Below are 55,585 nucleotides of genomic sequence, written 5' to 3'. Positions count from 1 at the left end.
AGGGCCGTACCGATCGAACCGCCGACCTGCTGTGAGGTGTTGACGGTCGCGGAGGTCACGCCGGAGTCCTGTGGGGCGACCCCGGCGGTGGCGGTGGCGAAGACCGGCATGAAGATCAGGCCCATGCCGAGGCCCATCAGGATCAGACCGGGCAGCAGCCGGCCCGCGTAGTCGGCGTCGACCGTGAGGTGGGTGAAGAACAGCATCCCGGAGGCCGCGAGGAGCGCTCCGGGGACCATCAGCACGCGCGGTGCCACGCGGCGCAGCAGCCGCGCCGAGATCTGCGTCGTACAGATGACGATCGCGGCCGTCATGGGCAGGAAGGCCAGGCCCGCCCACACGGGCGAGTATCCGAGGACGACCTGCAGGTAGTAGGTCATGAACAGGAAAATGCCGAACATGCCGATGACGGCGAGGGCCATCGTCAGGAAACAGCCCGCGCGCGTGCGGTCCTTGATGATGTGGAGGGGGAGCAGCGGGCTCGGGGCCCTCGTCTGCCAGTACATGAACGCGGTCAGCAGCGCGATTCCGCCCGCGAGGAGGCCCAGCACCAGCGGGTCCGTCCAGCCGCGCGCCTCCGCCTCGCTGACTCCGTAGACGATCGTGACCAGTCCGCCGCAGCCGAGCAGCACACCGGGGATGTCGAGCCGGGCGCGGGCGTTGCCCGGGGGGTCGGGCAGCAGCGCGTACGCGCCGAAGACCCCGACGACGGCTATGGGGATGTTGACGTACAGGCACCAGCGCCAGTTCAGGTACTCGGTCAGCAGCCCGCCCGTGACGAGTCCGATCGCCGAGCCGCTGCCCGCGAGGGCGCTGTAGACGCCGAAGGCCTTTCCGCGCTCCTTCGGGTGGGTGAAGGTGGTGGTCAGGAGGCTGAGCGCGGAGGGGGCCAGGACGGCGGCGAAGGCGCCTTGGAGGGCGCGGGCGCCGTAGAGCATGGCGGAGCTGGTGGCCGCGCCGCCGATCGCGGAGGCGGCCGCGAAGCCGATGAGGCCGAAGACGAAGGTGTGTCTGCGGCCGACGAGGTCCGCGATCCGGCCGCCGAGCAGCAGGAGACCGCCGAAGGCCAACGTGTACGCGGTGATGACCCACTGCCGGTTGCCGTCGGACATGCCCAGAGCGCGCTGTGCGGAGGGAAGCGCGATGTTCACTATGGTCGCGTCGAGGACGACCATCAGCTGCGCGAGGGCGATGATCACCAGGCCCCACCAGCGGCGGGAGTCGGCGCCTTCGGAGGTTCCAGGGGTGCCGCGTTCACCTGATCGGGTGGCGCTCACTTGCCCAGAAGACCATGAATTGGTATGTATCGCATCTTTCCGGACAGTCGATCCTGATCACGGCTCCAGTACCACCTTTCCGAGGGTGGCGCGGGTCTCCAGGGCCCGGTGGGCGGCGGCCGCGGCGGCCAGCGGGAAACGGGTCACGGCCGGGGTGAGACGGCCCGCGGCGGCTTCGGCGAGAGCCCTCAGCTCCAGCGTGCGGAGGGGGTCGGGGCCGCCCGCCCCGCGCAGCATCACGGGGCCGAGGACCTGCTCGGACACGCCCTCCACGAGCAATGGCCCGCCGTTGTGGATGCCTTCGCCGGACCAGCCGAAGACGAGGTGTTTCCCGCCGGGGCCGAGGAGGCCGACGGCGGCGCGGGCGACGTCACCGCCGACGCCGTCGAAGACGACGGTGACCGGCTTCCCGTCCAGATGGGCGCGGACCCGGTCCGGCCAGCCGCCGTCCTTGTAGTCGACTGCCAGGTCGGCGCCGTTCTCGTGGACGCGGGCCACCTTCTCCGGGCCGCCCGCGAGACCGATCACGGTGGCACCCGTGTGCCGGGCGTACTGCACGAGCAGGGTGCCGATACCGCCCGCGGCGGCGGGGATCAGGGCCACGGAACCCGGGCCCAGCTCGGCGAACCGGAGGATCCCCATCGTCGTACGGCCCGTGCCGATCATGGCGACGGCCTGGGCGAAGTCCAGGTTCTCCGGGATCTCGTGCAGGCGGTCGACGTCGGTGACGGCCAGTTCGGCGTAGCCCCCGGGGGCGAACCCGAGGTGGGCGACGACGCGCCTGCCGAGCCAGTGGCCCTCGACGCCCGCGCCGAGGGACTCGACGGTGCCGGCGACCTCACGGCCGGGGATCGTGGGCAGCGGGGTGGGGGCGGGCGCCGGGCCCCGGGCGCCCGCGCGCAGGGCGGCGTCCAGGAGGTGGACACCGGCCGCGGCCACGGCGATACGCACCTGGCCCGGGCCCGGCTCGGGATCCTCGGTCCTCTCGTAGGTGAGGTTCTCGGCCGGGCCGAAGGTGTGCAGGCGGACGGCGTGCATGACGGTCTCCCTCGCTGATGTGCTGAGGCGTACTTGATTGCTCGGTACGTGCTTGATCGCTCGGTGGTGGTGCGGCTCAGCGTTCAGCCTCAAGCGCGCTTGAGGTCAAGGCGCGGGTGCGGGGCGTGGTCAAAGGCGCGGGGCGGGGGCGTTGTCAGTGGCGGAGTGCACGATGGGGGCATGGTGCGAAAAGCGGCGGGCAGGGCGAGTGGGCGGGACCGGGGGGCACGGCGGCCGGAGGTGCGGCTGCCGCCGCTGGAACCCCATGACGGCTCCGAGCTGGAGCCGGACGGCGACTATGACGGGCTGGAGTTCCGGGAGGCGGACTTCGTCGGGCAGGACGGCGCGGGAGCGACCTTCATGGACTGCGCCCTGACGGGGTGCGCGCTGGACGAGACGCGACTGCACCACGCGCGCCTGCTGGACTCGGTCCTGACGGGCATACGGGGCGTGGGCACCGACCTCGCCGAGTCGACCTTGCGCGACGTCGAGTTGGTGGACGCCCGGCTGGGCGGGGTGCAGCTGCACGGGGCGGTGCTGGAGCGGGTTCTGATCCGCGGCGGCAAGATCGACTACCTGAACCTGCGCAAGGCCCGCCTCAAGGACGTCGTCTTCGAGGGCTGCGTGCTGGTCGAGCCGGATTTCGGGGGCGCCCGGCTGGAGCGCGTGGAGTTCGTGGACTGCGTCCTGAAGGGGGCGGACCTCACCGCGGCCACCCTGACGGACGTGGACCTGCGCCACGCGGCGGAGCTGGACATCGCACGGGGCGTGGACCGGCTGGCGGGGGCGGTGATCAGTCCGAGCCAGTTGCTCGACCTGGCGCCCGTGTTCGCCGCGGCGCTGGGGGTGCGGGTGGACGGGGGGCCGGGACCGGGAGCGTCATGAGCCGGGGCCGAGTGGGGAGTACGGGGGTCTCAGCCCACTCGGGGGAAGCGGGCCTGGAGGGTCCAGATCGCCGGGTTCTCGGCGAGGTCGTCGTGCAGGTCCGTGAGGTCGGCGATCAGGTCGTGCAGGAAGTCGCGGGCCTCGCGGCGCAGTGCGGAGTGGGAGAAGGTCAGCGGCTCCTCGTCGCCCGGCATCCAGTCGGCCTCGATGTCCACCCAGCCGAAGCGCCGCTCGAAGAGCATGCGGTCCGTCGACTCGGTGAAGTCGAGCTCCGCGTGCTGGGGGCGCGAGGCCCGGCTGCCGCGCGGGTCCCGGTCGAGCTGCTCCACGATGTCGCACAGGGCCCACGCGAAGTCGAGCACCGGCACCCATCCCCAGGCTGTGGACAGCTCCCGGTCCGCCTTGGTGTCGGCGAGATAGACGTCACCGCAGAACAGGTCGTGCCGCAGCGCGTGGACGTCCGCGCGGCGGTAGTCGGTCTGCGGGGGGTCGGGGAAGCGGTTGGAGAGGGCGTAGCCGATGTCGAGCACGTAGGTGATGGTGTCACGGGCCCGGGGGAGGGGGTACGGCTCCGCGGAGGGGCCGCGCTCCGCGAGACGCGCGGGGCCGTGAGATATGCGGCTCCGCCGCGCGTGCGCGACCGGCCCCCACCGGCCGGCAGCCGGGCCCTCGGGTGGGGCGCGCGGCCTGGAGTGGGGTTGTCGGGGCCTCGTAGGATCGCTGGTGTGCCCCGATCTTCCGTCACCGTCCGCTTTGCTCCGGCCCCGGCTCTCGCCCTCGCTCTCGCGCTCACCCTCACCGCGTGCGGCGGCGGAGGTGTGCACGGCAAGCCCGGTGCCACCGGGGTCCGGGATCCGTACTTCCCGAAGATGGGCAACGGCGGCTACGACGTCACGCACTACGCCCTGACCCTCTCCTACGACCCCAAGGCGCACCATCTCGACGGCACCGCCGAGATCACCGCCCGGGCCACCCAGAACCTCAGCGCCTTCGACCTGGACCTGAAGGGCCTGGACGTCGCCGCCGTCACCGTCGAGGGCAAGGAGGCCCGCTGGAACCGGGCGGGCCAGGAGCTGACCGTGCGCCCGCACACCGACCTCGACAAGGGCGAGACGTTCCGCGCGACGGTCCGCTACTCGGGCACCCCCGAGACGCTCACCGACCAGGACGGCTCGCAGGAGGGCTGGCTGCGCACGGCCGACGGCGCTCTCGCCCTCGGTGAACCCACCGGATCGATGGCCTGGTTCCCGGGCAACCACCACCCCTCCGACAAGGCGACGTACGACATCGCCGTCACCGTCCCGAAGAACCTGCAGGCGGTCTCCAACGGCGAGTTGACGAGCGAGACGACGACGGCCGACGGCCGCAGGACCTTCACCTGGCACACCGCCGAACCGATGGCGAGCTATGTCGCCACGGTCGCGATCGGCCGGTACGACATCACGCGCTCGACGACGAAGAACGGTCTGCCCGTGTACGTCGCCGTGGACCCGACGCAGACCGCGGCCGCGAAGAAGGTGCTGTCCGAGATACCCGAGATCATGGACTGGGAGGCGTACAACTTCGGCCCGTACCCCTTCTCCTCGACGGGCGCGATCGTGGACCGCGGCGACGACGCGGGCTACGCCCTGGAGACCCAGACCCGCCCCGTCTTCCCCGGCGCCCCGGAGACCGGCATCCTCGTCCACGAACTGGCCCACCAGTGGTACGGCGACTCCGTCACGCCCAAGTCCTGGCAGGACATGTGGCTCAACGAGGGCTTCGCCACGTACGCGGAGTGGCTGTACCAGGAGGACCACGACGGCGAGAGCGCCGACGAGATCTTCAACTCCCTCTACCGGGGCGACTACTACGACACCCCCGAGAAGAACAAGGCGGTCTGGGCCTTTCCGCCCGCCAAGCCCTCCAGCGCGGCCCACATCTCCGACCCGCCCGTCTACGACCGTGGCGCGATGGTCCTGCACAAGATCCGCCGGACCGTCGGCGACGACACGTTCTACGACATCATCCAGGGCTGGGCCGCCACCCACCGCCATGCCAACGCGTCCACGGCCGACTTCACGGCCTACGTCGAGAAGAAGGCCCCGGACAAGGACTTCAGCGGCATCTGGAAGGACTGGCTGTACGGAGAGGGCAAGCCGCCCCGGGCGTGACTCAGGTCCTCCCGTTCAGCGCCTTGCGCAGCACCGCGCAGGGGCGGCCCAGTCGGCGGTCCTCGCGGTGGCCGATGGTCTCGTAGCCGAGGGCGGTCCAGAACGCGAGGCCCCGGGGGTTGTTGTCGAGCACGGCGAGGCGGGCGGCGTCTCGGCCGGTGCGGCGGAACCTCTCCTCGACGAGTGCCACGAGCTCACGCCCGTACCCCTTGCGCTGCTCCCTCGCGTCCACCATCAGCAGTCCGATCCACGGATCCGGATCGGCGGGGTCGGGGTGGTGCGCGAGGGTGATCGCGACCCCGACGAGCCGCCCCGCACTCCGCGCGAGCAGCACCTCGGCCCCCGGATGCGCCATCTCCTCGGTGAGCGCCGCCGCGACCTGCTCCGGCCGGATGTTGTGGGCGTCGGGGAAATCCCCGCTCAGGGAGAAGAACTCGTGGTGGGAGGCATAGAGGGAGGTGAGTTCGCCGAGGAGGGCGACGGGGATGTCGTGGCCGGGCGCGAGGGCTTCGAGAATCACGCGGTGCAGGCTAGCCAACAGGCTGGTCGGCCGGGCCCGTGCCCGGTGGTGGCCGGGCACGGGTGGGGAGGAGCAGCGGGGGACGGTCAGGTCTCGTCAGGGGCGGACGGGGGGCGGGGACCGCCGAAGCCGTGTTCGGAGAGGTCGAACCAGTTGCCCTCCGGGTCCATGGCCCGGTATTCGGCGAAGGGGCGGTTGGTGAAGCGTTCGGCGGGCTTGTCCGCGCCCGCTTCGGCCAGGGCCGCCGAGGTGGCTTCCGTGTCGGAGATGTGGAAACCGAAGTGGTTCATGCCGAGCGGGGTGTCGCCGTCGAGGCGGTGCTTGATGAGGGCCAGGGAGAGGTAGCCGTCGGAGAGGAAGCAACTGCCGTCGGGATCCCGGTGGAAGAGTTCCATCGAGAAGACCGAGGTGTAGAAGGCGGCCAGTTTCTCCGGGTCCTTGGCGACGATCGCCAGATGGCGGAGCTTGGGACGGGCCTGTTCGGACTCGGTGGGCTGCGGCACGGCGGCTGTCTCCTTCGGGATCGCCGGGATCATGTTGTGGAACGCGGTGAGGTGCCAGTCCCCGGTGGCGGTCCGTTCCGCTATCGCCAAGGCGTGTGTCTTCGCCAGGGGCGTGTCCGCGGCGGTGAGGATCGTCGACTCGGCCTCGACGGTCGCCAGGTCGGGGCGCAGGTGACGGACCGCGACGACCCTCGCGTCCAGTCGCGTCGAGGCGTACTGGGTGCGGAACAGGCGGTCGTGGCCGGCCGCGATGCCCGCCCGGCCCGGTGGCTTGTCCCCTCGCACGGTGGTGAAGTCGCAGTCCGGGGAGAAGACGGAGGCGAAGAGCGTGGCGTCGGCCGAGACCCAGGCGCGGGCCATCGTTTCCCACAGGGCGTGGATCGGGTGCGTTTCGGCGGTCGTCATGACGTCAGACACCTACCGCGGTGATCGTACGGACGCGCAGGGGGAGTTCGGTGCAGTCGCTGTCGAGATGTTCGGCCGGGGGCGGGGCCCAGGCCGCGAGCGCGTGGTAGAACGCGTCGGCCCGGCGCTCCAGATAGCAGATGATGTTGATCGGCCAGGCCGTCTGCCCGAAGACGTGGCGGTCCATCGGGGTGGGGCGCTCACTGAGGACGACGGCGCGTTCCTGCGGCGGGCCCATGCGGTGCCAGTCGGGGTGCATGTGGATGGAGCCCAGCAGTTCCAGGCCCAGGGCGTCCGCTTCCTTGGAGGCCTTGAGGAGGTCCCGGGAGTCGATCCACCAGGCGCGGTGCTCGTTCTCGTAGGCCGGTCCGAAGCGGGGCACGATCGTCTCGCTGAACTCGAGGCGGGCGGCCGGGTCCGAGGTCCGTGCGTTGCGGCCGAAGGCGACGCGTTCGACGTGGAGGGTGCCCCGGCCGGCGTTGCCCAGGAGGAGGGCGAAGCAGGGGAGGGGGGTTCGGGGGGTGATGAGCTGGTACTCGGTGACCGCGGCGGTGAGGAAGTCGTCGAGTGCCTGGTTGTCCATCAGGACGGTGGGGGGAGCGCTGTTGTTCGTACAGTGCTCGTCCGATAAGTCGGACAGGGAGTGGGACATGAGGTGGGGGCTCCGTTTCCCGTGGGGGGTGAGCGGGACGTCCGAGAGCCTAGAGGTGAATGCTTGAAGGTTTCAGTACCTTGCTTGGAACGTGGGGATATCCCTACGGAGGCAGGGAGCGGGGCGCGGGCGGTGGGAACGCGAGGAGCCCCTGGTCCGGTGTCCCGGGCCAGGGGCTCCTTCAACCGCCTTGTACGGATCAGACGTTGACGCCGAAGTCCTGGGCGATGCCCACGAGGCCCGAGGCGTAACCCTGGCCGACCGCGCGGAACTTCCACTCCGCGCCGTTGCGGTAGAGCTCGCCGAAGACCATGGCGGTCTCGGTGGCGGCGTCTTCCGACAGGTCGTAGCGGGCGATTTCGGTGCCGCCGGCCTGGTTGATGATGCGGATGTAGGCGTTGCGGACCTGGCCGAAGTTCTGCGAGCGGGTCTCCGCGTCGTAGATCGAGACCGGGAAGACGATCTTGTCGATGTCGGCGGGGAGGCCCGCCAGGTTGACGTTGATCGCCTCGTCGTCGCCCGCGCCCTCGCCCGTGCGGTTGTCGCCGGTGTGGACGATGGTCTGGTCCGGGGTCTGCTTGTTGTTGAAGAAGATGAAGTGGGCGTCCGAGTAGACCTTGCCCTGGGTGTTGACCGCGATGGCGGAGGCGTCGAGGTCGAAGTCGGTGCCCGTGGTGGAGCGGACGTCCCAGCCGAGGCCCACGGTGACGGCGGTCAGGCCCGGAGCCTCCTTGGTGAGCGAGACGTTGCCACCCTTGGACAGGCTTACAGCCATTGTTGGGAGTCCCTTCCCTCGTTGCGTACGTGCGCTGTGCCCGTACGTATGGGCTTCGTACGGGCACGAAGCTACAGCTACCCCTAAGAACGCCAAGAGGGGTGTCGAAGGTTCCTGGTCTCTTTACTTTCTTTACCCTCTTGGCGGACACGTGGCGGCGAAAACAGGGTGACGTGGACCGGACATCCACGCGACCATGGACCTCATGTCCGGTCCTTACGTCATCCGCGGCTCCGTCTCCCTGCCCGAGGCCGAGCTCCTGTGGCGTTTCTCCCGCTCCAGCGGGCCCGGCGGACAGCACGTCAACACCAGTGACTCGCAGGTCGAGCTGAGGTTCGACCTCGCGAAGACCGAGGCGCTGCCCCCGGTCTGGAAGGAGCGCGCCCTCGTCAAGCTCGCCGGGCGGCTCGTCGACGGCGTCATCAGCGTCCGCGCGTCCGAGCACCGGTCGCAGTGGCGCAACCGGGAGACCGCGGCCGTGCGACTCGCCTCCCTGCTCGCCGAGGCCACCGCGCCACCGCCCAAGCCCCGCCGGGCCACCCGCATCCCCCGGGGGATCAACGAACGGCGGCTGCGCGAGAAGAAACAGCGCTCCGACACCAAGCGGGGCCGCTCCGGACGCGACTGGGGTTAGGGGCACCCGCGACACCCGTGAGTCTTTCGCGGGCGTGTCGGCCATTGCGTGGGTATGAGGTGACAGGCCTTTGTGGCGAGTTGTCGCTAATCTCATGGAATGGACGGATACGAGGACAGGGCGCACCTGGAGTGGTGGGCCAATCGATCGACCTGCCTGGCGCGGATTCCCGTCCGGCTGCGGCAGGCCGCCGTGCCCGACGCCCGTGCGTGGGACGCCGTCGTCTCCGCGCCGCTGGACAGCGGCGCGCGGGAGGACATGCAGTTCCTGATCGAGGCCAGTCCGTACTTCACCCTCCGCTTCGCGGACGATTCCGTGAACGAGGTCGAAGTGGAGCGTTCCGGGGACGGCGGCCGGCTGCGACTGAGCGCCGTCCCGGAGACGTGACGTCACATCAGGAGGCCGCGGTCCGTCAATGCCATGACGGGCAAGTCCGTGCCGGACCGCGGCGGCGACCAGGAGATGTGACGTATGAGCGACAGCGAATTTCCCGGAGAGAACGGGAATGACGACAAGAATGCGAAGAACGCGAACGCGAAGAAGGCCGAGAACGCGAAGGACGGCGCGAACGCGAACGAATTTCTCGCCGCGCGATTCGAATCCCACCGCGATCATCTCCGCTCCGTCGCCTATCGCATGCTCGGCTCCCTCGCGGAGGCCGACGACGCCGTCCAGGAGGCCTGGCTCAAGCTCAGCCGTGTCGACGCCGACCGGGTCGACAACCTCGGCGGCTGGCTGACGACCGTCGTCGGCCGGGTCTGTCTCGACATGCTGCGCTCCCGCCGAAGTCGTGCCGAGGAGCCGCTCGGCCCCCTGGCGGAGGGGCCCGGCGTCCGGATGCCGGAGCCGGTGCTCAGCCCCGTCTCGGGCATCGACCCCGAACAGGAGGCGCTGCTCGCCGACTCGGTGGGCCTCGCCCTGTTGGTCGTACTGGAGACGCTGACGCCCGCCGAACGGCTCGCCTTCGTGCTGCACGACCTGTTCGCGGTGCCCTTCGAGGAGATCGCGCCCATCGTGGGCCGTACGCCGACGGCGTCCCGTCAGCTCGCCAGCCGGGCCCGGCGCAGGGTCCAGGGCGGGGCGCCCGTGCCCGATCCCGACCTGGCGCGGCAGCGGGAGGTCGTGGACGCGTTCCTCGCGGCGGCGCGGGAGGGCGACCTCGACGCGCTCGTCGCGGTGCTCGACCCGGACGTGGTGGCGCGCAGCGAGGGCGGGGCGACGGCGGGTGCGATCGCCGTGGCCTCGGGGGCGAGCGGGTACGCGCACCTGGCCCGGATCGCGCGGCCCGCCCTCGTCAACGGCGCCGCGGGTGTGGTCGTGGTCGCGGAGGGGCGCCTCGTCGGTGTCCTCGCCTTCACGGTCGTGCACGGCAGGATCGCCGCCATCGACATCCTCAACGACCCGGAGCGGCTGGCCGGGCTGGACGTCACCGTCCTCGACCGGTAGTTCCCCGCCGCCAGGCCCTCGAAGAAAGGACGTCAGCCCAACTGCCGGTAGCGCCCCTTGAAGTGCAGCAGCGGTCCGCCGTCCCCGCTCGGTACCGACGCGGTCAGCACCCGCCCGATGACGAGGGTGTGGTCACCGGCGGCGACCCGCTGCTCGGTGCGGCACTCCAGGGTCGCCAGGGCGCCGCCCACCAGGAGTGCCCCGGACGTCTCGCCACGGACGTACGGAATGTCCTCGAAGAGCAGACGGTCGCTGATGCGGCCCTTCATGGCGAAGCGGCCCGCGATGTGGCGCTGGCTCTCGGAGAGCACGGAGACGGCCCACAGGGGCTGTTCGTCGAGCAGGTCGTCCATACGGGAGCCCTCGCGCAGGCTGACCATGACGAGGGGCGGGTCCAGGGAGACGGACAGGAAGGCCGTCGCCGTCATGCCGACGTCCTCGCCGCCGGGGCCTTCCGGGTCCAGCGCGGGCTCGTGCGCGGTCACCAGGACCACACCCGCGGCCAGCCGGGACATGGCGGCACGGAACTCGTCGTTGCTCACCCCCTCAGCATGCACGGAGGGGGTGAGTGGAGCGGCAGAGGGAGTGTTCAGCACGCCGAAACGCTAGTCTCCGACCCCGGGGAGCCACATCGGGCCTCGGTCCGAGCCCGGTCCTAAGCCGGGTCCTAGGTCTCGGGACGGACACAACTGCTCACAGTGTCTACACAGCGTCCAAATAAGCGTGCAGTAAACACACGGGGAAATGCAGAAACCCCACTCAATTGCTCATCTTCCGCTGTGACTTGAGTCACAGGAGCCATATTTTGTTGACCCTGTGTACCGAGTGGGCAGCGCGCTGTGATTCAGTGGCGGGGAAGCTATGCACGAAGCTACCAAGTAGTACGCGAGAGAACAGTAAGAGAACCAGGTACGCCGAAGACAACCCTGGAGTTGCTGCGAGGTCTCGAGGGGAGGGCGAATGGAGACCGAGTCGGAGCCCTATGTCCGTCTTGCGACCCTGCGGCAGCTGCATCAGGTGATGGCGGACATGAACACCGCGCGGAGCCTGGCGGACACGCTGCAGACCGTCGCCGACGGCGTGGTCACGGGCCTCGGCTACGAGCTGGCGTGTGTCAATCTCGTACGCCCCGACGGCGACCTCGTGGTCGCCGCGCTCGCCGGCAACTCCGCCGCCGAAGCGCTGATCACCGGCCGGGTCGGCTCCCGCGCCTCCTGGGACCGCCGGCTGAACATGGGCGAGGCCTGGGGTGATCTGCGCTTCATTCCGCACACCGAGGGCTGGGTCCTCGACGACGACGACGTACCGCAGTGGTACACGGACGGACCCGCGCCGCGCTTCGAGGACGAGTGGCACCCCTCCGACCGCCTCTTCGCGCCCATGTACACCCCGGGAATCTCCGGCGCCAGCACCGGTGAGCTGATCGGCGTCCTGTCCGTGGACCGGCCGCGCAACGGACGGCGCCCCGGCGCGTGGGGGCGCGAGGCGCTCCAGATGTACGCCTTCCAGGCCGCCATCGCCATCAGCAACGCGCGTCTACGAGCCAATATGCAGCGCGCCCTGGTCCGCCTCGAGCGCGAGCAGCAGGCCCTGCGCGCCAGCGAGGAGAGCTTCCGGCAGGCCTTCGAGTACGCACCCTCCGGCATGGCGATCGCCGAGATGGGCGGCGACCAGCACGGCCGCATCCTGCGCACCAACGACGCCCTGTGCCGCCTCCTCGGCCGCCCCGCCTCCGCGATGCGCCGCTACTCCTTCTCCGACCTCGTGCACCCCGAGGACATCGGCACCCTGCTCCGGACGTCCGCCGAGGGCGGGCGCGCCGAGCTCAGACTCGGCCGCCGCGACGGCACCTACGTCTGGGTCTCGCTGCGCAACTCCGTCGTCGCGGACGCCGCCGACGGCCCCCGCTTCCTGCTCACGCACGTCGAGGACATAGAGGAACGCAAGCGCCGCGAGCTCCAGCTCGCCCACCGCGCCTCGCACGACTCGCTCACCGGCCTGCCGAACTCGGCCGAGCTGCGCTCCCGCCTCGGCTCCCGCCTCTGCCGGCGCCCCGGGGCCCTTCAGCCGGGCACGGTCGAGTCGCTGGACGCGGCGTACGGGCACGGTCCGTTCGCGGACCAGGCGGCCGAGCACAACTCCTTCGACGGCCACCCCGGCGGCGGCGCAGGCACCGCGGGCAACGGGAGCGGGCACGGATTCGACCTCGCCGCGGGCTTCGACGCGTACGACGCCTTCGACCACCATGTGCACACCATCGCGCCCGAGGGCGAGACGGACGACGGCACCAAGGGGCTCGCGGTGCTCTTCTGCGACCTCGACGGCTTCAAGTCGATCAACGACCGCTTCGGGCACAACGCGGGCGACGCGGTGCTCATCGAGGTCGCCAGACGTCTGACGAACGGTGTCCGGGACGGCGACACGGTCGCCAGGCTCGGCGGTGACGAGTTCGTGGTGCTCGCCGACGGGCTCGGCCGGGCCGACGCGGCCGACCTCGCCGTACGACTGCGGAACGCGATCATCCCGCCGATCCGTGTGGACGGCCGGGCCGTCCGGGTGGGCGCCAGCTTCGGTATCGGGTGGGCACACTGTGGCATGACGGCGGACGAGGTCTTGAAATCCGCTGACGAACGTATGTACGTCGAGAAACGGTCTCGTCCCAAACAGCATCGGCGTGCCGGATAAGTCACAGGTCAGTGGGTTGATGCGGTGAAGCCCACCCGTTTGGCCCCTTGGGAGCGGGTAGGCTCGCCATTCATCCATGTACCGCATCTGAACCGCACCTGTTGAGGAGACCAAGGGATGACGCCCGGCAACAACGGCGCGAGCACGCCCGAGGACGACGACCCGTTCGGCTATCTGTACGCCGACGGTCAGGCCAACGGCGCCACTCCGCCCAGCGGAGGCGGCGGCTACGGCTACCCCGGCTCGGTCAACCGGGTGCGGGCGGTCGGCGAACGCCAGTACGGACAGCAGCAGCCCGGTTACGGCCAGCAGGCCCCTACCGCGCAGTACGGCCAGCAGGGCGCCCCGACCGCACCGTACGGCCAGGTGCCGCAGCAGGGCGCCTACGGCCAGCCGAACGCGCACTACGCGGCGCCCGAGACCGTCCCCGGCGGAGCCCCGACCGGCCGGCAGTCGTCGGGAGGCGGCGGTCGCGGCCGCGGACCGAACACCAAGGGCCTGCTGATCGGCGCCATCGCGGTGGTCGCCGCCGTCGTCATCGGCATCGGTATCGCCATGATGAACGACAACTCGAACGACGACAGCAAGGACACGGCGGGCGGCGGCTCGACCCCGACGGCCTCCGAGAGCGCGTCCCCGAGCGCGTCGACCTCGCCGTCGGCGGTCGCCGGTGAGCTCCCGAAGACCGACGCGAAGGCGCTGAGCCTGGGGACGGGTGTCACGACGACGTCGGACGTCAAGGGTGCGAAGGCGGGCGGCGGCGTCTACGTCACGGGCTTCAATCAGGTCGGTGCGGCCGTCACCTGGAACGTCAGCGGTATCCCCAAGGCCGGCAAATACACGCTGTACGTCAACTACGGGGTGCCCGGCAAGGATGCCAACGCCACGCTCACGATCAATGGCACGGTCCAGAGTCGCTTTCTCAACCTGAAGAACTTTGCCAATGCCGCAGAGGGCGACTACGAGAAGGGCTGGACCAACACCTGGGGGGACATCACCCTCAACAAGGGCACCAACACCATCAAGATCTCCTGCGAGCAGGGCAACCAGTGCGACGCGAACTTCGACCAACTCTGGTTGGAAGCAGGGTGGAAGTAGTCCGAGAGGTAAGTGAAGCGTCCCTGCCCGCCTCATGAGGCGGGCAGGGACGCTTCTACGTTTCCCACGCCGTGGCGTCACGCCGCCGTCGCGTCCCCCGTCACCGCGATCTGGTCGAGCAGGGTCGCGTACGCCAGGTGGTCGAACTCGCCCGCCACCGGCGCCAGTACGGTCGCCGCGGACAGGGCGACGGCCCGGGCGAGGCGCTCCGGCCATGGCAGGTTCTCCACCAGTCCCGACAGCAGGCCCGCGACCGCGGAGTCGCCCGCGCCGGTCGGGTTGCCGTGGACGCGGCGCGGTGGGGTGGCACGCCAGAGGCCGTCCGGAGTGTGGGCGAGCAGGCCCTGGGCGCCCAGTGAGGCCACGACGGCGTGCGCGCCGCGTCTGCGGGCGTCCCGGGTCGCCTGCAACGGCTCGTGGGAGCCGGTGAGTTCGGCCAGTTCGTCGGCGTTCGGCTTGACGATGTCGGGACGGGCGGCGACGCCCCGGCGCAGGGGTTCGCCGCTGGTGTCCAGGAGGACCGGGACGGCCGCCGCGCGGGCCGCGCGGATCAGTCCCGCGTACGCGCCCACCGGCACCCCCGGCGGCAGGCTGCCGCACAGGGCCACCGCCGAGGCGGAGCGCAGCAGCACCTCGTAGGCCTCCTGGAAGGCCGCCCACTCGGCAGGGGTGATCTCCGGTCCTGGCTCGTTGAGTTGAGTGGTGTCACCCGTCGTCGTGTCGACCACGGCTATCGTGCGGCGCGTCGGCCCCTCGACCGGGATCAGCGCGTCCACCACCCCGGTTGTGTCCGCGAGTTGGTCCCGCAGGGCGCGGCCCGTCGCGCCGCCCGTGAAACCCGTGACCGTCACGTCGTGGCCGAGGGCGGCGAGCACCCGGGCCACGTTCAGGCCCTTGCCGCCGGGGCGTTCGGTCACCTCGGTCACCCGGTGCGCGGTGTGCGGGCGCAGGGACCGTACGCGATAGGTGATGTCGAGAGCGGTGTTCAGTGTGACCGTGAGGATCATCCGGACCGACCTCCCTCGATGAATGCGCTGGCCGACAGTTTCGGGTTCCGGAGAATCCGGAGGCCCGATCATGCCAAAGACAACGGCGGTCGGCCCAGTCCCGGGACGACCGCCGTACGTCACATCGCGCTCCAATCGGAGGGCGAATCAGCCCAGTTGCGGGTCAACCACCCATTCGCCCCGGCGCATCACGCCCTTGAGGGCGAACTCCGCGTCCAGGACCACCAGGTCGGCGTCCTTGCCCGGTTCCAGCGAGCCCACCGTGTCGTACAGGCCGAGCAGGCGGGCCGGGTTGGCGGACAGGGCCGCGACGATGTCCTCGACCGGCAGCCGGTCGACGGTCACCGCCCGCTGGAAGGCGCGGTCGAGGGTGAGCGTGGAGCCCGCGATCGAGCCGCCCTCCACCAGCCGGGCGACCCCTTCGCTGACCTCGACCTCCAGCGGGCCGAGCCGATAGCGGCCGTCGCCGAAGCCCGCCGCGTCCATGGCGTCCGTGATGAACGCCACCCGGTCCGCGCCCGCGTGATGGAACGCCAGCTGGAGCGCGGCGGGGTGGAGGTGGGTGCCGTCGTTGATCAGCTCGACGGTGATCCGCTCGTCCTCCAGGAGGGCGGCGATGGGGCCGGGCGTGCGGTGTCCGAGCGCCGGCATGGCGTTGAACAGGTGCGTGGCGACGGTCGCGCCCGCGTCGATGGCCTCCACCGTCTGCTCGTACGTCGCGTCCGTGTGCCCGATCGCCGCGATCACCCCGTGTTCGGCGAGCAGGCGTACGGAGTCGATGCCGCCCGGCAGTTCGGTGGCGAGGGTGACCATGCTGGCCCGGCCGCGTGCCGCGTCGATCAGCTTGCGGACCTCGGCCGGGTCCGGGTCGCGCAGCAGTTCCTCGGAGTGCGCGCCCTTGCGGCACGGCGAGATGAACGGGCCCTCGAAGTGGATGCCCGCGATGTCGCCCTGCTCGGCCAGCTCGGAGAGCAGCCCGGCGCGCTGGGCGAGGCCGTCCATGTCACCGGTCACGGTCGAGGCGACGAGGGTGGTGGTGCCGTGCAGCCGGTGGGTGTGGACGCCCCGCAGGACCTCCTCGACGGTCCCGGAGGTGAAGGAGGCACCGCCGCCGCCGTGGTTGTGGAGGTCCACGAAGCCGGGGACGAGCCAGTGGCCCGACAGGTCCAGTGTCCGCGCCGACGAGGGCGCGCTGCCGGCGATGCGTGTGCCGTCGACGATCACACGACCGTCGTCGACGACTCCGGTGGGCAGTACCACCCTGGCACCGGCGAGAACCGTTCTAGGGGCCATCAGGTGGTTACCTCCGAAGTCGGTCGGGAAGTGGTCGGCTGATTCAGCAGGTCCCAGGCGAGCAGGCCCGCGCCCAGGCAGCCGGCCGTGTCCCCGAGGGCCGCGGGGACGAGGGACGGCAGTTTCTGGAAGGTGACGCGCCGCTCGACGGCGGCCCGTAGCGGTGTGAACAAGGTTTCCCCGGCCTCGGCGAGACCGCCACCGATGATCAGAGTGCGCGGGTCCAGCAGGGTGAGCGCGGTGACGAGCCCGTCGGCGAGCGCGTCGATGGCGTCCTGCCAGACCTCCCGCGCCCGAGCGTCCCCGGACTCGACGGCCTTCGCGCAGTCGGCGGCGTCCGCCTCCGGGTCCCCGCAGGCCTCGGCCCAGGCCTGGCTGACGGCGGCGGCGGACGCGTACCGCTCCAGACAGCCGTGCTGCCCGCACGGACACGGGGTCCCGCCGGGGCGAACGACGACATGGCCGATCTCGCCCGCGAAACCGTGCGCGCCCGCCTCGACGCCGCCGTCGATGCCGATCGCGCCCGCGATACCGGTACCGAGGGGGACGAACAGGAAACGGTCGGCCCCCTGCCCCGCGCCGATCCGGCCCTCCGCGAGCCCGCCGGTGCGCACGTCGTGTCCGAGCGCCACCGGCACCCCGCCCAGCCGGTCGCCGAGCAGCCGGCGCATCGGGACGTCGCGCCAGCCCAGGTTGGCCGAGTACGCCGCCACGCCCCGGTCGGCGTCGACGATGCCGGGAACGGCGACTCCGGCGGCCGCCGCCGGCTCGCCGAGGTGGTGCTCGCCGTACGCGCGCAGCTCGGCCGCGAAGTCGAGGATCGCGTCGACCACGGCTTCCGGACCGCGCTCGCGGCCGGTGGCGCGGCGGGCCTGGTGGAGGAGCTCGCCCTCCGACCCGACCAGGGCGGCCTTCATCCCGGTGCCGCCCACATCGAGGGCGATGACATGTCTCACGGGGACAGTGTCGCCCCTTACCCCAGGAGAGGTCTAGTCCACTCACGTGGTGTAGACCTTGTATCCGCATTCCGAGACGGATGCAACGGACGCAGAAGCAAAGACGGACAGCCTCTGGACAGGGGCGGCCGGGGGTTGGGAGAAGTGCGGTGCAGCGGCGTAGGACAGGACGTAGGACAGTACTGATCGCGGCGGCGTCCGCGCTGGGCATGACGGCGACCCTCGCGGGCTGCGGCGGCTCGGCCGGTTCCGGGGACGTGACCCTCAGACTCGTGGCCGCCGACTACGGGGACTCCAAGGCCAACAGCTCCCAGAAGTACTGGGACAAGCTCGTCAAGGCGTACGAGGCCGAACACCCCGGGACCAAGGTCGAGGTCAGCGTCTACCCGTGGACGGACGTCGACCGCAAGGTCAAGGAGATGGTCGCGCGGGGCGACGCCCCCGACATGGCGCAGATCGGCGCGTACGCCGACTACGCCGACAAGGGCGAGCTGTACAAGGCCGAAGAGGTGCTCTCCATACCCGTCCAGGCCGACTTCGTCGCGCAGCTCACCGATGCGGGGAAGATGAACCGGATGCAGTACGGCATGCCGTTCGCCGCCTCCACCCGGCTGCTCTTCTACAACAAGAAGCTGTTCTCCGCCGCGGGTCTCGGCGCGCCGACGACCTGGAGTGAACTGGCCGCCGACGCGCAGGCGCTGAAGGCCCGGGGCGTCAAGATCCCGTACGCGCTGCCCCTCGGTCCCGAGGAGGCGCAGGCCGAGACCATGCAGTGGCTGCTGAGCGGCGGCGACGGCTACACCGACGACGTCGGCACCTACAGCCTCGACTCCGCCCAGAACGTCGCCACCCTCACCTGGCTCAAGGACGACCTGGTCGGCAAGGGGCTGACCGGACCGGTCGCGCCCGCGAAGCTCAATCGCGCGGACGCCTTCGCGGCGTTCGCGCGCGGCGAGGTCGGGATGCTCAACGGGCACCCCACGCTGATGAAGATGGCCGCCGACAAGGGCGTGAAGTTCGGGATGGTGCCGATGCCCGGCGTCAGCGGGAAGAGCCGGGCCACGATGGGTGTCGCCGACTGGATGATGGCCTTCAAGAAGAACGGCCACCGGGATCAGATCGGTACGTTCCTCGACTACGTCTACAGCGAGAAGAACGTGCTCGCCTTCTCGCACGAGTACGACCTGCTGCCGGTCACGACGTCCGCGTCCGAGGCGATGGCGGCGGACAGCGACGACGCGGACCTCACCCCGTTCCTGGACGAGCTCCCCTCCTCCCAGCTCTATCCGGTCGGCAAGACGTCCTGGGCCGCCGTCAGCGCCGACATCAAGAAGCAGATCGGCAAGGCGGTCTCCCCGGACGGCAGCCCGGCCGGGATCCTCGGCTCGCTCCAGCAGACGGCGACCACGACGGACTCCGCGGGGTAGCCCCGCTGTCGGTGGCGGGAGCTACGGTGCGGTCATGGACGAACTGAGCGGGAGGGAGCGGGGGATCCTCGCCATGGAGCGCCGTTCCTTCGCGGGGCCCGGCGCGAAGGAACGAGCGATACGCGAGCAACTCGGTCTCGCCCCCGTCCGCTACTACCAACTCCTCAACGCCCTCCTCGACGACCCCCGCGCCCTCGCCCACGACCCGATCACGGTGAACCGCCTCCGCCGCATCCGGGACACCCGCCGCGCGGACCGCTGACACCGGCACCGGCCGGGGGTCGCCGCCCGGCGTTCGAGGACTGTGACTCGGTGAGCCGTGGGTGCGCCCGGGGGTGCGCGGATAGGGTCGGAGCATGGGCAGCCACTCGGAAATCCCGGAATCCCCGGACGTCACGGAACCCTTGCCGACCCCCGTGACCCCCGCCGGACGCGACGGCCTCGAAGCCATCCTCACCCGGCCCGACCGGGCCGTCATCGCGCTCGACTTCGACGGAACACTCGCCCCCATCGTCGCCGACCCGGAACAGGCCCGCGCCCACCCCGACGCGGTCCCCGCCCTCGCGGCCCTCGCCCCGGAGGTCGCCTCCGTGGCCGTCGTCACCGGCCGCCCCGCCGGCGTGGCGGTTCGCCACGGCGGCTTCGCGGGCGTCCCGGGCCTCGACCACCTCGTCGTCCTCGGCCACTACGGCGCCGAACGCTGGGACGCCCGCACCGGTACCGTCAACGCCCCCGCCCCGCACCCCGGCGTCGCCGCCGTCCGTGCCGAGCTGCCCGGGGTCCTCGACAGGATCGGCGCCTGGCACGGCACCTGGATCGAGGAGAAGGGCCGCGCGGTCGCCGTCCACACCCGCCGCGCCGAGGACCCCCAGGCCGCGTTCGAGGCACTGCGCGAACCCCTCACCGACCTCGCCACCCGCCACGGCCTGATCGTCGAACCCGGCCGGATGGTCCTCGAACTCCGTCCCCCGGGCACGGACAAGGGCGTCGCCCTCCTGGAGTACGTCCGCGAGGTCCGCGCCGAAGCCGTCATGTACGCCGGCGACGACCTGGGCGACCTCCCCGCCTTCGCCGCCGTCGACAAACTCCGCTCGGACGGCGTCCCGGGCCTGCTGGTGTGCAGCGGCAGCACGGAAGTCACCGAACTGGCCGAACGAGCGGATCTTGTGGTCGACGGCCCGGCGGGAGTCGTACGCCTGCTGAGGAGACTGGCGGCACACTGCAGCGCCCCGTAAGGGGCGCGAGGAACTGCGCGACCAGCCACCACGCACCCGCAGCCGACAGACTCCCGACTCAGCCCTCCAACTCCCGCAACTGCTCAAGAAACCACTGCGCCGGAGGCAAGGCGGTCCCGGCGGCAGCCAACCGCTTCGTACGTTCCGCCCGCTCGCCCAGCGGCATGGTCAGCGCCGCGTCCAGCGCCCGCGCGGTGCCGACCACGTCGTACGGGTTCACCACCACCGCGTCCTCGCCCAGCTCCTCGTACGCCCCCGCCTCCCGTGAGAGCACCAGCACGCACCCCTCGTCGGAGACGACCGGCACCTCCTTGGCGACGAGGTTCATGCCGTCGCGGATGGGGTTGACGAGGGCGACGTCGGCGAGCCGGTACGCGGCCAGGGAGCGGGCGAAGTCGTCCTTGACGTGGAGGACGACCGGGGTCCATCCCGGTGTGCCGTAGCGGGCGTTGATCTCGGTCGCCACGCGCTGCACCTCGGCCGTGTAGTCGCGGTAGACGGCCAGGTCTTGGCGGGAGGGGTAGGCGAAGGCCACGTGGACGACGCGCTCGCGCCACTCCGGGTGATCCTCCAGCAGCTGCCGGTACGCCAGCAGGCCCCGCACGATGTTCTTCGACAGCTCGGTCCGGTCGACCCGCACGATCGTCCTGCGGTCCTCGCCGATCTGCTCGCGCAGCGCGGCCATGCGGTCCGCGACGTCCGCCTCGTGCGAGCGCCTGCGCAGGAAGTCCGCGTCCGCGCCGAGCCCGTGCACGCCGATCCGGGTGTCGCCGAGCCCGCCGACGAGCGCGTCGCAGCAGGTGGTGAACGCGTCCGCCCAGCGCCGGGTGAGGAAGCCGAGCCGGTCCGCGCCGAGCATGCCGCGCAGCACCTGTTCGGCGATGTCGTCGGGCAGCATCCGGAAGTAGTCGACCGGCGCCCAGGGGGTGTGCGAGAAGTGGCCGATCCGCAGGTCGGGGCGGAGCTCGCGCAGCATCCCGGGGACGAGGGTCAGGTGGTAGTCCTGGACGATCACCGCCGCGCCCTGCGCCGCCTCCGCGGCCAGAGCTTCGGCGAACGCGCTGTTGTACGCCTCGTACGACGCCCACTGGCGCCGGAACTCCGCGTCGAAGACCGGCTCCAGCGGGGTCTGGTACAGCATGTGGTGGACGAACCACAGCACGGAGTTCGCGATGCCGTTGTACGCGTCCGCGTGCACGTCGGCGTCGATGTCCAGCATCCGTACGCCGTCCTCGGCGACCCCGCGCCGGACCGCCTCGCGGTCGCCGTCGCCGAGCGCCGAGCACACCCACAGGGCTCCCGCGTCCGGCCCGATCGCGGAGAGGCCCGAGACCAGCCCGCCGCCACCGCGCCTGGCGCGCAGCGAGCCGTCCTCCTGGACCTCGTAGGTGACCGGGCCGCGGTTGGATGCGACGAGGATGTGGTGGGCGCCTTGCGTTGAAGCGGGGGAAGCCATGCCTCGAAACCTAGCCCGGCGTCGAAACGCTCAAACGTTCCCTTCAGCCGTATGCCGCCCGCGGGCCGGTGGGGGCTGCTCGCGCAGTTCCCCGCGCCCCTGACGGGGCGCTGCTACGCCGCCCTTCGTTTCTGGTATTCGGAGATTTCGACCATCGGCGGACGTTCCTCCGTGTCCACCGAGTACGTGCGCGGCTCGAAACCGTCCCTGCTCCGTTCGAACTGGGTGAGGGCCGGGCGGATCAGGTGGCCGCGGGCCAGCCGGAGCTGGGCCGTGCGGTAGATCGCGGCGGACATCCGGCCCAGCGCCTGCCCGTCCTGGTGGCGGTGCTTGCGCACGCCCACGTCGACCTGGGCGAGCGCGTCCAGGCCCACCAGGTGCAGGGCGTCGACCAGCATGCCCAGCTCGATCCCGTACCCGACGGGAAAGGGGAGCTGTTCGAGCAGCGAGCGGCGGGCCGCGTACTCCCCGCCGAGCGGCTGCACGAAGCCGGCCAGCTGCGGCCAGTGCATGTTGAGGAGGGGGCGGGCCATGAGTTCGGTGACCCGGCCGCCCTGCCCCGCCGCACCGCCGAGCGGACGGTCGTACATCGCCTTGACGAGGTCCACACCGGGCTCGGTGAGCAGCGGCCCCACGATCCCGGAGACGAAGTCCGAGGAGAACTCCTTCAGATCCGCGTCGATGAAACAGATGATGTCCCCGCTCGTCACGAGGAGGGAACGCCACAGCACCTCGCCCTTGCCGGGCACGGTCGGGATGCGCGGCAGGATCTCGTCCCGGTGCACCACGCGCGCGCCCGCCGCGGCGGCCACCTCCGAGGTGCGGTCGGTCGAGCCCGAGTCGATGACGACGATCTCGTCGACGAGGGGCACCTGCTGCATCAGGTCGTGGCGGATGATGGCGACGATCTCGCCGACCGTCTCCTCCTCGTTCAGCGCCGGCAGGACGACGCTCACCGAGGAGCCCGTGGCCCGTTTGGCGGACATGAGTCTGTGGAGCGGGCGATCGGCCACGGACCAGGAGCGATTGCTCAGCCAGCGCTCAGTTTCCTTCAGCACAGTCTGCGGCTCCTCACTGTCTGATCACCCGGTGTCTCACGGTGTGATCCATCTCGCGGTTCGGACGACTATCTCAACTGTCCTGGCCTTCGGTTACAGTCTTGAACAACGCGGATGACCATCGCATGTCGTAGATCATTTGCGGACCACCGCACGACCCGCACGACACAACCGAATACCGCTCATCCAGAGGGGCAGAGGGATACGGCCCGATGAAGCCCCGGCAACCCTCCAGCTGGTTCCTGTCACATTGATGTGGCGAGGCTCCCGGCTAGGGAAGGTGCCAAATCCGTCTCACGGCGAAGTGCGTCGTGAGGAAGATGAGGAGAAAGGGCCTCGCCTCCATGGCTGCGCAGACTGTTGCAAGTTCGACTGTTGCAAGCACCACGAACCCTGTCGCGGGCGACACCACCACCGTAGTCGGTGTGGATCTCGGACCCGCCGCCGCGCTTTCCTGCCGCGAGTGCGGGCACCGCGTGCCGCTCGGCCCGGTCTTCGCCTGCGAGGAGTGTTTCGGCCCGCTGGAGATCGCGTACGACTTCTCGGCCTACGAAACCGAAGAGCTCCGGGCGCGCATCGAAGCGGGCCCCGCGAACATCTGGCGCTACGCGCCGCTGCTGCCCGTCCCGGCCGACGTCGCCGACAAGCCGAACATCAACCCCGGCTGGACCAAGCTCGTCAAGGCCGACAACCTCGCCCGCGAGCTGGGCGTCGAGGCCGGCAAGCTCTTCGTCAAGGACGACTCCGGCAACCCGACGCACTCCTTCAAGGACCGCGTCGTGGCGCAGGCCATCGAGGCCGCCCGCGCGTTCGGCTTCACCACCCTCTCCTGCTCCTCCACCGGCAACCTCGCCGGCGCCGTGGGTGCCGCCGCCGCCCGCGCCGGCTTCCGCTCCTGCGTGTTCATCCCGCACGACCTGGAGCAGGGCAAGGTCGTCATGGCCGCGATCTACGGCGGCGAGCTCGTCGGCATCGAGGGCAACTACGACGACGTGAACCGCTTCTGCTCCGAGCTGATCGGCGACCCGGCCGGCGAGGGCTGGGGCTTCGTCAACGTCAACCTGCGGCCGTACTACGCGGAGGGCTCCAAGACCCTGGCGTACGAGATCTGCGAGCAGCTGGGGTGGAAGCTCCCCGACCAGCTCGTGGTGCCCATCGCCTCCGGCTCCCAGCTCACGAAGATCGACAAGGGTCTTCAGGAGCTGATCAAGCTCGGACTGGTCGAGGACAAGCCGTACAAGATCTTCGGTGCCCAGGCCGAGGGCTGCTCGCCGGTGTCCGTCGCCTACAAGGCCGGCCACGACGTCGTACGGCCCCAGAAGCCGAACACCATCGCCAAGTCGCTGGCGATCGGCAACCCGGCGGACGGGCCGTACGTGCTGGACATCGCGCGGCGCACGGGTGGGGCCGTGGAGGACGTGAACGACGAGCAGGTCGTGGACGCGATCAAGCTGCTCGCGCGCACGGAGGGCATCTTCGCGGAGACCGCCGGTGGTGTGACGGTGGGCGTGACGAAGAAGCTGATCGAGAACGGGCTGCTGGATCCGACGCTGACCACCGTCGTCCTGAACACCGGTGATGGTCTGAAGACGCTGGACGCGGTGGCCGGTACGGGGCTGACGGCGACCATTCGTCCCAGCCTGGACTCTTTCCGAGAGGCCGGGCTCGCGTAGCGCTTGGCTGCGAGGGCTGTTTTTCGCTGCGGGCCGGTGGGGGCCGGTCGCGCAGTTCCCCGCGCCCCTACGGGCGCTACCCGACCGGAGGTCACAAGGAATGAGCGTCAATGTCCGCATCCCCACCATCCTGCGCACCTACACCGGTGGTCAGGCCGAGGTGACGGCCGAGGGTGGGACCCTCGGCGAGGTCATCGCCGATCTGGAGAAGAACCACTCCGGTATCTCCGCCCGCGTTCTTGACGACCAGGGCAAGCTGCGCCGGTTCGTCAACGTCTATGTGAACGATGACGACGTCCGCTTCGAGCAGGGCCTGGAGACGGCGACGCCGGACGGCGCGGGCGTCTCGATCATTCCCGCCGTCGCCGGTGGCTGACCACCTCGCGGGCCGTTACCCAGGGTGAGATTGTTACCCTTGGTAATGCCAATTACCGAGAGTTCATCGAATTGCCCCCTCCGTGAGAGAAGCGGAGGGGGCAATTCTGTATGGTTGAGCACGGTACAGTTGGGGAAGCCGCTCCACTTTGCATGCCGCGCGCATATGAGTTCGTGCCCGAAGTCCGGCAAGAAGTAGCCAAAGTGTCCCGCACTTTTGAGCCTTATATGGCATTTATGGGGCCCGACTTGCCCTGAATCTTCGCAAATTCTCCCTATATTCCCGATCAGCCATGCCCGGAATTCTCGTCCGATTGACCTGTTGCAGACGGCAGTTGGACAGATACATTCAGCCGCGGTCGACGCGTTCCGGCGCACACCCCCAACCGTTGGGGGGTGAGGTCTGACCCGGGTCCGCGAAGTGCGGTCCTGTGCAAGGGCCAGTAATAGGGGAGTTAGGCATGGCTCAGGGCACCGTCAAGTGGTTCAACGCGGAGAAGGGGTACGGCTTCATCGCGGTCGACGGTGGTGCGGATGTATTCGTCCACTACAGCGCGATTCAGATGGACGGCTACCGCACCCTGGAAGAGGGTCAGCGGGTCGATTTCGAGATCTCGCAGGGCCAGAAAGGGCCGCAGGCGGACATGGTCCGGCTCGCGACCAGCTGAAGCACGCGCCGACTGACTGTTCGACGTGGCGAAGGGCTCGTATCCCATGGGGTGCGAGCCCTTCGGTCTGTCTGTCCGTAGATGTGGCTGTCTGTCCATCGGTGCGGCTGGTTGCCCGTCGGTGCGGCTGTCTGCCCGTCGGTGCGGACCCGCTCGCGCACCGGCGCGACGCGCGGGTTGCGCGCCCCTTCTCACCTGCGGATCAAGGGGAGGCGCTTGCACTCGGCAGGGGCGAGTGCTAATCATTGGCGTTAGCACTCTGAAGGTGAGAGTGATAACGAAGGACCGGGTCGGTGAGGCCCGCAGGCCAGGTGGTGCAAGGAACCACGGGGCAGGCAGGCCGTCCGTCGCGGGCGCCAGCGCGGTCCGGAGCAATCCACCCCAGTCCGGGAGGACCACTTCACATGGCCAAGATCATCGCGTTCGACGAGGAGGCACGGCGCGGTCTCGAGCGCGGGATGAACCAGCTCGCCGACGCCGTCAAGGTCACCCTTGGCCCCAAGGGCCGCAACGTCGTCCTCGAGAAGAAGTGGGGCGCCCCCACGATCACCAACGATGGTGTTTCCATCGCCAAGGAGATCGAGCTCGAGGACCCGTACGAGAAGATCGGCGCCGAGCTGGTCAAGGAAGTCGCCAAGAAGACGGACGACGTCGCCGGTGACGGTACGACCACCGCGACCGTTCTCGCCCAGGCGCTCGTCCGCGAGGGCCTGCGCAACGTAGCCGCCGGCGCCAACCCGATGGCTCTCAAGCGCGGTATCGAGAAGGCCGTCGAGGCCGTCTCCGGTGCCCTCCTTGAGCAGGCCAAGGATGTCGAGACCAAGGAGCAGATCGCTTCCACGGCCTCCATCTCCGCCGCCGACACCCAGATCGGCGAGCTCATCGCCGAGGCGATGGACAAGGTCGGCAAGGAAGGCGTCATCACCGTCGAGGAGTCCCAGACCTTCGGTCTGGAGCTTGAGCTCACCGAGGGCATGCGCTTCGACAAGGGCTACATCTCGGCGTACTTCGCCACCGACATGGAGCGTATGGAGGCCGTCCTCGACGACCCGTACATCCTGATCGCCAACTCCAAGATCGCCAACGTCAAGGACCTGCTCCCGCTCCTCGAGAAGGTCATGCAGGGCGGCAAGCCGCTGCTGATCATCGCCGAGGACGTCGAGGGCGAGGCCCTGTCGACCCTGGTCGTCAACAAGATCCGTGGCACCTTCAAGTCCGTCGCCGTCAAGGCTCCGGGCTTCGGTGACCGCCGCAAGGCCATGCTCGGCGACATCGCCATCCTCACGGGCGGCGAGGTCATCTCCGAGGAGGTCGGCCTGAAGCTGGAGAACGCGGGTCTGGACCTGCTGGGCCGTGCCCGCAAGGTCGTCATCACCAAGGACGAGACCACGATCGTGGACGGCTCCGGCTCCGCCGACCAGGTCCAGGGCCGGGTCAACCAGATCCGTGCCGAGATCGAGAACTCCGACTCGGACTACGACCGCGAGAAGCTCCAGGAGCGCCTGGCGAAGCTGGCCGGCGGCGTGGCCGTCATCAAGGCCGGTGCCGCCACCGAGGTCGAGCTCAAGGAGCGCAAGCACCGCATTGAGGACGCCGTTCGCAACGCGAAGGCGGCCGTCGAGGAGGGCATCGTCGCCGGTGGTGGCGTGGCCCTCATCCAGGCCTCCTCGGTCTTCGAGAAGCTTGAGCTCTCGGGTGACGAGGCGACCGGCGCCAACGCCGTGCGACTCGCCCTGGAGGCCCCGCTCAAGCAGATCGCCGTCAACGGTGGTCTCGAGGGTGGCGTCATCGTCGAGAAGGTGCGCAACCTGCCCGTCGGCCACGGCCTGAACGCCGCGACCGGTGAGTACGTCGACATGATCGCCGAGGGCATCATCGACCCGGCGAAGGTGACCCGCTCTGCTCTGCAGAACGCCGCCTCCATCGCCGCGCTGTTCCTGACCACCGAGGCCGTCATCGCCGACAAGCCGGAGAAGGCCGCCGCGCCGGCCGGCGGCGGCATGCCGGGCGGTGACATGGACTTCTGATCCCTGCGAGGATCGGTTTTCCTGCCGAGGGCGGTACTCCCTGGAAACAGGGGGTGCCGCCCTCGGGCGTGTCCGGGGTCACAGGGCGAGGTGCCGGGCGGCCGGAATGACACGACCGGCCGGGGAGTTGTGGTTGACGCACCATCAATGCATACGCACATACCACCCGGTACCCGAGGAGCCCCCACACGTGTCTACGACTGCCCCCGCCTCCCGCGCGGCCGAGATCCTGTCCCGCCCCGTCTCGCTGAACGGCCTGACCGTCCCGAACCGGATCGCGATGGCACCGATGACCCGGCAGTTCTCCCCGGGCGGCGTCCCCGGTGAGGACGTGGCCGAGTACTACGCCCGCCGCGCCGCCGCGGGCGTGGGCCTCATCGTCACCGAGGGCACGTACGTCGGCCACGACTCGGCGGGCGAGAGCGACCGCGTCCCGCGCTTCCACGGCACGGAGCAGCTCGCGGGCTGGACGAAGGTCGCCGACGCGGTGCACGCGGCGGGCGGCACGATCGTTCCGCAGCTGTGGCACATCGGCATGGTGCGCAAGGCGGGACGGCCGCCGTACGCCGACGCCCCCGCGGTCGGCCCCTCCGGTATCCGTCTCGACGGCACCGAGGGCACCGGCAAGGCCATGACCCAGGCCGACCTGGACGAGGTCATCGCCGCGTTCGCCGAGGCCGCCGCCACCGCCGAACGCATCGGCTTCGACGGCGTCGAACTGCACGGCGCGCACGGCTATCTGCTCGACCAGTTCCTGTGGGCGGGCACCAACCGCCGTACGGACGCGTACGGCGGTGACCCCGTCGCCCGTACGAAGTTCGCGGCGGAGATCGTCGCCGCGGTCCGTGACTCGGTCTCGGCCGACTTCCCCGTCCTCTTCCGTTACTCGCAGTGGAAGTCGGACAACTACGACGCCCGGCTCGCCGAGACCCCGGAGGAGCTGGAGGCCATCCTGACCCCGCTCGCCGCCGCCGGCGTCGACGCCTTCCACGCCTCCACCCGCCGCTACTGGCTCCCCGAGTTCGACGGCGCCGACCTGAACCTCGCGGGCTGGACCAAGAAGCTCACGGGCAGGCCCACCATCACCGTCGGCTCGGTCGGCCTCGACGGCGACTTCATCAAGGCCTTCATGGGCGAGAGCTCCCAGGTGGCCTCCCTCGACAACCTCCTCGACCGCCTGGAGCGCGACGAGTTCGACCTCGTCGCCGTGGGCCGCGCCCTCCTCCAGGACCCGCAGTGGGCGGCGAAGGTACTGGACGGACGGCTCGAGGAGCTCGGGTCGTACGACCCGAAGGCGCTGAGCACCCTCAGCTGAACCTCGGGCCGGTCGGACCGGACGTGACCCGACCTTTCCGAAATCGCATCCAGGCGATCACCTCCCCACTCCCGGGGGGTGATCGCCCGGCTGTTTCGTAGCACGCTGTTCCCTCAAGGACCCGTTCCGTTCCACCCGTACCGAGGGAGCCGTCGTGACGTCAGCAGGAGCGAGCGTGGTGCGCACCCATTCCGGTGCGGTGCGTGGCCGCCGGGAGGACGGGCTGGTGGTCTTCCGGGGCATTCCGTTCGCCCAACCGCCGGTGGGGGACGCGCGGTTCGCCGCCCCGCGTCCGGTGGCAGCCTGGGACGGCACCCGGGACGCGTTCGCCTTCGGCCCGCCGCCCCCGCAGGAGTCGGGATTCCAGGGCCGTACCGGGGTGATCGACGCACCCATGGGCGACGACTGGCTGACCGTCAACGTCTGGACGCCCGCCCCGGATGCGGCCGCCCGCCTTCCGGTGATGGTCTGGATCTACGGCGGCGCCTACAAGCTCGGCCACTCCGGCAGCCCCGGATACGACGCCCGCCGTATCGCCCGCGACGGCGACCTGGTCGTCGTCACCCTCAACTACCGCCTCGGCGTGGAGGGTTTCGCCCGGATCGACGGAGCCCCCGCCAACCGGGGGCTGCTCGACCAGGTCGCGGCCCTGGAATGGGTACGGAAGAACATCACGGCCTTCGGCGGCGACCCCGGCCGGGTCACCGTCTTCGGCGAGTCCGCGGGCGCCGGGTCCGTCGCCTCGCTGCTGGCCATGCCGAGCGCGGCCGGGCTGTTCGGCCGGGCGATCGCGCAGAGCGTGCCCGGCCCCTTCTTCTCCGACGACCTCGCCCGCGACATCGCCGCCGCCATCGCCGCCGAGGCCGGCCTGCGCCCGACGGCCGCCGACCTGTCCTCGGTGGATCCCCGCCGACTGACCGCCGTGGGTGAGGCGTTGGGGCCCAGGATGCGGGAGTTCGAGGGCAGGTGGGGCATGGTCGCCCACACGCTGACCGCTTTCTCGCCCGTCGTCGACGGAGAGGTACTGCCGACCGCCCCCTGGCAGGCGCTGGCGGCCGGCTCGGCACGGGACGTGGAACTGATCGTCGGGCACACACGGAACGAGTACCGGCTGTTCGCCGCGCTGGGCGGCCAACTCGGGACGATCACGGATGAGCAGGCGACGGAGGCACTGCGCACCTTCGGGCCGGGGCCGGGGCCGGGGCCGGGACTGGGACCGGGAGCTGGACCGGGGCCGGGCTCCGGGGCTGACGGTGAGCTGGCCTACCGCGCCGCCTTCCCCGACGCCTCGCCCGAGGAGCTCTACGAGTGGGTGCACTCCGACGCGGTCTTCCGTATGCCCTCGTTGCGCCTGGCCGAGGCGCAGATCGCGGGCGGTGGCCGCGCGCACGTCTACGAGCTGGCCTGGCCCGCGCCCGCCTACGGAGGCGCGCTGGGTGCCTGCCACGGCCTCGACATACCGCTGCTGTTCGGAACCTTCGCCGCCGACCTCGGCCTGATGCTGTTCGCCGGGGTCGGGTCGTCTCCGGAGGCCGAGGCCCTGTCGTCCCGCTTCCGCACGGCCTGGACGGCGTTCGCCACGACGGGAGACCCGGGCTGGCCCGCGTACGACACCGAGCGGCGGCCGACCCAGGTCTTCGACACGGAGTCGGTCGTCACCGCGTATCCGCACGAGACCTCGCGCCGGCTCTGGGAGCACCACGACTTCGGGGCGTTGCCACTGATCGGTCAGTCGGCGTAGTCCTTGAGCTTCTCGGTTTCCAGGGTGATGTTGACGGGCGTCGGGAGCTCGACCACGGCTCCGTACGGGTATGAGGGGCTCTGCCGATACGCCCCGTTCTTCGGGTCGCTGTGCACGACGAGGGTGTCGTTGTCCCGATCGATGAGGAGGTGGACGGGGATGTCTGCCTCCGCGTAACCGCGGACCTTGTCGATGCGGTCGCGCCGGTCGGTGTCGCGGTCGCGGGAGGTGACTTCGACGACCATGAGGACGCCGTCCGGATCGGCCCAGCCGTTGTCCTGGGCGATGAAGTGATCCAACGGCGCCAATGCGGCGTCCGCGGTGGCGTGCCCTTTGCGGTAGGTGCCGATCCTGAGGTCCTGCTCGTGGTACATGGCCAGTTCGGGGCGCAGTTGCATGAACAGTCGAATGAGCCATACCACGATGGCCCTGTGGCGATTGTCCGGAAACGGCTTGACCTCTAGCTTTCCGTCGATCAGTTCGAGCTTGACGCCCTCAGGGGCCCTCCGGGCGAGTTCCTCGAAGTCCTCGACTTCGATGTGGTCGCCCTTGACGTACAGCCGTCCATCCAGAAATTCGAGCTGAACGTTCTTCGGGGCCTTGCCGGCCAGCTCTTCAAAGTCCTCCATGGACATCTGCGGGCGCCTGGTGCCAAAGGTCATGGTGGTGTCGCCTCCTTCCCGCCATGGTGCCCTTGCTGGGTGCTTCCGGACCGTTGGAGCGGTCATACGCGTGGCCTTTCGCCTCGGTCGGCCATCGCCGCGCGGGCTGCGGCGGCGTGGGCGTGGACTGCGGTGGATGTCAGTGGGCCGGTGGGCTGTGGGGCGGTGTCACCCCGGCACGGCCCGCAGACGCCGCCGGGCAGAGCCTCCGGGCGGCCCGGAACCCCGCACTTCGCGCACTCCAGGATGCGGAGGGGTGGGCGTGGTGCCGGCGTCTCTCCTACGGGTTCCGGTGGGAGTTTGGCGGTCAGGCGGGTGCGGACGAGGGCGGCCGGGCTGTGGACGGGGACGGGGAGGCCCGCGGTCAGGGCCCGGAGTACGTGCTCGTCGGTGGCGCCCCTCGCGAACCACTCCATGAGCAGGGGCGCGAGGTCGGCGCAGTCCCGGGCGGAGAGGGACAGGGCCGGGGTCGTGCGGCCCAGTGCCGCCAGCAGGATGTGGGCGCGGGAGCGGGTGGGGGCGGACGACCGGTCCGGGGGCTCCTGCGGTAAGTCGCCCCGCGTGAACGTCGCCCACCAGCCGTCGTCGCGTGCCGTTCGGGTGAACCACGATCGAGTGACCCAGCGGGAGCCGCCCGACTCGGTCAGGTGTTCGCGGCCCCGGCGCAAGTGGCCCGCCCGGGTGAGGTTGTTGAGAGCGGTGCGCAGGGCGCATTGGCCGTACGGGAGCTCCTTGGCCAGCGTCTTTACGGAGATGTCGGCGCCGTCGGGGAGCCGGTCGACGTACGCGGCGATCGCTGCCTCGCGGGGCGGGAGGTGCGCGAAGTCATGGTTGGTGCGGGGGTGTTGGTCCGGAGCGCTGCGTTTTCCGTAACCCGGGTTGGCCATTGGGTGGGGAGGGCGTGCGCGGAGCGGGGTACAGCACTAAAGTTGGCGTCAGCCACAGGATCGGCCTCGATCTCGATCTTGTTGGTCAAACCCCCGCAGGTGTTACAGCACCGGGCGGGGGTTGTTCGTTTATGTGCGCACGCTAGAGCCTGGTGACTGTGCGTGGCAAGTCGGTCGCTTCAAGTCAACTCGCCAGGGTGGGAGGGTGGGTTGGGGCCTCCACCCGTTCCTTTTGAGAGCGCTCGGGGTTCGGCATTTGAGCTTCGGAACCGGGGCCGGGTGTGACGGGCTCAGTCGTGCCGGGCCTCGGTCAGTGGGACGCCGTGGCGGGCGGCGAGGGCGCGGATCGTGTCCGGGAGCGGGTCGGTACCTGCGGCCGGGCTGGCCCAGCGGGTCCGGATGTGGATGGCCCCTTCCCGTGTCGTGCGGACCCACAGCGGCTTGAGGAAGGCCGCGGGCAGGCCGTGGCCCTCTGTCGGTCGCACGGTCAGGACGGATTTCCGCCCCCGGGTGTCGAGCTCCAGGGACCTGGCGTCGGACCAGCGCAGCACGGTTGTCTTCCGCGAGTAACCCACGCCGATTCCAAGGTCGCTGAGCGCGAGCCCTTCCGTGCCCATGTTGTTGAGCAGTGCGAGGAATCGCCACAGCGTGAAGAGCGCCGTGAACCCGGCCAATTCCCTGACCAGCGCGGGCAGGTAGAGCGAATTGCCCCATGCTGCCACCGCGACCAGCCCGAAGAGGAACAGCACATTCCGTAGGATCAGCCACGCCCAGCCCCGTCCACTGCGCAGGTACAGGGCGATCGGCCGAGCCTCGGAGGCCTCATGGGAGGGCGGTGGTGTCGCGGCCTCGTCGACAGCCGCCGTCGTGCGGCCGGTGCGGCCGGCGTAGAGGTCCAGCAGTTGTCCAGGGGTCGGCCGTCGCTCCGGGTCCTTGCGGAGACAGGCCGCGACGACGGGGCGTAGCGCTCCGGGCACCGCGGAGACGTCCGCCTCCTCGTGCACGATGCGGTACAGCAAGCCGTACGGCTGTCCGCTCCCGAACGCGCTGCCGCCCGCCGCCGCGACCAGGACGGCGCCGAGGGCGAAGACGTCGCAGGCCCCGGTGACGGCGAGGCCCTGGGCCTGTTCCGGGGCGATGAACCCCGGGGTGCCGATCGCGGCGCCGGTGTTGGTCAGCCGGGTGCCCTCCACAGCTCGGGCGATCCCGAAGTCCAGTACGCGCGGCCCGTCTTCGGCCAGCACGATGTTGCCCGGTTTGAGGTCCCGGTGTACCAGGCCACAGGAGTGGATGGCTTCCAGTGCCTCCGCCAGCGCGGCGGCCAGGGCCCAGAGCCGGGCCTCGTCCAGCGGGCCGCGCCGGGCGACCTCGTCGGCGAGCGTCGGTCCCTCGATGTAGGCACTGGCCATCCACGGTTGCGGGGCGTCCGGGTCGGCGTCGACCACGGCGGCCGTGTGGAAGCCGCCGACCGTGCGGGCGGCCTCGACCTCTTTTCGGAAACGGTCCCTGAACCGGGGGTCCGCCGCGTACTCGGCTTTGATCAACTTGATGGCGACGGCTCGGCCGGCCCGCGAACGCCCGAGGTAGACCGAGCCCATCCCGCCGCTGCCGATCTCGCGCTCGATCACGTAGTCGCCGATACGTCCCCCGGTCACGGCGGCCCCCCTTCAGTGGTCGACGAAGCGCCGACGCCTAGCTGCTACTGGGCTCTTACTCCTTCGACGAAGGCGGCCCAGGCCTGGGCCCGGAACACGAGCCCGGGCCCTTCGGGGTTCTTGGAGTCGCGGACGGGGATGAGGGTGGGGTGACCGGAGGCGACTTCGAGGCAGTCGCCGCCGCTGCCGCCGCTGTAGCTCGACTTGTGCCAAGTGGCTGTGCTCAGCTCGTGGTCAGGGTTGCTCGTCATGCTGGTAATCCTGCGCCAGCTCCTCGATCAGGGCCAGGGACTTCTCCGGGGAGAGCGCGGAAGCCGTGAGGAGCTCGTAGGTGAACCTGTGGTGCGCGACGGTGGCGGGGTCGTCCTCCAGCCGTCCACTGCCGACGCAGTCGAAATAGACGAGGGGAGGGGCGCCCTCGAAGTCCAACAGCTTCAGGGCGCCCTCCATGGCCGCGTGCGCGCCCGCGTTGAACGGCAGCACCTGCACGATCGCCCAATTGCGGTGAGCTAGGTCGGCGATGTGACGAAGGGCCTGTGCCATCACCACAGCCCCGCCCGTCTCGCGGCGCAGTGCTGCCTCGTCAATCACCGCCCACAACAGGGGCTTTGTTGGACTGTCGAGGATGTGGGCCCGCGCCAGCCGGGCCGCCACCAGTTCGTCGATCACCTCGTCCGGTGCTGTCGGCCGGTACGCGCGGAAGACGGCCCGCGCATAATCGGCCGTCTGCAACAACCCGGGGATGAGCGTCGAGTGGTACTGGCGAATGGCCGTCGCGCTCGCCTCCGCTTCCACCGCCTCAGCGAAGTGCTCCGGATAGCGGGACTTCGCCGCCGCGCCGCAGTTGCGCGTGAAGAAGTCCTCCATGCCCAGGACCTCGTCAAGCATCCGCGCGTACTCCGGCTGCATCCGCCGCGTGCCCGCCTCCAACTGGCCGATGAACGAGCCGCTGACGAACAGTCGCCCGCCCAGGTCCTCCTGGCTGAGGCCCGCCTTCTCGCGGGCGTGGCGCAGCTCGGCGCCCAAGAGGGCACGGGGGGACGAAGAGGGGTCGAGATCCTTCGGACCTGCCATGGACAACAACTCCCTGTCACACACGCTGGGTTGTTGGGACGCCGCCTCTGGCCAGGTTAGAGGCAGGTTGGCCACTCTGTGTGGTGAACGTGAACACTCAGAGTGGAGAAGGTGGGATCATGGACGCGACGTCGACAGAAGAAGTGGTGGCACAACTCCAGGCGGCCCTGGAAGGCGTCGGCATCGTCCTGCCCTCGTTGCGGGTCGACCCGGTGACCGGTGCGAGCGAGGAGCCGTTCGCCCTGGTCGCGCTCGGACGGTGCAACGTGCGTACCGCGGTGCGGCTGGCGGACGTGTTGCGTGCGTGTGCGCCGGAGGAGGTGCTGCGGGCGCGGGTGAGGGAGGTCAACCGGGAGTCCGAGCGTGCGAGATCGCGCCAAAATTGCTGACAATTTTGTGGGCGATTGCTTCGGTTTGGAGGCCGCCACGGCAGGGTGACCGCGGTTGGGGCTGGTCAGGGCGGTGGCCGGATCCCGGTGCCGTCACTGGAGACACAAAGGAAGGCCCAAGGAACGGCTGTTGTCCTGGGGGTTCGTTGTTCGAGCGAGCCGCGAAGACAGGAGACGGCGGTGGATCCGCCTCGGCACCAAGGACAGCGACACCGCGCTCACCGTCGCGAGCAACCTTGCCGCCCGCCTGAGGAACCTCGGCGACGACGTCGACACCTCGTACTACTGGGACGCCGGGCACGGCGCGGACAACGACCCGGGCGACTTCATCAAGTGGATCGCCACGGTGTCGGGCTACAGGTTCTAGCCTGGAGGAATGGGCGGTGACCTTGTCACGCTGTTCCTGGCCGGTGATGTGATGCTCGGCCGGGGAGTCGACCAGATCCTTCCGCACCCCGGCGATCCGAAGCTGCGGGAGTCGTACGTCAAGGATGCCCGCGCCTATGTGGAGCTGGCCGAGGCGGCGAACGGCGTGATTCCCCGGCCGGTCGGCTTCTCCTGGCCCTGGGGCGACGCGCTGGACGTGCTCGCCGCGGCGGCGCCCGACGCCCGGATCCTCAACCTGGAGACCGCCGTCACGCGGAACGACGAGGCGGCGCCCGGCAAAGAGATCCACTACCGGATGCACCCGGCCAATCTGCCCGCCCTGGCCGCCGCCCGTCCGCACGTCTGCGCCCTGGCCAACAACCATGTGCTGGACTACGGCCGCCGCGGGCTGGAGGAGACCCTCGACGCCCTGGCGGACGCGGGTCTTCGCGCGCCGGGAGCGGGGCGGGACGCCGACGAGGCCCGGCGTCCCGCGATCATCCCCGTCACGGGCGGCCGGCGCGTCCTGGTCTTCTCCGTGGGGGTGGCCTCCAGTGGCATACCCCGCGGCTGGGCCGCCACCGCACAGCGCGGCGGGGTCGACTTCGTCGCCGAGCCGTCGGACGCCGCCGCGGCCGAGATCGCGAGCCGGCTGCGTCCGGCCAAGCGCCCGGGCGACATCGTCGTCGTCTCGGTCCACTGGGGGTCCAACTGGGGCTACCTCGTCCCGCGTGACCAGGTCCGCTTTCGGCCATGCGCTCGTCGACGGCGGCGCGGATGTCGTGCACGGGCACTCCTCGCACCATCCGCGGCCGTTGGAGTCGTACCGGGGAAAGCTCATCACGCACGGCTGCGGCGATCTGATCAACGACTACGAGGGCATCGGCGGCTACGAGGAGTACCGGGACGATCTCCGATTGCTGTACTTCGTGACCGTGGACCCGGACGACGGCAGGTTCCACGATGTGCGCGTCGTCCCGATGCGGTCCCGGCGGATGCGGCTGGAGCGCGCGACGACGGAGGACTCGCGGTGGACGCGGGACGTTCTGAGCCGGATCAGCCGGGCCTACGGCTCACGCGTCGAACTCAACCCGGACGGCACCCTCACCGTCCGGCCGGCTCCGGACCGTTCGGACCGGACTTCACTCGGGATTCGAGGACCTCACCTCACCCCGGGAGGCGACCATGTTTTTCGCTGACAGAACCGACGCGGGCCGGCGGCTCGCCGCTCGACTGCACCATCTCAAGGGCCAGGACCTCGTGGTCGTGGGACTTCCCCGCGGCGGCATCCCGGTCGCCGCGCAGGTCGCCGAGGCCCTCGGCGCCCCGCTCGACGTCTGCCTCGTGCGCAAGCTGGGGGTGCCCTTCCAGCCGGAGCTGGCCATGGGCGCCATCGGCGAGGAAGGCGTCCGTGTCATCAATGAAGAGGTACTGCGTGCGACGGGGGTGACGGACCGTGCTCTGGCGGCGGTGGAGGAACACGAGCGCGGCGTCCTGAAGCAGCGGGCCCGCCAGTACCGGGGCGAGCGGCCGCCCGCCCGGTACGAGGGACGGACGGTCCTGGTGGTGGACGACGGGCTGGCGACCGGCTCCACGGCCCTCGCTGCCTGCCGGATCGCGCGCGCCCGCGGCGCGTCACGGATCGTGCTGGCGGTTCCCGTGGCGCCGCACGACTGGTCGGCCCGCCTCGGAGGCGCGGCGGACGAAGGAGTCTGTCTGCACACCCCCCGGCTGTTCTACGCGATCGGTCAGTTCTACGACGACTTCGGGCAGACGAGCGACGAGGAGGTCATCGCCTGCCTGGAGCGGGGCCGCGCGGCGCACGCCACGTCCGACGCACCGCCGGCTGAGGGCAGCGCCTCCCCGGAGCACGCTCCCCCGCCCCATGACAGGGAAGTCCGGATACCGGCCACAGGCGCCGCGCTCGACGGGAGGCTGACGGTACCCCGCGGCGCCCCCGGGATCGTCCTCTTCGCCCACGGCAGCGGCAGCAGCAGGAAGAGCCCACGCAACCGCTTCGTCGCCACCGGGCTGAACCGCGCCGGTCTCGGCACCCTTCTGTTCGATCTGCTCACCGAGGCCGAGGCGGTGAACCGGGACAACGTGTTCGACACGGCCCTGCTCGCCCGCCGCCTGATCCAGGCGACCGAATGGCTGCGCGAGCAGCCCGGCACCCAGGGCATGGAGTTCGGCTACTTCGGTGCCAGCACAGGCGCCGCCGCCGCGCTGTGGGCCGCGGCGGAGCCCGCGGCGGACGTCGCGGCAGTCGTCTCCCGCGGGGGCAGACCGGACCTGGCCGGCGCCAGGCTGCCGGAGGTGAAGGCTCCGACGCTGCTCATCGTCGGGGGCCGTGACCACGTCGTACTGGACCTCAACCGGCAGGCCGCGGCACGCCTGAGCTGCGAGCATCAGCTGGCCGTCGTCCCCGGCGCCACCCATCTCTTCGAGGAACCCGGCACCCTGGAATCGGCCGCCGAGCTGGCCACGGACTGGTTCAGCAGGCATCTCGCCTCCGCCGTCCCGAGCGCGGGAGCCCACAGGTGACCTGAGCGCTGGTGATCAACGCAAGGATCATCAACGCGATCATCAATGCACCTGGACCGGCTACAGGTTGCCCATCGGTTCGATGTCCACCTTCACCGGTGTGCCCCAGATGCGCAGCACCTCGTAGTCCGTGAACTCGTGGACCAGGCGGTAGGCCATACCGGGGCGCGGGGTGCGGCGCTCCGCGGCGAGATACCGCTCCGCCTCGACGCGGTCGCGGCGCGGGGTGCCGCACAGCTGCCACGCCTGGCCGGTCCACACCTCGGGCAGCCAGCGCTGCTGGGGCTGGGGGCGGTCGGCCCGCACGCCGTACCGGGACATCGTGCGCTCGGGTGCCTCGTCGGCGCCGCTGGGGCGGCCCTGCGGGAAGGCGTCGTTGACCTCGGTGCGGCGGGCGGTGCGCCGCCGCGTCTCGCAGAGCAGACAGAGGTCGACGGCGCCCTCGTCCACCGGGCCGTTCGGATGCTCGGCGCAGCGCGTCGTGGGCACCGCCGTCGTCACCGTCTCCTCCAGCAGGTCCAGCGCCCGCTTCAGGTCGGCCTTCACCTCGTGCAGCTTCGCGTCGGGCGTGTCGGCGTTCAGCGCGTCGCCGTGCTCGCCGAGCACGCGCAGGGCGCGGCCGAGGGCGGTCAGCTGTGCGTGGTTCACGGTGGTGGATTCCCTCCCGGGTCGGTGTCCTGCCCCTCCTTCGAAGAATCGCACACGCCACTGACAGCGCCCCCGCCCCCGACAGCCCCCACACCCCCGACGCCGACACCTCCGACCGTCCTCCCGAGGCCGAAGAAGTACGTCGCCGCGAACCCCACCACGTACCCGGTGAGCAGCCCGCCCGCATAGATCGCAGCCGTCAGGGCCAGTCCGCCCGTGCCCTTGAGCAGGGGGAACAGCGCCCAGCCCGAGGGACCGATCGCCGTGGAGCCGATCTTGTCGCCGAGCATCGAGAAGAAGCCGACGAACGCGCCGCCCGCCGCCCCGCCCGCGCAGGCGGTGACGAAGGGGCGGCCGAGGGGGAGCGAGACGCCGTAGATCAGGGGTTCGCCGACGCCCAGGAGGCCCGCGGGCAGCGCCGACCTGATCGTCGTACGGAGGGACTGGTCGTGGTGGAGGCGGACGTAGACCGCGAGTGCCGCGCCGACCTGCCCGGCGCCCGCCATCGCCAGGACGGGGAGCAGGACCGTGTAGCCCTGCTGCTGGATGAGGGTGGTGTGGAGCGGGATCAGGGCCTGGTGCAGGCCCAGCATCACCAGGGGGAGGAACAGGCCGCCCAGGACCAGGCCCGCGAAGACGCCCGTGTGGTCGAGGAGCCAGTTCGCGCCCGTCCCGGTGGCCGTCGACAGCTCGCCCGCCGTGTACATCAGGGCGTAGAGCGTCACCAGGCCGGTGATCAGGACGGTGAGGGTGGGGGTGACGAGGACGTCGAGGGCTTCGGGGACCCAGCGTCGGCACCACTTCTCCACGTACGTTCCCAGGAGCGCGGCGGCCAGTGCGCCGAGTACCCCGCCCTGGCCCGGTGCCAGGGTCATGCCGAAGGCCGTCACCTTCGCGACCCCCGCGTACACGACGATCGCCGCCACCGCCCCGCCCAGGACCGGGGTGCCGCCGAACTCCTTCGCCGTGTTGTGGCCGACGAAGACCGCGATCAGGGCCATGAAGCCGGAGGCGATCGCGGCGAGGGCGGGGGTGAGGGAGGGGAGCCACCCCAGATTGACCAGCAGGCCGCCCAGGCCCGCGATGACCCCGCAGCCGATCAGGGCGGGGATCAGGGGGACGAAGATGTTCGCGATCCGGCGGAGGAGGAGTTTGAGGGGGGTGGCGTTGCGCTGTTGCCGGGCCGCCTTCCACTGGGCGCCGCGTGCGGCCAGCGTGTCGGCCGTGCTGGTGACGAGTGCCTCGAACTCGGGGGTCACCCGCGCGACCGTGCCCGGTCCCAGGACGATCTGGTAGCTGCCGTCGTCCGCGACCACGCCGAGTACGGCGGGCAGTGACCTGAGAGCGTCCTCGCGTACGAGCGTCCGGTCCCGCAGGCCCAGGCGCAGGCGGGTCATGCAGTGGGCGACGGAGGTGACGTTCGCGGCGCCGCCGACCAGGGGGAGGATCGCGGCGGCCGTGGCGGCATGGGGGGTGAGGTCGTTCGTTGTGCGCACTCCACGAGGGTGCTGGTCAGCCCCTCGATGCGGCGAGCGCCGCGCGCAGACGGCCGTCGCTCTCCTCCAGAAGGCGGGCCGCGGTGGGCCCGTCCACGCCGCCGAGGATGGTGAGGATGGCGTTCTTCACCTCGCCGTCGGTGGCCGTGAGGGCCTGTTCGATCTCCTCGTCCGAGGCACCGGTGGCGAGGGCGACGATACGGCGGGAGCGGGCCCGCAGCTTCTCGTTCGAGGCGCGGACGTCGACCATCAGGTTCCCGTACGTCTTGCCGAGACGGATCATCGTGATCGTCGAGAGCATGTTCAGGACGAGTTTCTGTGCCGTGCCCGCCTTGAGACGGGTGGAGCCGGTCAGCAGCTCGGGCCCGACGACGATCTCGATGCCGTGCTCGGACGCGGCGGCCAGCGCGCTGTGCGCGTTGCAGGACAGGCCGATCGTCAACGCGCCGCGCGCGCGGGCGTGTTCGACCGCGCCGACGGCGTACGGGGTGCGGCCGGAGGCGGAGACGCCGACCACCGTGTCGTCGGGGGTCAGGGAGAGCTCCTTCAGGTCCGCCTCGGCCAGCTCCTTGGAGTCCTCGGCGCCCTCGACCGAGGTGACCATGGCGCTCGGGCCGCCCGCGATCAGGCCCACGACCTCGGACGGGTCGGTGTTGAAGGTGGGCGGGCACTCGGAGGCGTCCAGCACTCCGAGGCGGCCCGCGGTGCCCGCGCCCGCGTAGATCAGCCGGCCGCCGCGGGACATGCGCTCGGCGACGGCGTCGATCGCGGCGGCGATACGGGGCAGCTGGGTCGCGACGGCCGTCGGCACGGTCGCGTCCTCGGCATTCATGATCTTCGCGATCTCCAGCGTCGACAGCCGGTCGATCTCGGACAGCTCAGGACGGAACGCCTCAGTGGTCAACGTCTCCAACTCGGCCCGCAGGGAGTGGTGGTTGGAGGAGGCGTCGGCGGTGGAAAAGGTCATGACGAACGGCTCTTTCCAGTGCTGGGTGGTGAAGGCGCGCCCCTTAGGGGCGCGGGGCTGCGAACATCTGCGGCTCCGCCGCGTGGGCGCGACCAGCCACAACGGGCTCGCAGCGTGACGACTACATCCAGTCTCGGCAACTACATCCAGCCACGGCTTCCCGCGGAGCGCTAGCGCATACGGCGCCGAGGGCTGTGGCGGTGCGCGAGCGCCTCGTACGACGCGGACAACGCCGGCGCCGCCGTCTCGTACGTCCGCTGGGCGACCCCCACGAACAGACAGTCCACCACCAGCAACTGGCTGGTGCGCGACGACATCGCCGCGGGACGCAGCTCGCTCTCGCGGGCCGTGGACGTGGTGAGTATGTGGTCGGCGTACTGCGTGACGGGCCCGTCCGGGCGGCCGGTGATCGCGACCGTCGTCGCCCCGCGTTCGAAGGCGACCCGCAGCGGCTCGATGACGTCGCCCGTCGAGCCGGAGTGGGTGATCGCTATCGCCACGTCCTTGGCCCGCAGCTGCACCGCGTTGGTGACGGCGAGGTGCGGATCGCTGTGCGGGTGGGCTATGAGTCCGATGCGCAGCAGCTTCTGGGCCAGGTCCTGGGCGACAAGCCCGGACGCGCCGACGCCGTAGATGTCGATCCGGCGGGCGGCGGCGAGCGCGGTGACGGCCGCGCCCAGCTGGACCGTGTCGAGCCCCGCCGCGGTGTCGGCGAGGGTCTGCTGCTCGTCGTACGCGAGTTTCGCGACGACGTCCGCGATGGGGTCGTCGACCGCGATGTCCGCGGTGACGGCGGGGGCGCGGCCCGACTGCTGCTGGGCGGCGAGGCCGGCGAGCGCGAGGCGCAGGTCGCGGTAGCCGGGGTAGCCCAGCAGGCGGGCGGTGCGCACGACCGTGGCCTCGCTGGTGCCGGTGAGCTCGGCGAGGCCGGTGACCGTGAGGGCCGCGCAGCCGGCCGGGTCGCCGGCGACGGCCTCGGCGACCCGTTGCATGGAACGGGTCATCGACGGGGCGAGCGTCCGCACCTTGGCCGCGAGGGCCGCCGGGGCGGGCGGAGCCTCACCGGCGAAAATTTCCTTCACGTTTTGGGTCACTTCTGAAAGATATTTTCTGCTGGGGTATGCGGTCAAGGGTGCGCACAATGGGTGCATGGACCCCACCAGCCGTCCCGTCAGCCCCTTGGAGCAGGCGCTGCACGCGGCCCGCGCCCTCGTTCTCGCCGATCTCGTCGCGGGCGAGGTCGCCGAGGCGGATGTCGTCTCGCTCGTCGAGGACTCGGTGGTGCAGCGTCGATGGTGGGTCGAACAGTGGCCGGAGGGCGTCGGCTATGTGGCCGGGCTCGTCGCCCAGGACGTACAGGACGCGTTGCTGGAGCGGTACGGGCGGTGGCCGCTGTGTCCGGTCTGCGGCTCGGGCGACCCGCACGCCCTCGACGTCGAGCCGGAGCTCGGGCCCGACCCGCACTGGGTCTGCCACAAGGCGGGCGTGAAGGTCGCGTCCGTGGGGTGCCTGGGGTCGGCGACCGGGGAGACGCCGTCCTCGTGACCGTCTACATCGACCCACCCGTCTGGCCGGGCCACGGGCGGCTCTGGTCCCACCTGGTCAGCGACGTCTCGTACGACGAACTGCACCTGTTCGCGGCGGACTTGGGGCTACCCCCGCGCGCCTTCGAGCGCGACCACTACGACCTCCCCTCCCACCGGTACGCGGACGCCGTGCGCGCCGGGGCGGTGGAGGTCAGCAGCCGCGAGGTGGTGCGGCTGCTGTACGGAGCGGGGCTGCGCCGGCGCAAGTACGCCGGCCGATAGGAGGCCGGTCGGCCCACCCCGGTGGGCGGAGGTCAGTCCGTACGGGCGTACACCCGCAGCGACGGATCCAGCGCGCGCAACTCGTACGCGTACTCCTCCTCGTCCTCGCTCACCCGAGTGAACCCGGCGCGCGCGATGACCCGCTGGGAGGGAGCGTTGGTCCGCTCTATGGCCGCGAAGAGGATGTCGAGCTCGTCGCGGGCGAGGGCCCAGGCGGAGAGGGTGCGCAGGGCCTCGGTCGCGTAGCCGTGGCCGCGGGCGTTCTCGGCGAGGTCGTAGCCGACTTCCGCGCGGCCGTCCTCGTCGGGGGCGCCGTGGAAGCCCATCGCGCCGACCGCCCGGCCGTCCTCGCTCCGTACGAGCACGAACATGCCCCACTCCGGGCGGTGCATCCCGCTCTCGTACGCCTTCATGACCATCCCGGCGGCGTCCCGCGTGCCGTCGAAGGGGCCGCCCTCGATCCACTCGAAGCCGCCCGTGCCACCCGCGCGCAGATCGGCGGCGGCCGCCGGGGTGACTCCTTGGAGCGTGAGCCGTTCCGCCTCGATCACCAGGTTGTTGCTCCAGCGCCACTCGGTGAGCGGGGCGCGGCCGGGCAACTCGCCGCGGCCGGTCGCCCACAGCAGAGTGGGCCACGGGGCGGACCCCGGCCTGACGTGCGGAAAGATCCGGGAGAGTACGTCCGCGCAGAGCTCGGCCGGCGGCTCGTAGGCGATCCCGAGACCCTGCGCGATGTCATGCGTGTGCAGCAGCACCTCGGTGACACCCATCGCGGCGAAGCCCTCGCGGTTCGCGCTGCGGAACGGATACGGGTGGAAGGCGCGCGCCTCGCGCGGTGCCGTGCGCACGGCGGCGGCGAGCAGGGCACCGGTCGTCTCGATCACGTCGACCACGCCCGCGTTGTCGGTGCCGTCGTCCAGGACGATCCCGAAGGGCACATACGCCGTGGTGGCCCGCCCCGCCAACTGCCCCGCGTACGCGAGGAGATCGTCCGCGATGTGCTCGGCGGTCTTTCGGCAACTCCACTCGAGACGGCCCGCCCCGACCCCGTCCCAGTCCCGCCCGGCCACCGCCCGCAACAGCGCGACGGCGCCCGCGACGGCTTCCTCCACCTGGTCCCCACCCATGGATCGCATGCGGCTGAGGATAGGCGCGGTCAGACGTCGTTACGTACTGGATTGTTGGTCCTGTCGGCCTTTTCGGCCTTCTTGTTCATGGACACCACCACACGGGAGGCCCGGGTACGGCGCTGGAGGCGCAGCGAGACCGCGGCCACCCCCATGCCCGTCACCGTCATGGCCGCGCCCGCCCAGGCCGTCGCCGCGTAGCCGAGACCCGCGTCGATGACCGTGCCGCCGACCCAGGGGCCGCCGGTGTTGCCGAGATTGAAGGCGGCCGTGGTGGTGGCACCGGCCAGGGTGGGGGCGGCCCCGGCGACGTTGAAGAGCCGGGCGTTGAGTGCCGGGGCGGTGAAGAAGCAGGTGACGCCGAGGAGGAAGGAAAGAGCCACGGCCGCTATCGCGTACTGCCCGAGGAGCGCGAGCGCCACGAGGACGGTGGTCGAGGCCGCGGTACCGGAGAGGAGCACCCCGAAGAGGTGCGCGTCGGCGACCCGCCCGCCGATCGTCGTACCGATCAGCGCCCCGACCCCGAAGAGCGCGAGCACGCTCGGCACCCAGCCGTCGTCGAGCCCCGCGACATCCGTGAGCAGCGGCGAGAGGTAGCTGAACGTGCAGAAGACCCCGCCCGCGGCGAGCATCACGACAGCGACGGTGAGCCGGACCTGCGGGTCACGGTAGATGGTGACTTCCCGCCTGAGCTGCGGCTTCTCGTCGGGGAGCGGGATGCGCGGGATGAGGGTGACGACCCCGACCAGGGCGATCGCGGAGGCCGCGCCGACGGCCCAGAACGCGGACCGCCAGCCGAGATGCTCGCCGAGGAAGGCACCGGCCGGGACCCCGAGCACGTTCGCGATCGACAGCCCGCCGATCATCACCGCGAGCGCGCGGGCCCGGGACGTCACCGGGACCATCGCGATCGCCACCGCCGCGCCCACCGCCCAGAAGCCCGCACAGGCGAGGGCGCTGACGATCCTGGAGGCGAAGAGCACGGCGTACGTCGGCGCGAGCGCGCCGGCGATCTGGCCGAACCCGAAGACGGCGATGAGCGAGACGAGGGTGGTACGGCGGGGGAGGCGGAGGGTGGCCACGGCCAGCAGCGGCGCCCCGACGACCATGCCTATGGCGAACGCCGATATGAGCAGACCCGCCTGCGGAATCGTGACACCCATGTCGTCGGCGATGGGCGGCAGGAGCCCCGAGAGCATGAACTCGCTGGTCCCGAGGGCGAAGACGGAGAGGGCGAGGATGTAGACGGCGAGGGGCATGCGGGGGCCGGACGGCGCACTGGGGCGGGTCACTCGGCGGCCTTCCGGGGTGGGTTGGGTGAGCCCGGGGTGGGTTCGGTGAGGTGGGCGAGCTCGCGCCGGATGTTCTCCCGGGCCCGCTCCTCCCACTCCCGTGTTCCGTACGGTGTCCTGAACAGCCGTGGCAGGTCGAGGAGTTGACGCAGTACGGCCGCCCGGCCCGCCCGGAACGCCTCGTCCGGGACGAAGGCGTACTCCTCGCGGACGGCGGCGGTGTACGCGGCGTAGGTGTCCGGGGGCGAGGCGAGGATCGCCAGGTCGGCGTCGCAGAGGACCTGGCCGTTGCGGTCGTCGTCGCTCGGGGCGTGGGTGACGGTGAGCCGGACCAGGCGGGCGACCTCCGCCGTGTGGGACTCGTCGATGTCGAGTTCCGGGAGGGCGCGTTCGGCGAGGCGGGCGGAGCGTTCCTCGTTCTCGGAGCGGTCGGGGAGGTAGACGGCGTCGTGGAACCAGGCGGCGAGGCGGACGAGGGCGGGGTCGTCCGCGTACTCCGCCAGTACGTCGATGTGGTCGAGGACCGCGGTGAGGTGCGCGACCGTGTGGTAGCGGCGCTGTGGCTCCTGCCAGCGGGTGAGGAGGTTGTCCGCGTACGGGGCCGGGTCGGGGCCGCCGGGGGAGCGGGCGCCGTCGAGGGCATGGGACCAGCGGGTGCGCAGCGCGTCGAGGTCGGGCATGCGTCGATTCTCCCGCTTGCGTTCCTTGGGCCCTAGCGCGGAGGGCAACCTTCCCTCGCCCCCGGACCCGGGGCTTCCAGGGGCGCGGGCAACTGCGCGCCCAGCCCCCACCGTCCCGCAGCCCAAGCACACCCCCCCCGGACGGCCGGGGTTTCGGGGCGGAGCCCCGCCTTGGGGGCGTGGGGAACTGCGCGATCGGCCCCCGCCCGTCCGCAGGCGAGCGATTCCGGGTGGCCGGGGTTTCGGGGCGGAGCCCCGCCTTGGGGGTGCGGGGAACTGCGCGATCGGCCCCCACTCGCCCGCAGGCGAGCGATTCCGGGTGGCCGGGGTTTCGGGGCGGAGCCCCGTCCTGGGGGCGCGGGGAACTGTGCGATCGGCCCCCACTCGCCCGCAGGCGAGCGATTCCGGGTGGCCGGGGTTTCGGGGCGGAGCCCCGTCCTGGGGGCGCGGGGAACTGCGCGATCGGCCCCCACCCGCCCGCAGGCGAACGAATCCGAGTGGACGGGGTTTCGGGGCGAAGCCCCGATGGTGTGCCCCGGTAAACGGCGAGGCCTTCTCGCGGTGGTCGGCGGGCGCGGCGTACGCTGGGATTGGACTAGACCTGTAGCCGCCCCAGAGGAAGAGGCCCCATGAGCGAGCGCAAGCGTGCAGTTCTGGAGGTGATCGCCCTCGGCGTGGAGGACGCGGTCGCCGCCCAGGCGGGAGGCGCCGACCGGCTGGAGTTGGTCACCGACATGGCCGCCGACGGGCTCACCCCGGCGGTGGAGACCTTCGTCGGGATCCGCGCCGCCGTCGACATCTCGCTGCGCGTGATGCTGAGGCGGGCGGACGGCTTCGCGGCGGGCGGCGCCGAGGGCGTCGACGCGCTCGTACGTCTCGCGGGGGAGATGCGGGCCGCCGGAGCGGACGAGTTCGTGCTCGGGTTCCTCGACGAGCACGGCGGCCCCGACCTGTCCGCCGTGGAGCGGATCGTCGCCGAACTGGACGGCTGCCCCTGGACGTTCCACCGCGCGATCGACCGCGCCGCCGACCGCGACTCCCTGCGCAAGCAGCTCGCGGACCTGCCGGGCCTGGACGCGTACCTCACGGCGGGTTCCCCGGACGGCGTGGACGACGGGTTCCCGACCCTCCTCGCCGAGGCCACCCGCCGCACCGAACCCGGTTACGAGCCCCGGATCATGGTGGGCGGCGGGCTGCGTCTCGATCACGTTCCCCGGCTGCGGGCCGCGGGGATCGACGCCTTCCACATCGGCGGGGCGGCTCGGCCCGACGGGTGGAACGGCCCGGTGGCGGTGGCGGCTGTACGGGAGTGGCGGCAGGCCCTGGACGTGTAACGGCCGGCAGCGGCATGAACCACCCGGCCGCATGCGTGCGCGGCGCCGCCGTCGAAGGGCCCGCCCGGCTGGGCCAGGTCCTACCCCAGTTGCTGCGGCAGTGGAGCCGCGTGGGTGACGGTCAGGCCCGAGACCGCCCGGGTCAGGGCCACATACAGGCGGCGCAGGCCGGTCCGCTCGTCCGGTTCGCCGTCGACCACGGCCTGCGGCTCGTCCAGGACCACGTAGTCGTACTCCAGGCCCTTGGCGAGGGAGGCGGGGACGAGGGTGAGGCGGGTCTGTGCCGTCGTCTCCTCGCCGGGGCCCAGGTACGTCAGGCCCGCCGCCGTCAGCGCCTCGGTCAGCGCCGGGATCCGGGCGTCGGCGGCGATGAGGCCGATCGAGCCCTCGTTGCGCAGCAACTCCTCGCAGGCGCCGATGACCTGCTCGTCGGCGGTCGTCGGGCGCACCTCGAAGAAACCGGGGTTCTCACGGACCGACGCCACCGGGGTCAGGCCCGGCGCGATGTGCGGCAGCAGTCGGGAGGCGTAGGTGATGACGTCGGTGGGGACGCGGAAACCGGCGGTCAGCTCCTCGATCACCGCTTCCCCCTTGCCGAGGTGGGCGAGCGCCTCGTCCCAACTCCGCGTCGCCCAGGGGGTCGTGCCCTGTGCGAGATCACCGAGCACGGTCGCCGAACCCGTTGTGCAGCGCCGCCCCACCGCCCGGTACTGCATCGGCGACAGATCCTGCGCCTCGTCGAGCACGACATGGCCGAGGGAGTGGGTGCGCTGGACGAGATCGGTGGCCTCGTCGATCAGCACGGCGTCGGCGGGCGACCACTTGGCCGACTTCACCGACCGCACCGGCTTCGCCCAGAGGATCTCCTTCTGCTCGTCCTCGTCGAGGAGCCCCTCCGCGTGGACGGCGAGGAAGTCCACGTCGGTGAGCAGCCGCAGGACCAGTCTGGCGGGGTCGACCGGCGGCCAGATCGCCTTGACGGCCGCCTTCACCGCGGTGTTGCGGGCCACGGCGTCCTGCACCCGGTCGTCCGGTGCCTCGCCCGAGCGCTCCATCTGGACCAGCACGGCGTGCGCGATCCGCTGCGGAAGGGCCTCGCGGGCGGCGCCGTAGCGGATGTCGCGGTCCAGCAACTCCCCGACGATCGTCTCGAGTTCGTACGCCGGGACGCGCCAGCGCCGCGAGCCGCGCACGACCACGACGCCCTCGGTCGGGAGTGTCACATGCGAGCGGACGGCCCGGCGCAGCACCTCGGCCATCCGGGCGTCGCCCTTGACGACGGCGGCGGTCGCGTCGTCCGTTCCGCGTACCTCCACATGCGCGACGAGGTCGTCGACGGTCGCCTGCTTGACCTCGAGCTCGCCCAGCGCGGGCAGCACCTGCTCGATGTAGTGCAGGAAGGACTTGTTCGGCCCGATGACCAGGGTGCCGGTGCGGGCCAGCCGCTCCCGGTGGGCGTAGAGGAGGTAGGCGACGCGGTGCAGGCCGACGGCCGTCTTTCCGGTGCCGGGGCCGCCCTGCACGCAGACGGAGCCCGCAAGACCCGACCGTACGATCTCGTCCTGCTCCGGCTGGATGGTCGCCACGATGTCCCGCATCGGGCCGACGCGCGGGCGCTCGATCTCCTGCTGGAGCAGCTTGCTGGTCGCCGCGGCCTCGGAGGGGTCGGACAGGTGCTCGTCCTCGTACGCCGTGAGGTCGCCGCCGGTGTACCCGAAGCGGCGGCGCAGTCCGACGTCCATCGGGTCCTTCTTCGAGGCCCGGTAGAACGGCTGCGACACCGGGGCGCGCCAGTCGATGACCATCGGGTCGCCATCGGCGTCGTGCACATGCCGGCGCCCGATGTAGAAACGCTCGCCCTCCGCGCCCTCCGCCTTGTCGGCGCCAGGTGCGTGCAGATAGTCGAGGCGGCCGAAGAACAGCGGGGTGTGGCTGAGGTCGGCGAGGGCCTTGATCCGCTCGTCGATCTGGTGCTGGAGGACCGCGGCGTTCACCCAGTTCGCGGTGACGTCTGCGATGTCGAGGTTCTCCACGTCCTCGCGCATCGCGCGCAGTGCCGCGCGGGACTCGCCGAGGTGGGCGCGCTCGCGGGAGAGGGGGTCCTGGGCGGGTGGAGTGGACAACGTGGTGCCTCCGGAAGACCTGCTGCGTGTGAGTGGGTACGGCGGTCGAGCCGTTGGATGCCGTCCGGTTTCCGTCCGGGCGGCGGCACTCCGTCGAGGGAGGCGGGCAAGAGCGGAGATTCTAGGTCAGGGCAGGAGGTCCGGGCCAACCCTTTTCCGCGGCGTCGTTCGCCGCGTCGTTCGCCGCGTCGCTCGCGGCGTCATACGCGGCATCAGGGATGTGACCCCCATATCCCTAGGGGTCGCCGTCCGTCGTGAGGCGTACACGCAGAGGCCTGGAGGCGTACGAGGGGCCGCCGAGGTTCGGTCCATAGGCCGACGCCATTTGGGGTCGCGCATTCCATCATGGATACATGAGCGCAGCAACCTTCACCCCAGGCCCTTCCCGGCACGGTCCCGCCGCTCGTGGCGCGACCGCCTTCTCCGTCGCCCACCACCGCCACCGTGTCGGCGACGCCCTGCGCGCCGTCAAGGTCTACGTGGGCGCGGCGTTCGGCGTGGTGCTCCTCGGCGAGTACGAGGAGGAGGCGGGCGTGCGACGCCGGTGAGCCGTTCGCCGGGTTGAACTGTCCCGGCACTAGGGTCACTCCGTGCTTCAGCGGAACGTGACCGATCGCTCACTCGACGAAGTTCTCCCGTTCTCCGTCCCCCGTTTCTCCGTCTTCCGCCTCTCCGGCTCCCGCTTCCCCGCGTCGCTTCTTCCCTTCCTTCTGCTTGCCACTTCCCTCGCCGCGTTCGCCGCGCTGTGTCTGCTCCGGCGCACCCCCATGGCCGACGCGCTCGTCTACCGGGCCGAGGGTGCGGCCGTCGTCCACGGCACGGATCTCTACGGGTTCACCGTCACCGAGTGGCATCTGCCCGCCACGTATCCGCCCTTCGCGGCGGTCCTCTTCGTCCCGCTGGCCTGGCTCCCGCCGGCCGTCCTCAAGGCGGCCTTCGTCGCTGGGAACGTGGCCCTGCTGGCCGTGCTGGTCCGGCTCTCCTGCCGTCTCGCGGGCCTGCCGACACGGCTGCCCGCGCTCTGCGCCGCCACCGCGCTCGCCCTGTGGCTCGAACCCGTCTTCCAGACCGTGCTCTTCGGCCAGATCAACCTCGCCGTCGCCTGCCTGATCCTCTGGGACCTGACACGGCCGCCCGGCGCCCCGGGCAAGGGCATCGCCCTCGGCATCGCGGCCGGGGTGAAACTGACCCCCGCCGTCTTCGTGGCGTATCTGCTGCTCAGGGGCCGGCGACGGGAAGCGGCCACCGCCCTGGCGGCCTTCGCCGGGACCGTGCTCCTGGGAACGCTCGCTCTTCCCGCCGCGAGCGTCGACTTCTGGACCCGGCGGCTCTACGAGACCGGCCGCGTCGGCAAGGTGTGGATCGTCGACAACCAGTCGCTTCAGGGGCTGATCGCCCGGATGCTGGGGGACCCGGCACCGGGTCCGCTGTGGGCCGTGCCCGCGCTGGCCGTCGCGTCGGCGGGACTGTGGCTGGCCCGCCGCGCGCGCACCGACCGTCAGGGCGTCCTGGTCACCGCCCTCACGGCCCTGCTGATCTCGCCCATCAGCTGGTCGCACCACTGGGTGTGGTGCGTCCCGCTGATCGCCGTGCTGTACGCCGAACACGGCCCGCGCCCGGCCGCCGCCACCGCCGCGGTGTTCGCGGCCCGCACCCTCTGGCTGGTCCCGCACCAGGGCGATCTGGACCTCCATCTACCCTGGTGGCAGCAGCCGTTCGCCTCGCCGTACCCCCTGCTGGGGTTGGTACTGCTGGTTCAGTTGTCGGCCAGGAGTTCGTCGGCGTCGACGATCCGGTAGGCGTACCCCTGCTCCGCCAGGAACCGCTGCCGATGCGCGGCGAAGTCCTGGTCGATGGTGTCGCGGGCGACGACGGAGTAGAAGTGCGCCTGGTGACCGTCGGCCTTCGGGCGCAGCACGCGGCCAAGGCGCTGGGCCTCCTCCTGGCGCGAGCCGAAGGTGCCCGACACCTGGATGGCGACGGTCGCCTCCGGCAGGTCGATGGAGAAGTTGGCGACCTTCGACACGACGAGCACGCTGATCTCGCCCTCCCGGAAGGCGTCGAACAGCTTCTCCCGCTGCGCGTTGCTGGTCTCGCCCTTGATGACGGGCGCGTTCAAGTGCTCGCCCAGCTCGTCGAGTTGGTCGATGTACTGGCCGATCACGAGGATCTGCTGCCCCGCGAACTTCCGTACCAGCGCCTCGGTCACCTTCCGCTTGGTCGCGGTCGTCGCGCAGAAGCGGTACTTCTCCTCGGTCTCGGCGGTCGCGTACGCGAGCCGCTCGGCGTCGGTGAGGTTGACGCGGACCTCGACACAGTCGGCGGGCGCGATGTACCCCTGCGCCTCGATCTCCTTCCAGGGCGCGTCGAACCGCTTGGGCCCGATGAGCGAGAAGACGTCCGACTCGCGCCCGTCCTCGCGGACCAGGGTCGCGGTCAGGCCCAGGCGCCGCCGCGCCTGGAGATCGGCCGTGAACTTGAAGACGGGCGCGGGCAGCAGGTGCACCTCGTCGTAGACGATGAGTCCCCAGTCCCGGGAGTCGAAGAGCTCCAGGTGGGGATAGACGCCCTTCCGCTTGGTCGTCAGCACCTGGTAGGTGGCGATGGTGACCGGGCGGATCTCCTTCCTCGTCCCGCTGTACTCGCCGATCTCGTCCTCGGTCAGCGAGGTCCGCTTCACCAGCTCGTGCTTCCACTGCCGGGCGGAGACGGTGTTGGTGACGAGGATGAGGGTGGTGGCCTTGGCCTGCGCCATGGACCCGGCGCCGACGAGCGTCTTCCCTGCTCCACAGGGCAGGACGACAACGCCCGACCCGCCGTGCCAGAAGTTCTCCACGGCCTGCTTCTGGTACGGCCGCAGTGCCCAGCCGTCCTCCGCCAGCTCGATCGGGTGCGCCTCCCCGTCGACGTATCCGGCGAGGTCCTCGGCCGGCCAGCCCAGCCTCAGCAGCGTCTGCTTGATCTGCCCGCGCTCGGAGGGGTGCACGGCCACGGTGTCCGGGTCGATCCGGTTGCCGACGAGCGGGATGATCCGCTTCGACCGCAGGATCTCCTCCAGGACGGGCCGGTCGGTGGTGGTCAGGACCAGCCCGTGGGCCGGGTGCTTGCTGAGGGTGAGACGCCCGTAGCGGTCCATCGTCTCGGCGATGTCGACGAGCAGGGCGTGCGGTACGGGGTAGCGGCTGAACTCGACGAGCGCGTCGACGACCTGCTCGGCGTCGTGGCCCGCGGCGCGCGCGTTCCACAGGCCGAGCGGCGTCACCCGGTAGGTGTGGATGTGCTCGGGCGCCCGCTCCAGCTCGGCGAACGGCGCGATGGCCCGACGGCAGGCGTCGGCCTGCTCGTGGTCGACTTCCAGGAGCAGGGTCTTGTCGCTCTGGACGATGAGGGGTCCGTTCACACCCGTCCCTTTCTGCGTGCCGTCACCCCGCGCGGATGACCGGCCAAACGTCCAGTGTGCCTCAAGGGGCGATGATCACGGCTGGTCGTCGGCGAGCTCGGCGACCCCCGTCACGCGGTGCAACGGATAGGTGCGGACCTCGTCCGCGGTGTGGTCGTACGCCGTCACGAAGCCGCCCTCCACCCGGATCGGGGCGATCACGCGCTGGCTGGCGGCGCCCTCGGCGTTCACGTACCCGATCCACACCGCCTCACCGGTCATGACGGCGGCCTGCATGGTGGCGAGGGTCTCGGCGGAGCTGGTGCGCGGCAGCTCACCGTTGCCCGGGGCCTCTGCCTGCGTGTCCTTGCGCGGGGTCGTGGAGGCCAGGTCACCGGCGCGGATGGCGCGGACCGCGGCACCGAGGAGCGTGGCGTCGGGCACCGGCGGGCCCTCCGGGACCGGCACGGGGGCGGAGCGCGGCGGGGTGCGGTGGGCGTGGGCGCGGGTGATCAGCACATCACCCTCGGCGGACTCCGCGGCGGGCGCGAAGCCCATGGAGCGCAGGCCCTCCAGCAGGGCCGCCGGGTCGGCCTGGGCGGCGAGCACGGTGGGCGCGAGGCGGCGCAGCCGCAGTCCCTGCGAGCGCTTGTCGGCGAGGATCTCGCTCAGCAGCGCGTCGTCGTCGCAGCGGACGTACGCCGAGGCCGCCCCGATCCGTAGATGGCCGTGCCTGCGTGCCACGTCGTCGATCAGATAGGCGAGCGGCTGCGGGACGGGCGTGCGGGAGTGGGCCGCGAGGAACGCGTGCAGGTCCGAGGCCGACCGGCCCGCGTCCAGGGCCCGCCGTACCGACCCGGGGGTGAAGCGGTAGACCGTCGCCCCGCCCTTCGACTCGACGTCCGCGAGCACGCCGAGCGTGTCGGCGAGGGGACGCTCCAGCGGGCCGGGGGCGACGGCGGTCAGGTCCGCCTGGAGGAGGACGTGGTCCAGGGGCTCGGGCAGCAGCGGGGCGAGGAGCCGGGCGGCGTGGGCGGCGGCAGCGGCCTGCTCGGCGGGGGAGTGCGGGGTTTCGGAGAGGGGGGCTTCGACGGCGGGGCGGTGGTGCTTGTGGGCGGGGAGCTTGTCGCCGGGGCCGGACGGAGCGCGCGCCGCGGTCTCCCGCACGCTCGCCGCCGGCAGCCCCAGCAGCGCCCGCCCCTGCGCCGAGAGGGCGCCCCGGCCGGTGACTCCCAGCAGCTCCGACTCGGACAGCGTCCACCGGGCGAGCCGGGCCCGCAGATCCTCGGCCGTGCTCCGGTCCCCTCGCAGCGGACGCTCCCACTGGAGGTGGGCGAGGACCGACTCCGGGGTGGCGGCGGCGCCCTCGGGCAGGGTGGCGAGGAGGGCGAGGACGCGGTGGCGGACCTCGGGGGCCGCCGAGCGGTCGAGGCCGGGGCCCAACGCCGACAACGTACGGTCCTTCGTGTCCCGTCCGCCGATCAGGCCCGCCGTACGGGTCGCGGCCAGCCATGCCGAGGCGAGCGTGGCCCACCGTTCGGCGGCGGGCCTCTCCAGCCACTCGTCATAGGCGGGGGTGGCCGCGTACCGCTCGTCGGCCTCCCCGTCCGAGGCCAGCAGCCCCGCCGCGTAGGCGAGCTCGACCCAGAACGCGGCGACCGGCTCCGCGACGTCCAGCGCCACCGCCGTCCGCTTCAGGTCCCGGACGCTGAGCCCACCGGCACGCAGTACGGCGGGCCCGCCCTCGTGCCAGTCCTTCAGCAGCTCCTCGACGGTGGCGAGTGCCGTGTACGCCTGGCCCGCCGCCGCACTGTCCACAACCTGTGGACGGTGCGTCCGCATGGCCTCGACCGCCGGGGCCACCGGTTCCGTCGCCCGGTGCGCGCGGCCCGCCCGCAGATGCAGGGCGACCTCCCGGGGCAGTACGACCGTGCCGGGCGCCGTCGGCAGCAGCAGGCCGCGGTCGATCAGCCAGCGCAGATGGCGAGCCGGGTCGGCGGTCACCTGGCCGTACGGCGGCCCCCACACCAGCCGGGACAGCACGTCCACCGCCTCGGCCGGGGCGGTGTCGAGGAGCGCCGACATCCGCGCCCGGTCGGTGAACAGTCCGGTGAGCGAAGCGACGGCGGAGACGGAGTCGTGGGTGGTCGTCAGCCCGGCCTCGGCCACGATCTCCTGAATACGCCCAGGGGACATCCCGGCCGTGGCCTCGGCGACGGTCGGTCCAAGGCCGGTGGGGGACGGGTGCTGGGGGGACGGCGTGAGCAGCTCGCGCGCCGTCCGTACGAGGCGCAGGCGGTCGGCGGGGCCCCACACCAGGGCCTGCTCGCGCAGCGTCCCCACAGCGCGCGGGAACGCCGCCGTGACCGCCGGGTCGTTGTCGTCGCCCGCCAGCAGCGCGAGCAGTTCGTCGTACGTCGCCGGGTCCGACGCGACGGCGAGGGCCTCCGCGGTCTGGAGCGCGAACCGGTCCAGGCGCTCCAGGGCGCGAACCACCGAAGCGCGGGTGCCGGCGCGGGTGGCGAGCTGGGTGAGGTCCGTGGGGACGGGGGTGATGAGGTCGGGGCGGGTGCGGAGGAGGGTCGACAGGGAGGCGTCGTCCCGGGCGCGGAGGGCTTCCGCGAGGGAGCGCGGAGCGGTGCCCTGCGGGGCGCGGTCCGGCGTGGGGTGCTCCTCTGTGCTCATCCGCTCAACGGTAGTGGTTTCTCGCCCCCGCCGCCCCTACCCGTCCCATCCCCGGGGCTACGCCCCGGACCCCGGGTGTGTTGTCCGGCTGACGGCCGGTGGGGGCTGATCGCGCAGTTCCCCGCGCCCCTGAAGGGGCGCCGGGGCGCAGCCCCGTGCCCCAGGGG

52 protein-coding genes, 1 pseudogene and 1 riboswitch (1 of these 54 cut by a window edge) are annotated in these 55,585 nt (G+C 71.1%); of the genes and pseudogenes, 25 read left to right on the top strand and 28 right to left on the bottom strand.

The genetic code is table 11. The features are described from left to right. Nucleotides 1-1,277, bottom strand: partial view of an MFS transporter gene (locus tag ACFVWD_RS34865; protein WP_389601941.1) — the 5' portion only. It extends 232 nt beyond the left edge of the window; the window shows 1,277 of its 1,509 coding nt (coding positions 1-1,277); its start codon is at nt 1,275-1,277; its stop codon lies beyond the left edge, outside the window. Nucleotides 1,278-1,334: 57 nt separating this feature from the next. After that, nucleotides 1,335-2,315, bottom strand: a complete 981-nt coding sequence (locus tag ACFVWD_RS34860) for a zinc-binding dehydrogenase (protein ID WP_389601939.1) — start codon at nt 2,313-2,315, stop codon at nt 1,335-1,337. A gap of 180 nt (nt 2,316-2,495) precedes the next feature. Here ACFVWD_RS34860 and ACFVWD_RS34855 point away from each other — a divergent pair, with 180 nt between their 5' ends. Further along, entirely contained in the window at nt 2,496-3,200 is a 705-nt protein-coding gene (locus tag ACFVWD_RS34855) for a pentapeptide repeat-containing protein (RefSeq protein ID WP_389601937.1), read from the top strand. Nucleotides 3,201-3,229: 29 nt separating this feature from the next. Here ACFVWD_RS34855 and ACFVWD_RS34850 read toward each other — a convergent pair whose 3' ends face one another. Next, entirely contained in the window at nt 3,230-3,730 is a 501-nt protein-coding gene (locus ACFVWD_RS34850) for a hypothetical protein (protein ID WP_075027404.1), read from the bottom strand. Between the two features lie 195 nt (nt 3,731-3,925). Between ACFVWD_RS34850 and ACFVWD_RS34845 the strand changes: the two genes are divergently transcribed. Continuing rightward, a complete protein-coding gene (locus ACFVWD_RS34845; protein ID WP_389601935.1) occupies nt 3,926-5,353 on the top strand; it encodes a M1 family metallopeptidase in 1,428 nt (475 codons plus the stop codon). A gap of 1 nt (nt 5,354) precedes the next feature. Here the strand turns inward: ACFVWD_RS34845 and ACFVWD_RS34840 are convergent, their stop codons facing one another. The 4 genes from ACFVWD_RS34840 to ACFVWD_RS34825 all read right to left on the bottom strand — a co-directional run bounded on the left by ACFVWD_RS34840 (nt 5,355) and on the right by ACFVWD_RS34825 (nt 8,208). Next, nucleotides 5,355-5,873, bottom strand: coding sequence for a GNAT family N-acetyltransferase (locus ACFVWD_RS34840; RefSeq protein ID WP_389601933.1), 519 nt, complete (start codon nt 5,871-5,873; stop codon nt 5,355-5,357). Between the two features lie 86 nt (nt 5,874-5,959). After that, entirely contained in the window at nt 5,960-6,781 is an 822-nt protein-coding gene (locus ACFVWD_RS34835) for an SgcJ/EcaC family oxidoreductase (protein WP_389601932.1), read from the bottom strand. A gap of 4 nt (nt 6,782-6,785) precedes the next feature. After that, on the bottom strand, nt 6,786-7,433 hold the full coding sequence (locus ACFVWD_RS34830; protein WP_389601930.1) for a hypothetical protein: 648 nt from the start codon (nt 7,431-7,433) through the stop codon (nt 6,786-6,788). Between the two features lie 199 nt (nt 7,434-7,632). Next, nucleotides 7,633-8,208, bottom strand: coding sequence for a TerD family protein (locus ACFVWD_RS34825; protein WP_099942075.1), 576 nt, complete (start codon nt 8,206-8,208; stop codon nt 7,633-7,635). A gap of 196 nt (nt 8,209-8,404) precedes the next feature. On the opposite strand from ACFVWD_RS34825, the gene arfB reads away from it, so the two are divergent. The 3 genes from arfB to ACFVWD_RS34810 all read left to right on the top strand — a co-directional run bounded on the left by arfB (nt 8,405) and on the right by ACFVWD_RS34810 (nt 10,288). Continuing rightward, complete coding sequence (gene arfB, locus ACFVWD_RS34820; RefSeq protein ID WP_389601928.1) at nt 8,405-8,842, top strand: alternative ribosome rescue aminoacyl-tRNA hydrolase ArfB; 438 nt, start codon at nt 8,405-8,407, stop codon at nt 8,840-8,842. Between the two features lie 99 nt (nt 8,843-8,941). After that, nucleotides 8,942-9,229, top strand: coding sequence for a hypothetical protein (locus ACFVWD_RS34815; protein ID WP_054235132.1), 288 nt, complete (start codon nt 8,942-8,944; stop codon nt 9,227-9,229). 84 nt (nt 9,230-9,313) lie between these two features. Continuing rightward, a complete protein-coding gene (locus tag ACFVWD_RS34810) occupies nt 9,314-10,288 on the top strand; it encodes a sigma-70 family RNA polymerase sigma factor (RefSeq protein ID WP_389601926.1) in 975 nt (324 codons plus the stop codon). 32 nt (nt 10,289-10,320) lie between these two features. Here ACFVWD_RS34810 and ACFVWD_RS34805 read toward each other — a convergent pair whose 3' ends face one another. Then, nucleotides 10,321-10,830, bottom strand: a complete 510-nt coding sequence (locus ACFVWD_RS34805) for a flavin reductase family protein (protein ID WP_101404335.1) — start codon at nt 10,828-10,830, stop codon at nt 10,321-10,323. Nucleotides 10,831-11,248: 418 nt separating this feature from the next. On the opposite strand from ACFVWD_RS34805, the gene cdgB reads away from it, so the two are divergent. Then, nucleotides 11,249-12,973, top strand: a complete 1,725-nt coding sequence (cdgB, locus tag ACFVWD_RS34800) for a diguanylate cyclase CdgB (protein ID WP_389601924.1) — start codon at nt 11,249-11,251, stop codon at nt 12,971-12,973. A gap of 117 nt (nt 12,974-13,090) precedes the next feature. After that, on the top strand, nt 13,091-14,071 hold the full coding sequence (locus tag ACFVWD_RS34795; RefSeq protein WP_389601922.1) for a CBM35 domain-containing protein: 981 nt from the start codon (nt 13,091-13,093) through the stop codon (nt 14,069-14,071). A 77-nt stretch (nt 14,072-14,148) separates the two neighbouring features. Here the strand turns inward: ACFVWD_RS34795 and ACFVWD_RS34790 are convergent, their stop codons facing one another. The 3 genes from ACFVWD_RS34790 to ACFVWD_RS34780 form a co-directional block, all read right to left on the bottom strand. Beyond that, nucleotides 14,149-15,078, bottom strand: a complete 930-nt coding sequence (locus ACFVWD_RS34790) for a 1-phosphofructokinase family hexose kinase (RefSeq protein WP_389601920.1) — start codon at nt 15,076-15,078, stop codon at nt 14,149-14,151. Nucleotides 15,079-15,225: 147 nt separating this feature from the next. After that, the gene (gene nagA, locus ACFVWD_RS34785) at nt 15,226-16,371 is read right to left on the bottom strand and encodes an N-acetylglucosamine-6-phosphate deacetylase (RefSeq protein ID WP_384914436.1); all 1,146 of its coding nucleotides are present in this window, start codon (nt 16,369-16,371) and stop codon (nt 15,226-15,228) included. Beyond that, complete coding sequence (locus ACFVWD_RS34780; protein ID WP_389601918.1) at nt 16,371-17,327, bottom strand: ROK family protein; 957 nt, start codon at nt 17,325-17,327, stop codon at nt 16,371-16,373. The genes nagA and ACFVWD_RS34780 overlap by 1 nt, the downstream gene beginning before the upstream one ends. 149 nt (nt 17,328-17,476) lie before the next feature. Here ACFVWD_RS34780 and ACFVWD_RS34775 point away from each other — a divergent pair, with 149 nt between their 5' ends. The 3 genes from ACFVWD_RS34775 to otsB all read left to right on the top strand — a co-directional run bounded on the left by ACFVWD_RS34775 (nt 17,477) and on the right by otsB (nt 19,989). Beyond that, nucleotides 17,477-18,754 (top strand): ABC transporter substrate-binding protein, encoded by a 1,278-nt coding sequence (locus ACFVWD_RS34775; RefSeq protein WP_389601916.1) that lies wholly within the window; start codon nt 17,477-17,479, stop codon nt 18,752-18,754. A 34-nt stretch (nt 18,755-18,788) separates the two neighbouring features. Beyond that, complete coding sequence (locus tag ACFVWD_RS34770; protein WP_389601914.1) at nt 18,789-19,016, top strand: DUF3263 domain-containing protein; 228 nt, start codon at nt 18,789-18,791, stop codon at nt 19,014-19,016. Between the two features lie 94 nt (nt 19,017-19,110). Continuing rightward, nucleotides 19,111-19,989 carry a trehalose-phosphatase gene (otsB, locus tag ACFVWD_RS34765; protein WP_389601912.1) on the top strand — a complete coding sequence of 293 codons (879 nt, stop codon included), beginning with the start codon at nt 19,111-19,113 and terminating at the stop codon, nt 19,987-19,989. A 58-nt stretch (nt 19,990-20,047) separates the two neighbouring features. Here otsB and ACFVWD_RS34760 read toward each other — a convergent pair whose 3' ends face one another. Both ACFVWD_RS34760 and ACFVWD_RS34755 read right to left on the bottom strand, forming a co-directional pair. Further along, a complete protein-coding gene (locus ACFVWD_RS34760; RefSeq protein ID WP_389601910.1) occupies nt 20,048-21,445 on the bottom strand; it encodes a trehalose-6-phosphate synthase in 1,398 nt (465 codons plus the stop codon). Nucleotides 21,446-21,558: 113 nt separating this feature from the next. Further along, a complete protein-coding gene (locus ACFVWD_RS34755; RefSeq protein WP_385383383.1) occupies nt 21,559-22,503 on the bottom strand; it encodes a glucosyl-3-phosphoglycerate synthase in 945 nt (314 codons plus the stop codon). Between the two features lie 179 nt (nt 22,504-22,682). Continuing rightward, a riboswitch (SAM riboswitch) is annotated at nt 22,683-22,830 on the top strand. 17 nt (nt 22,831-22,847) lie between these two features. On the opposite strand from ACFVWD_RS34755, the gene thrC reads away from it, so the two are divergent. The 6 genes from thrC to ACFVWD_RS34725 all read left to right on the top strand — a co-directional run bounded on the left by thrC (nt 22,848) and on the right by ACFVWD_RS34725 (nt 30,302). After that, nucleotides 22,848-24,176 carry a threonine synthase gene (gene thrC, locus ACFVWD_RS34750; protein ID WP_389601908.1) on the top strand — a complete coding sequence of 443 codons (1,329 nt, stop codon included), beginning with the start codon at nt 22,848-22,850 and terminating at the stop codon, nt 24,174-24,176. 100 nt (nt 24,177-24,276) lie between these two features. Next, nucleotides 24,277-24,552, top strand: coding sequence for a MoaD/ThiS family protein (locus ACFVWD_RS34745; protein WP_389601906.1), 276 nt, complete (start codon nt 24,277-24,279; stop codon nt 24,550-24,552). 460 nt (nt 24,553-25,012) lie between these two features. Beyond that, complete coding sequence (locus ACFVWD_RS34740; protein ID WP_019057200.1) at nt 25,013-25,219, top strand: cold-shock protein; 207 nt, start codon at nt 25,013-25,015, stop codon at nt 25,217-25,219. A gap of 404 nt (nt 25,220-25,623) precedes the next feature. After that, nucleotides 25,624-27,246: a chaperonin GroEL gene (groL, locus tag ACFVWD_RS34735; RefSeq protein ID WP_168509356.1), complete on the top strand. Its 1,623-nt coding sequence runs from the start codon at nt 25,624-25,626 to the stop codon at nt 27,244-27,246. A gap of 190 nt (nt 27,247-27,436) precedes the next feature. Next, nucleotides 27,437-28,561: an NADH:flavin oxidoreductase gene (locus tag ACFVWD_RS34730; RefSeq protein ID WP_389601904.1), complete on the top strand. Its 1,125-nt coding sequence runs from the start codon at nt 27,437-27,439 to the stop codon at nt 28,559-28,561. 154 nt (nt 28,562-28,715) lie between these two features. After that, a complete protein-coding gene (locus ACFVWD_RS34725; RefSeq protein WP_389601902.1) occupies nt 28,716-30,302 on the top strand; it encodes a carboxylesterase/lipase family protein in 1,587 nt (528 codons plus the stop codon). Here ACFVWD_RS34725 and ACFVWD_RS34720 read toward each other — a convergent pair. The 5 genes from ACFVWD_RS34720 to ACFVWD_RS34700 all read right to left on the bottom strand — a co-directional run bounded on the left by ACFVWD_RS34720 (nt 30,290) and on the right by ACFVWD_RS34700 (nt 34,580). Beyond that, nucleotides 30,290-30,964 carry a Uma2 family endonuclease gene (locus ACFVWD_RS34720; protein WP_389601900.1) on the bottom strand — a complete coding sequence of 225 codons (675 nt, stop codon included), beginning with the start codon at nt 30,962-30,964 and terminating at the stop codon, nt 30,290-30,292. The two genes, ACFVWD_RS34725 and ACFVWD_RS34720, sit on opposite strands and share 13 nt — an antisense overlap. Nucleotides 30,965-31,026: 62 nt before the next feature. Beyond that, nucleotides 31,027-31,851 carry a hypothetical protein gene (locus ACFVWD_RS34715; RefSeq protein ID WP_389601899.1) on the bottom strand — a complete coding sequence of 275 codons (825 nt, stop codon included), beginning with the start codon at nt 31,849-31,851 and terminating at the stop codon, nt 31,027-31,029. A 290-nt stretch (nt 31,852-32,141) separates the two neighbouring features. After that, nucleotides 32,142-33,449 (bottom strand): serine/threonine-protein kinase, encoded by a 1,308-nt coding sequence (locus ACFVWD_RS34710; RefSeq protein ID WP_389601963.1) that lies wholly within the window; start codon nt 33,447-33,449, stop codon nt 32,142-32,144. Nucleotides 33,450-33,550: 101 nt separating this feature from the next. Further along, entirely contained in the window at nt 33,551-33,757 is a 207-nt protein-coding gene (locus ACFVWD_RS34705) for a DUF397 domain-containing protein (RefSeq protein WP_389601897.1), read from the bottom strand. Further along, nucleotides 33,741-34,580: a Scr1 family TA system antitoxin-like transcriptional regulator gene (locus tag ACFVWD_RS34700; RefSeq protein ID WP_389601895.1), complete on the bottom strand. Its 840-nt coding sequence runs from the start codon at nt 34,578-34,580 to the stop codon at nt 33,741-33,743. The genes ACFVWD_RS34705 and ACFVWD_RS34700 overlap by 17 nt, the downstream gene beginning before the upstream one ends. 119 nt (nt 34,581-34,699) lie before the next feature. On the opposite strand from ACFVWD_RS34700, the gene ACFVWD_RS34695 reads away from it, so the two are divergent. From ACFVWD_RS34695 to ACFVWD_RS34680, 4 genes and pseudogenes are all read left to right on the top strand, one after another. Continuing rightward, on the top strand, nt 34,700-34,969 hold the full coding sequence (locus ACFVWD_RS34695; RefSeq protein ID WP_389601894.1) for a hypothetical protein: 270 nt from the start codon (nt 34,700-34,702) through the stop codon (nt 34,967-34,969). 130 nt (nt 34,970-35,099) lie between these two features. Beyond that, a complete protein-coding gene (locus tag ACFVWD_RS34690) occupies nt 35,100-35,336 on the top strand; it encodes a hypothetical protein (RefSeq protein WP_389601892.1) in 237 nt (78 codons plus the stop codon). A gap of 9 nt (nt 35,337-35,345) precedes the next feature. Next, nucleotides 35,346-36,534 (top strand): annotated as a pseudogene (locus ACFVWD_RS34685) (CapA family protein). Further along, nucleotides 36,521-37,879: a phosphoribosyltransferase family protein gene (locus ACFVWD_RS34680; RefSeq protein WP_389601890.1), complete on the top strand. Its 1,359-nt coding sequence runs from the start codon at nt 36,521-36,523 to the stop codon at nt 37,877-37,879. Before ACFVWD_RS34685 ends, ACFVWD_RS34680 begins: the two are co-directional and overlap by 14 nt. 60 nt (nt 37,880-37,939) lie before the next feature. On the opposite strand, the gene ACFVWD_RS34675 is transcribed toward ACFVWD_RS34680, so the two are convergent. The 4 genes from ACFVWD_RS34675 to ACFVWD_RS34660 form a co-directional block, all read right to left on the bottom strand. Beyond that, nucleotides 37,940-38,527: a hypothetical protein gene (locus ACFVWD_RS34675; RefSeq protein ID WP_168492901.1), complete on the bottom strand. Its 588-nt coding sequence runs from the start codon at nt 38,525-38,527 to the stop codon at nt 37,940-37,942. Next, nucleotides 38,524-40,023, bottom strand: coding sequence for a PTS transporter subunit EIIC (locus ACFVWD_RS34670; protein WP_389601888.1), 1,500 nt, complete (start codon nt 40,021-40,023; stop codon nt 38,524-38,526). The genes ACFVWD_RS34675 and ACFVWD_RS34670 overlap by 4 nt, the downstream gene beginning before the upstream one ends. Nucleotides 40,024-40,039: 16 nt before the next feature. Next, the gene (gene murQ / locus ACFVWD_RS34665; protein ID WP_389601886.1) at nt 40,040-40,990 is read right to left on the bottom strand and encodes an N-acetylmuramic acid 6-phosphate etherase; all 951 of its coding nucleotides are present in this window, start codon (nt 40,988-40,990) and stop codon (nt 40,040-40,042) included. A gap of 170 nt (nt 40,991-41,160) precedes the next feature. Then, nucleotides 41,161-42,084, bottom strand: a complete 924-nt coding sequence (locus ACFVWD_RS34660; protein ID WP_389601884.1) for a MurR/RpiR family transcriptional regulator — start codon at nt 42,082-42,084, stop codon at nt 41,161-41,163. A gap of 55 nt (nt 42,085-42,139) precedes the next feature. On the opposite strand from ACFVWD_RS34660, the gene ACFVWD_RS34655 reads away from it, so the two are divergent. Further along, complete coding sequence (locus ACFVWD_RS34655) at nt 42,140-42,535, top strand: hypothetical protein (RefSeq protein ID WP_097225523.1); 396 nt, start codon at nt 42,140-42,142, stop codon at nt 42,533-42,535. Further along, a complete protein-coding gene (locus ACFVWD_RS34650; protein ID WP_389601882.1) occupies nt 42,532-42,798 on the top strand; it encodes a DUF4031 domain-containing protein in 267 nt (88 codons plus the stop codon). The genes ACFVWD_RS34655 and ACFVWD_RS34650 overlap by 4 nt, the downstream gene beginning before the upstream one ends. A gap of 32 nt (nt 42,799-42,830) precedes the next feature. On the opposite strand, the gene ACFVWD_RS34645 is transcribed toward ACFVWD_RS34650, so the two are convergent. From ACFVWD_RS34645 to ACFVWD_RS34635, 3 genes are read right to left on the bottom strand one after another with little or no spacing between them, the layout of a single operon-like run. Continuing rightward, entirely contained in the window at nt 42,831-43,934 is a 1,104-nt protein-coding gene (locus tag ACFVWD_RS34645) for a GNAT family N-acetyltransferase (protein WP_389601880.1), read from the bottom strand. Between the two features lie 20 nt (nt 43,935-43,954). Continuing rightward, a complete protein-coding gene (locus ACFVWD_RS34640; RefSeq protein WP_389601961.1) occupies nt 43,955-45,184 on the bottom strand; it encodes a Cmx/CmrA family chloramphenicol efflux MFS transporter in 1,230 nt (409 codons plus the stop codon). Between the two features lie 29 nt (nt 45,185-45,213). Further along, a complete protein-coding gene (locus ACFVWD_RS34635) occupies nt 45,214-45,897 on the bottom strand; it encodes a hypothetical protein (RefSeq protein ID WP_389601878.1) in 684 nt (227 codons plus the stop codon). A gap of 629 nt (nt 45,898-46,526) precedes the next feature. Between ACFVWD_RS34635 and ACFVWD_RS34630 the strand changes: the two genes are divergently transcribed. Continuing rightward, nucleotides 46,527-47,231 (top strand): copper homeostasis protein CutC, encoded by a 705-nt coding sequence (locus ACFVWD_RS34630; protein WP_389601877.1) that lies wholly within the window; start codon nt 46,527-46,529, stop codon nt 47,229-47,231. An 80-nt stretch (nt 47,232-47,311) separates the two neighbouring features. On the opposite strand, the gene ACFVWD_RS34625 is transcribed toward ACFVWD_RS34630, so the two are convergent. Further along, on the bottom strand, nt 47,312-49,276 hold the full coding sequence (locus ACFVWD_RS34625; protein WP_389601959.1) for a HelD family protein: 1,965 nt from the start codon (nt 49,274-49,276) through the stop codon (nt 47,312-47,314). A 431-nt stretch (nt 49,277-49,707) separates the two neighbouring features. Between ACFVWD_RS34625 and ACFVWD_RS34620 the strand changes: the two genes are divergently transcribed. Together ACFVWD_RS34620 and ACFVWD_RS34615 are read left to right on the top strand one after the other, a co-directional pair. Continuing rightward, nucleotides 49,708-49,902 carry a hypothetical protein gene (locus ACFVWD_RS34620; protein WP_389601875.1) on the top strand — a complete coding sequence of 65 codons (195 nt, stop codon included), beginning with the start codon at nt 49,708-49,710 and terminating at the stop codon, nt 49,900-49,902. A 162-nt stretch (nt 49,903-50,064) separates the two neighbouring features. Further along, complete coding sequence (locus tag ACFVWD_RS34615) at nt 50,065-51,153, top strand: glycosyltransferase 87 family protein (protein WP_389601957.1); 1,089 nt, start codon at nt 50,065-50,067, stop codon at nt 51,151-51,153. Here ACFVWD_RS34615 and ACFVWD_RS34610 read toward each other — a convergent pair. Both ACFVWD_RS34610 and ACFVWD_RS34605 read right to left on the bottom strand, forming a co-directional pair. Beyond that, nucleotides 51,111-52,754, bottom strand: a complete 1,644-nt coding sequence (locus tag ACFVWD_RS34610) for a DNA repair helicase XPB (protein ID WP_389601873.1) — start codon at nt 52,752-52,754, stop codon at nt 51,111-51,113. The two genes, ACFVWD_RS34615 and ACFVWD_RS34610, sit on opposite strands and share 43 nt — an antisense overlap. Nucleotides 52,755-52,829: 75 nt before the next feature. After that, nucleotides 52,830-55,418 carry a helicase-associated domain-containing protein gene (locus tag ACFVWD_RS34605; protein ID WP_389601871.1) on the bottom strand — a complete coding sequence of 863 codons (2,589 nt, stop codon included), beginning with the start codon at nt 55,416-55,418 and terminating at the stop codon, nt 52,830-52,832. Between the last annotated feature and the right edge of the window lie 167 nt (nt 55,419-55,585).

The sequence above is a fragment of the Streptomyces sp. NPDC058086 genome, assembly GCF_042885015.1.
Taxonomy (GTDB): domain Bacteria; phylum Actinomycetota; class Actinomycetes; order Streptomycetales; family Streptomycetaceae; genus Streptomyces.
Note: the sequence above shows the minus strand (reverse complement) of the source record. Positions and strands in the feature narration are given on the sequence as shown.

What these genes read in the sequence shown, in the direction of transcription:
- ACFVWD_RS34860 (WP_389601939.1), bottom strand. Translation starts at nt 2,315, where the DNA reads ATGCACGCCGTCCGCCTGCACACCTTCGGCCCGGCCGAGAACCTCACC.
- ACFVWD_RS34855 (WP_389601937.1), top strand. Translation starts at nt 2,496, where the DNA reads ATGGTGCGAAAAGCGGCGGGCAGGGCGAGTGGGCGGGACCGGGGGGCA.
- ACFVWD_RS34835 (WP_389601932.1), bottom strand. Translation starts at nt 6,781, where the DNA reads ATGACGACCGCCGAAACGCACCCGATCCACGCCCTGTGGGAAACGATG.
- ACFVWD_RS34830 (WP_389601930.1), bottom strand. Translation starts at nt 7,433, where the DNA reads ATGTCCCACTCCCTGTCCGACTTATCGGACGAGCACTGTACGAACAAC.
- ACFVWD_RS34825 (WP_099942075.1), bottom strand. Translation starts at nt 8,208, where the DNA reads ATGGCTGTAAGCCTGTCCAAGGGTGGCAACGTCTCGCTCACCAAGGAG.
- arfB (WP_389601928.1), top strand. Translation starts at nt 8,405, where the DNA reads ATGGACCTCATGTCCGGTCCTTACGTCATCCGCGGCTCCGTCTCCCTG.
- ACFVWD_RS34815 (WP_054235132.1), top strand. Translation starts at nt 8,942, where the DNA reads ATGGACGGATACGAGGACAGGGCGCACCTGGAGTGGTGGGCCAATCGA.
- ACFVWD_RS34810 (WP_389601926.1), top strand. Translation starts at nt 9,314, where the DNA reads ATGAGCGACAGCGAATTTCCCGGAGAGAACGGGAATGACGACAAGAAT.
- cdgB (WP_389601924.1), top strand. Translation starts at nt 11,249, where the DNA reads ATGGAGACCGAGTCGGAGCCCTATGTCCGTCTTGCGACCCTGCGGCAG.
- ACFVWD_RS34795 (WP_389601922.1), top strand. Translation starts at nt 13,091, where the DNA reads ATGACGCCCGGCAACAACGGCGCGAGCACGCCCGAGGACGACGACCCG.
- ACFVWD_RS34790 (WP_389601920.1), bottom strand. Translation starts at nt 15,078, where the DNA reads ATGATCCTCACGGTCACACTGAACACCGCTCTCGACATCACCTATCGC.
- nagA (WP_384914436.1), bottom strand. Translation starts at nt 16,371, where the DNA reads ATGGCCCCTAGAACGGTTCTCGCCGGTGCCAGGGTGGTACTGCCCACC.
- ACFVWD_RS34770 (WP_389601914.1), top strand. Translation starts at nt 18,789, where the DNA reads ATGGACGAACTGAGCGGGAGGGAGCGGGGGATCCTCGCCATGGAGCGC.
- otsB (WP_389601912.1), top strand. Translation starts at nt 19,111, where the DNA reads ATGGGCAGCCACTCGGAAATCCCGGAATCCCCGGACGTCACGGAACCC.
- ACFVWD_RS34760 (WP_389601910.1), bottom strand. Translation starts at nt 21,445, where the DNA reads ATGGCTTCCCCCGCTTCAACGCAAGGCGCCCACCACATCCTCGTCGCA.
- thrC (WP_389601908.1), top strand. Translation starts at nt 22,848, where the DNA reads ATGGCTGCGCAGACTGTTGCAAGTTCGACTGTTGCAAGCACCACGAAC.
- ACFVWD_RS34745 (WP_389601906.1), top strand. Translation starts at nt 24,277, where the DNA reads ATGAGCGTCAATGTCCGCATCCCCACCATCCTGCGCACCTACACCGGT.
- ACFVWD_RS34740 (WP_019057200.1), top strand. Translation starts at nt 25,013, where the DNA reads ATGGCTCAGGGCACCGTCAAGTGGTTCAACGCGGAGAAGGGGTACGGC.
- groL (WP_168509356.1), top strand. Translation starts at nt 25,624, where the DNA reads ATGGCCAAGATCATCGCGTTCGACGAGGAGGCACGGCGCGGTCTCGAG.
- ACFVWD_RS34720 (WP_389601900.1), bottom strand. Translation starts at nt 30,964, where the DNA reads ATGACCTTTGGCACCAGGCGCCCGCAGATGTCCATGGAGGACTTTGAA.
- ACFVWD_RS34715 (WP_389601899.1), bottom strand. Translation starts at nt 31,851, where the DNA reads ATGGCCAACCCGGGTTACGGAAAACGCAGCGCTCCGGACCAACACCCC.
- ACFVWD_RS34710 (WP_389601963.1), bottom strand. Translation starts at nt 33,449, where the DNA reads ATGGGCTCGGTCTACCTCGGGCGTTCGCGGGCCGGCCGAGCCGTCGCC.
- ACFVWD_RS34705 (WP_389601897.1), bottom strand. Translation starts at nt 33,757, where the DNA reads ATGACGAGCAACCCTGACCACGAGCTGAGCACAGCCACTTGGCACAAG.
- ACFVWD_RS34700 (WP_389601895.1), bottom strand. Translation starts at nt 34,580, where the DNA reads ATGGCAGGTCCGAAGGATCTCGACCCCTCTTCGTCCCCCCGTGCCCTC.
- ACFVWD_RS34695 (WP_389601894.1), top strand. Translation starts at nt 34,700, where the DNA reads ATGGACGCGACGTCGACAGAAGAAGTGGTGGCACAACTCCAGGCGGCC.
- ACFVWD_RS34680 (WP_389601890.1), top strand. Translation starts at nt 36,521, where the DNA reads ATGTTTTTCGCTGACAGAACCGACGCGGGCCGGCGGCTCGCCGCTCGA.
- murQ (WP_389601886.1), bottom strand. Translation starts at nt 40,990, where the DNA reads ATGACCTTTTCCACCGCCGACGCCTCCTCCAACCACCACTCCCTGCGG.
- ACFVWD_RS34655 (WP_097225523.1), top strand. Translation starts at nt 42,140, where the DNA reads ATGGACCCCACCAGCCGTCCCGTCAGCCCCTTGGAGCAGGCGCTGCAC.
- ACFVWD_RS34645 (WP_389601880.1), bottom strand. Translation starts at nt 43,934, where the DNA reads ATGCGATCCATGGGTGGGGACCAGGTGGAGGAAGCCGTCGCGGGCGCC.
- ACFVWD_RS34640 (WP_389601961.1), bottom strand. Translation starts at nt 45,184, where the DNA reads ATGCCCCTCGCCGTCTACATCCTCGCCCTCTCCGTCTTCGCCCTCGGG.
- ACFVWD_RS34635 (WP_389601878.1), bottom strand. Translation starts at nt 45,897, where the DNA reads ATGCCCGACCTCGACGCGCTGCGCACCCGCTGGTCCCATGCCCTCGAC.
- ACFVWD_RS34630 (WP_389601877.1), top strand. Translation starts at nt 46,527, where the DNA reads ATGAGCGAGCGCAAGCGTGCAGTTCTGGAGGTGATCGCCCTCGGCGTG.
- ACFVWD_RS34625 (WP_389601959.1), bottom strand. Translation starts at nt 49,276, where the DNA reads ATGCGCGAGGACGTGGAGAACCTCGACATCGCAGACGTCACCGCGAAC.
- ACFVWD_RS34620 (WP_389601875.1), top strand. Translation starts at nt 49,708, where the DNA reads ATGAGCGCAGCAACCTTCACCCCAGGCCCTTCCCGGCACGGTCCCGCC.
- ACFVWD_RS34605 (WP_389601871.1), bottom strand. Translation starts at nt 55,418, where the DNA reads ATGAGCACAGAGGAGCACCCCACGCCGGACCGCGCCCCGCAGGGCACC.